This is a genomic window from Hydrocarboniphaga effusa AP103 (assembly GCF_000271305.1).
GTDB classification, from domain to species: Bacteria; Pseudomonadota; Gammaproteobacteria; order Nevskiales; family Nevskiaceae; genus Hydrocarboniphaga; species Hydrocarboniphaga effusa.
Map to the genome: position 1 here is coordinate 398402 of NZ_AKGD01000002.1, position 57671 is coordinate 456072.

48 protein-coding genes (2 of these 48 running past the window's edge) are annotated in these 57671 nt (G+C 66.3%); 28 read left to right on the forward strand and 20 right to left on the reverse strand.

Annotation, left to right across the window (positions count from 1 at the left end):
• From ftsA to lpxC, 3 genes are all read left to right on the forward strand, one after another.
• A protein-coding gene (ftsA, locus tag WQQ_RS13210) for a cell division protein FtsA (protein ID WP_007185700.1) crosses the window boundary here: on the forward strand, positions 1–649 show its 3' portion. It extends 581 nt beyond the left edge of the window; 649 of the gene's 1230 nt are visible here — the last part of the coding sequence; its start codon lies off the left edge, out of view; its stop codon occupies positions 647–649.
• 186 nt (positions 650–835) lie between these two features.
• The gene (gene ftsZ / locus WQQ_RS13215) at positions 836–2113 is read left to right on the forward strand and encodes a cell division protein FtsZ (RefSeq protein WP_007185701.1); all 1278 of its coding nucleotides are present in this window, start codon (positions 836–838) and stop codon (positions 2111–2113) included.
• A 174-nt stretch (positions 2114–2287) separates the two neighbouring features.
• Complete coding sequence (gene lpxC / locus WQQ_RS13220) at positions 2288–3217, forward strand: UDP-3-O-acyl-N-acetylglucosamine deacetylase (RefSeq protein ID WP_007185702.1); 930 nt, start codon at positions 2288–2290, stop codon at positions 3215–3217.
• 117 nt (positions 3218–3334) lie between these two features.
• On the opposite strand, the gene WQQ_RS13225 is transcribed toward lpxC, so the two are convergent.
• Positions 3335–3661 (reverse strand): hypothetical protein, encoded by a 327-nt coding sequence (locus tag WQQ_RS13225; RefSeq protein ID WP_007185703.1) that lies wholly within the window; start codon positions 3659–3661, stop codon positions 3335–3337.
• 17 nt (positions 3662–3678) lie between these two features.
• Between WQQ_RS13225 and WQQ_RS13230 the strand changes: the two genes are divergently transcribed.
• The 4 genes from WQQ_RS13230 (at position 3679) to WQQ_RS13245 (ending at position 8900) form a co-directional block, all read left to right on the forward strand.
• A complete protein-coding gene (locus WQQ_RS13230; protein ID WP_040454130.1) occupies positions 3679–4614 on the forward strand; it encodes a M23 family metallopeptidase in 936 nt (311 codons plus the stop codon).
• A 184-nt stretch (positions 4615–4798) separates the two neighbouring features.
• Positions 4799–7558 carry a preprotein translocase subunit SecA gene (secA, locus tag WQQ_RS13235; protein WP_007185705.1) on the forward strand — a complete coding sequence of 920 codons (2760 nt, stop codon included), beginning with the start codon at positions 4799–4801 and terminating at the stop codon, positions 7556–7558.
• A 23-nt stretch (positions 7559–7581) separates the two neighbouring features.
• Positions 7582–8397, forward strand: a complete 816-nt coding sequence (locus WQQ_RS13240) for an MOSC domain-containing protein (RefSeq protein WP_007185707.1) — start codon at positions 7582–7584, stop codon at positions 8395–8397.
• Positions 8398–8513: 116 nt separating this feature from the next.
• Positions 8514–8900, forward strand: coding sequence for a hypothetical protein (locus tag WQQ_RS13245; protein ID WP_007185708.1), 387 nt, complete (start codon positions 8514–8516; stop codon positions 8898–8900).
• A 51-nt stretch (positions 8901–8951) separates the two neighbouring features.
• Here the strand turns inward: WQQ_RS13245 and WQQ_RS13250 are convergent, their stop codons facing one another.
• Together WQQ_RS13250 and WQQ_RS13255 are read right to left on the reverse strand one after the other, a co-directional pair.
• A complete protein-coding gene (locus tag WQQ_RS13250; protein WP_007185709.1) occupies positions 8952–9113 on the reverse strand; it encodes a YqaE/Pmp3 family membrane protein in 162 nt (53 codons plus the stop codon).
• Positions 9114–9203: 90 nt separating this feature from the next.
• Positions 9204–12569, reverse strand: a complete 3366-nt coding sequence (locus WQQ_RS13255) for a transglutaminase family protein (RefSeq protein ID WP_040454132.1) — start codon at positions 12567–12569, stop codon at positions 9204–9206.
• Positions 12570–12779: 210 nt separating this feature from the next.
• Between WQQ_RS13255 and WQQ_RS13260 the strand changes: the two genes are divergently transcribed.
• Positions 12780–13829, forward strand: coding sequence for a Leu/Phe/Val dehydrogenase (locus WQQ_RS13260; RefSeq protein WP_007185712.1), 1050 nt, complete (start codon positions 12780–12782; stop codon positions 13827–13829).
• 39 nt (positions 13830–13868) lie between these two features.
• Here the strand turns inward: WQQ_RS13260 and WQQ_RS13265 are convergent, their stop codons facing one another.
• From WQQ_RS13265 to trxA, 8 genes are all read right to left on the reverse strand, one after another.
• Entirely contained in the window at positions 13869–14735 is an 867-nt protein-coding gene (locus WQQ_RS13265; protein WP_007185713.1) for a DUF4382 domain-containing protein, read from the reverse strand.
• Positions 14725–16005, reverse strand: coding sequence for a hypothetical protein (locus tag WQQ_RS24370; protein WP_007185714.1), 1281 nt, complete (start codon positions 16003–16005; stop codon positions 14725–14727). Before WQQ_RS24370 ends, WQQ_RS13265 begins: the two co-directional genes overlap by 11 nt.
• Positions 16006–16051: 46 nt before the next feature.
• A complete protein-coding gene (locus tag WQQ_RS13275; protein ID WP_157534685.1) occupies positions 16052–17128 on the reverse strand; it encodes an NHL repeat-containing protein in 1077 nt (358 codons plus the stop codon).
• A 370-nt stretch (positions 17129–17498) separates the two neighbouring features.
• Positions 17499–18719: an ATP-binding protein gene (locus tag WQQ_RS13280; RefSeq protein ID WP_007185717.1), complete on the reverse strand. Its 1221-nt coding sequence runs from the start codon at positions 18717–18719 to the stop codon at positions 17499–17501.
• On the reverse strand, positions 18716–19459 hold the full coding sequence (locus WQQ_RS13285) for a response regulator (protein ID WP_007185718.1): 744 nt from the start codon (positions 19457–19459) through the stop codon (positions 18716–18718). Before WQQ_RS13285 ends, WQQ_RS13280 begins: the two co-directional genes overlap by 4 nt.
• A 116-nt stretch (positions 19460–19575) precedes the next feature.
• Positions 19576–20418, reverse strand: a complete 843-nt coding sequence (locus tag WQQ_RS13290; RefSeq protein ID WP_007185719.1) for a metal-dependent hydrolase — start codon at positions 20416–20418, stop codon at positions 19576–19578.
• A gap of 230 nt (positions 20419–20648) precedes the next feature.
• Positions 20649–22178, reverse strand: a complete 1530-nt coding sequence (rho, locus tag WQQ_RS13295) for a transcription termination factor Rho (RefSeq protein WP_416187324.1) — start codon at positions 22176–22178, stop codon at positions 20649–20651.
• A gap of 313 nt (positions 22179–22491) precedes the next feature.
• The gene (trxA, locus tag WQQ_RS13300; RefSeq protein ID WP_007185722.1) at positions 22492–22827 is read right to left on the reverse strand and encodes a thioredoxin TrxA; all 336 of its coding nucleotides are present in this window, start codon (positions 22825–22827) and stop codon (positions 22492–22494) included.
• A gap of 323 nt (positions 22828–23150) precedes the next feature.
• Here trxA and WQQ_RS13305 point away from each other — a divergent pair, with 323 nt between their 5' ends.
• From WQQ_RS13305 to WQQ_RS13320, 4 genes are all read left to right on the forward strand, one after another.
• Positions 23151–24419, forward strand: a complete 1269-nt coding sequence (locus WQQ_RS13305) for a DEAD/DEAH box helicase (RefSeq protein WP_007185724.1) — start codon at positions 23151–23153, stop codon at positions 24417–24419.
• A 12-nt stretch (positions 24420–24431) separates the two neighbouring features.
• The gene (gene pgeF, locus WQQ_RS13310) at positions 24432–25175 is read left to right on the forward strand and encodes a peptidoglycan editing factor PgeF (protein WP_007185725.1); all 744 of its coding nucleotides are present in this window, start codon (positions 24432–24434) and stop codon (positions 25173–25175) included.
• A 189-nt stretch (positions 25176–25364) separates the two neighbouring features.
• Positions 25365–26399, forward strand: a complete 1035-nt coding sequence (locus tag WQQ_RS13315) for a YCF48-related protein (protein ID WP_157534686.1) — start codon at positions 25365–25367, stop codon at positions 26397–26399.
• Between the two features lie 15 nt (positions 26400–26414).
• Positions 26415–29027 (forward strand): efflux RND transporter permease subunit, encoded by a 2613-nt coding sequence (locus tag WQQ_RS13320; protein WP_007185727.1) that lies wholly within the window; start codon positions 26415–26417, stop codon positions 29025–29027.
• A gap of 134 nt (positions 29028–29161) precedes the next feature.
• Here WQQ_RS13320 and WQQ_RS13325 read toward each other — a convergent pair whose 3' ends face one another.
• On the reverse strand, positions 29162–30001 hold the full coding sequence (locus WQQ_RS13325) for a symmetrical bis(5'-nucleosyl)-tetraphosphatase (RefSeq protein WP_007185728.1): 840 nt from the start codon (positions 29999–30001) through the stop codon (positions 29162–29164).
• 150 nt (positions 30002–30151) lie between these two features.
• Between WQQ_RS13325 and WQQ_RS13330 the strand changes: the two genes are divergently transcribed.
• The 11 genes from WQQ_RS13330 to WQQ_RS13380 all read left to right on the forward strand — a co-directional run bounded on the left by WQQ_RS13330 (position 30152) and on the right by WQQ_RS13380 (position 42093).
• Positions 30152–30331: a Flp family type IVb pilin gene (locus WQQ_RS13330; protein WP_007185729.1), complete on the forward strand. Its 180-nt coding sequence runs from the start codon at positions 30152–30154 to the stop codon at positions 30329–30331.
• A gap of 137 nt (positions 30332–30468) precedes the next feature.
• A complete protein-coding gene (locus WQQ_RS23090) occupies positions 30469–30954 on the forward strand; it encodes a TadE family protein (protein WP_050997689.1) in 486 nt (161 codons plus the stop codon).
• Positions 30955–31011: 57 nt separating this feature from the next.
• A complete protein-coding gene (cpaB, locus tag WQQ_RS13340; RefSeq protein ID WP_157534687.1) occupies positions 31012–31983 on the forward strand; it encodes a Flp pilus assembly protein CpaB in 972 nt (323 codons plus the stop codon).
• Between the two features lie 123 nt (positions 31984–32106).
• The gene (locus tag WQQ_RS13345) at positions 32107–33516 is read left to right on the forward strand and encodes a type II and III secretion system protein family protein (protein WP_007185732.1); all 1410 of its coding nucleotides are present in this window, start codon (positions 32107–32109) and stop codon (positions 33514–33516) included.
• A gap of 32 nt (positions 33517–33548) precedes the next feature.
• Positions 33549–34745 (forward strand): CpaE/TadZ family protein, encoded by a 1197-nt coding sequence (locus WQQ_RS13350; protein WP_007185733.1) that lies wholly within the window; start codon positions 33549–33551, stop codon positions 34743–34745.
• An 8-nt stretch (positions 34746–34753) separates the two neighbouring features.
• Complete coding sequence (locus tag WQQ_RS13355) at positions 34754–35980, forward strand: TadA family conjugal transfer-associated ATPase (RefSeq protein ID WP_007185734.1); 1227 nt, start codon at positions 34754–34756, stop codon at positions 35978–35980.
• Entirely contained in the window at positions 35977–36894 is a 918-nt protein-coding gene (locus WQQ_RS13360) for a type II secretion system F family protein (protein WP_007185735.1), read from the forward strand. The genes WQQ_RS13355 and WQQ_RS13360 overlap by 4 nt, the downstream gene beginning before the upstream one ends.
• On the forward strand, positions 36894–37838 hold the full coding sequence (locus tag WQQ_RS13365) for a type II secretion system F family protein (RefSeq protein WP_007185736.1): 945 nt from the start codon (positions 36894–36896) through the stop codon (positions 37836–37838). Before WQQ_RS13360 ends, WQQ_RS13365 begins: the two co-directional genes overlap by 1 nt.
• Positions 37835–38569, forward strand: a complete 735-nt coding sequence (locus WQQ_RS13370) for a tetratricopeptide repeat protein (protein ID WP_157534688.1) — start codon at positions 37835–37837, stop codon at positions 38567–38569. The genes WQQ_RS13365 and WQQ_RS13370 overlap by 4 nt, the downstream gene beginning before the upstream one ends.
• A gap of 90 nt (positions 38570–38659) precedes the next feature.
• The gene (locus WQQ_RS13375; RefSeq protein ID WP_202800664.1) at positions 38660–38947 is read left to right on the forward strand and encodes a DUF3613 domain-containing protein; all 288 of its coding nucleotides are present in this window, start codon (positions 38660–38662) and stop codon (positions 38945–38947) included.
• A 71-nt stretch (positions 38948–39018) separates the two neighbouring features.
• Positions 39019–42093, forward strand: coding sequence for a sensor domain-containing protein (locus WQQ_RS13380; RefSeq protein WP_007185739.1), 3075 nt, complete (start codon positions 39019–39021; stop codon positions 42091–42093).
• Between the two features lie 20 nt (positions 42094–42113).
• Here the strand turns inward: WQQ_RS13380 and rsmA are convergent, their stop codons facing one another.
• The 4 genes from rsmA to WQQ_RS13400 form a co-directional block, all read right to left on the reverse strand.
• Positions 42114–42902, reverse strand: coding sequence for a 16S rRNA (adenine(1518)-N(6)/adenine(1519)-N(6))-dimethyltransferase RsmA (gene rsmA / locus WQQ_RS13385; RefSeq protein WP_007185740.1), 789 nt, complete (start codon positions 42900–42902; stop codon positions 42114–42116).
• A gap of 109 nt (positions 42903–43011) precedes the next feature.
• The gene (pdxA, locus tag WQQ_RS13390) at positions 43012–44016 is read right to left on the reverse strand and encodes a 4-hydroxythreonine-4-phosphate dehydrogenase PdxA (RefSeq protein ID WP_007185741.1); all 1005 of its coding nucleotides are present in this window, start codon (positions 44014–44016) and stop codon (positions 43012–43014) included.
• A 14-nt stretch (positions 44017–44030) separates the two neighbouring features.
• Positions 44031–45338 (reverse strand): peptidylprolyl isomerase, encoded by a 1308-nt coding sequence (locus WQQ_RS13395; protein ID WP_007185742.1) that lies wholly within the window; start codon positions 45336–45338, stop codon positions 44031–44033.
• Positions 45339–45517: 179 nt separating this feature from the next.
• Positions 45518–47860 (reverse strand): LPS-assembly protein LptD, encoded by a 2343-nt coding sequence (locus tag WQQ_RS13400; RefSeq protein ID WP_157534689.1) that lies wholly within the window; start codon positions 47858–47860, stop codon positions 45518–45520.
• Positions 47861–48039: 179 nt separating this feature from the next.
• Between WQQ_RS13400 and WQQ_RS13405 the strand changes: the two genes are divergently transcribed.
• From WQQ_RS13405 to WQQ_RS13425, 5 genes are all read left to right on the forward strand, one after another.
• Positions 48040–49005 carry an aminoglycoside phosphotransferase family protein gene (locus tag WQQ_RS13405; RefSeq protein WP_366489863.1) on the forward strand — a complete coding sequence of 322 codons (966 nt, stop codon included), beginning with the start codon at positions 48040–48042 and terminating at the stop codon, positions 49003–49005.
• A 32-nt stretch (positions 49006–49037) separates the two neighbouring features.
• Entirely contained in the window at positions 49038–49724 is a 687-nt protein-coding gene (gene murU / locus WQQ_RS13410; protein ID WP_040454452.1) for an N-acetylmuramate alpha-1-phosphate uridylyltransferase MurU, read from the forward strand.
• A 95-nt stretch (positions 49725–49819) separates the two neighbouring features.
• The gene (locus WQQ_RS13415) at positions 49820–50263 is read left to right on the forward strand and encodes a DUF2946 family protein (protein WP_007185746.1); all 444 of its coding nucleotides are present in this window, start codon (positions 49820–49822) and stop codon (positions 50261–50263) included.
• 83 nt (positions 50264–50346) lie between these two features.
• Positions 50347–52647 carry a TonB-dependent receptor family protein gene (locus WQQ_RS13420; RefSeq protein ID WP_007185747.1) on the forward strand — a complete coding sequence of 767 codons (2301 nt, stop codon included), beginning with the start codon at positions 50347–50349 and terminating at the stop codon, positions 52645–52647.
• A 10-nt stretch (positions 52648–52657) separates the two neighbouring features.
• Positions 52658–54019, forward strand: coding sequence for a PepSY-associated TM helix domain-containing protein (locus tag WQQ_RS13425; protein WP_007185748.1), 1362 nt, complete (start codon positions 52658–52660; stop codon positions 54017–54019).
• Positions 54020–54228: 209 nt separating this feature from the next.
• Here the strand turns inward: WQQ_RS13425 and WQQ_RS13430 are convergent, their stop codons facing one another.
• The 4 genes from WQQ_RS13430 to WQQ_RS13445 all read right to left on the reverse strand — a co-directional run.
• Positions 54229–55452 carry a S8 family peptidase gene (locus WQQ_RS13430; protein WP_007185749.1) on the reverse strand — a complete coding sequence of 408 codons (1224 nt, stop codon included), beginning with the start codon at positions 55450–55452 and terminating at the stop codon, positions 54229–54231.
• A gap of 149 nt (positions 55453–55601) precedes the next feature.
• Positions 55602–56138 carry a hypothetical protein gene (locus tag WQQ_RS13435; RefSeq protein ID WP_007185750.1) on the reverse strand — a complete coding sequence of 179 codons (537 nt, stop codon included), beginning with the start codon at positions 56136–56138 and terminating at the stop codon, positions 55602–55604.
• The gene (lipA, locus tag WQQ_RS13440) at positions 56135–57124 is read right to left on the reverse strand and encodes a lipoyl synthase (RefSeq protein ID WP_040454136.1); all 990 of its coding nucleotides are present in this window, start codon (positions 57122–57124) and stop codon (positions 56135–56137) included. The genes WQQ_RS13435 and lipA overlap by 4 nt, the downstream gene beginning before the upstream one ends.
• Positions 57125–57256: 132 nt before the next feature.
• Positions 57257–57671, reverse strand: partial view of a hypothetical protein gene (locus WQQ_RS13445; RefSeq protein ID WP_007185753.1) — the 3' portion only. 212 nt of this gene lie beyond the right edge of the window; only the last 415 of its 627 coding nucleotides appear in the window; its start codon lies off the right edge, out of view; it ends in the stop codon at positions 57257–57259.

Consider the following 57671-nt stretch of genomic DNA (forward strand, 5'->3'; position numbering starts at 1 on the left):
CGCGGTGCTGATGCCCGACGAGCGCGAGCTGGGCGTCTGCATGGTCGACATCGGTGGCGGTACCAGCGACATCGCCGTGTTCAAGGGCGGCGCGGTGCGCCACACCGCGGTGCTGCCGGTGGCGGGCGACCAGGTCACCAACGACATCAGCGTGGCCTTTCGCACGCCGACGCAGGCGGCCGAGGACATCAAGCTCAAGTTCGGCTGCGCGCTGCCGCAGCTGCTGACCTTCGACGAAGAGATCGAAGTGCCCAGCGTCGGCGAAAACCCGCCGCGCCGGCTCTCGCGCATCACGCTGTCGGAAGTCATCCGTCCGCGCTACGAGGAGCTGTTCCGGCTCATCCGCAAGGAGCTGCACCGCTCCGACTGGTACGACGGCATCGCCGGCGGCGTGGTGCTCACGGGCGGCGCCTGCTACCTGCCGGGTGTGCAGGAACTCGCCGAGGAAGTGTTCGAGCTGCCGGTGCGCCTGGGCCTGCCGCAGAACGTGGTCGGCGTGCGCGACGTGGCCAAGAGTCCGGCCAATGCGACGGCCGTCGGCCTGCTGCTGTACGGCCGCCAGTTCCAGGCGCCCAAGGATACCCGGCCCGAGGTCGGAGTCGGCTACTGGGTGCAGCGCGTAAGTCAGTGGTTCAAGGGAAATTTTTAATAAACCCAATGATTTCAGGGAGTCTGTGAGGGTTCTGAGGGCTGGGTCTCAAGTGTTATGAAGTGTTGCATTATTTATTTCCACTGTGCACACTAAATAACATCAAACCCGTACAAATGCCGATAAGTTCTCACACGCAGGCTAGAGAAGGTTTGGGGTCTCGCAGTATCGATTGGAGGTTTTCACATGGCAGGAAGAACTAACGAGCTGTACGAGATCGTCGACGGTCAGCCCATGGATGCGGTGATTCGCGTCATCGGCGTGGGCGGCGGCGGCTGCAATTCCATCAACGAGATGGTCGAGGCGCGCATCGAGGGCATCGAACTGTTCGCTGCCAACACCGACCGCAAGCATCTCGAGAAATGCAAGACCACCAATATCGTTCAACTGGGCGCGACCTTGACTCGCGGCCTCGGTGCCGGCTCCAACCCTGAGAAGGGTCGCGCGGCCGCGCTCGAAAGCAAAGAGCTGATCCGCGAGCTGCTCGAAGGCACCGACCTGCTGTTCGTGACCGCCGGCATGGGCGGCGGAACCGGCACCGGCGCGGCGCCGGTGATCGCCGAGATCGCCAAGGAAATGGGCATCCTGACCGTCGGCGTGGTCACCAAGCCGTACAGCTTCGAATCCGGCAAGCGCATGGATGTGGCGCGTCGCGGCATCGAAGAGCTGCAGAAGCACGTCGATTCGCTGATCGTGATTCCGAACGAGAAGCTGCAGATCACGCTGCCCGAGGACATGACGGTCACCGAGTGCCACAAGAAGGCCGACGAGGTGCTCAAGAACGCCGTGCAGGGCATCAGCGGCCTGATCACCAATCCGGGTGAGATCAACGTCGACTTCGCCGACGTGCAGACGGTCATGAGCAACCGCGGCATGGCGATGATGGGGCTGGGCACCGCCAATGGCGAAGCCCGTGCCGAACGCGCCGTCGAGGCGGCGCTGGCCTGCCCGCTGCTCGACGACATCGAGCTCTCGGGTGCCCACGGCATTCTCGTCACGTTGACGCACGGCGGTTCGCTGACGCGCAAGGAACTCCAGCTCGTCAACGAGCGCGTGAGCAAGATCGGCTCCGAAGACGCGGACATGAAGTTCGGCGTCTCGATCGACGAATCGCTCGGCGACGAGCTGCGCGTCACCGTCGTCGCGACGGGCCTGGCGATGCGTCCGGCCGCTCACCAGCAGCCGGCGATCCAGGCGCAGCCGTCCAAGGTCACGCCGTTCGTGCGGAACGAGCCGCAGTATCAGCAGCCGCACCAGCAGGCTCACTATCAGCCGCAGTACCAGCAGCCGGCCTATCAGCAGCCGCAGCAGGTGCCGACGCTGACCGGCGTGCAGCGCTCGCGCATGGAACCGCAGATGGCGGCTGCTGCCGCTGCGGTCCCGCGCGGCAACCCGTTCGCCGGGCTGGATCTGGACGAGCAGATGCTCGATATCCCGACCTTCCTGCGGCAGCAGGCGGACTGATTCTTCAGCTCCCATGTGACGAATCCGACCCCTGCCGAGGCCAAGCTTCAGCAGGGGTTTGTTTTTGCGACGGTAGCTTGCGGGACCGGTGGTAGACTTCGGCGTTCGGTCACGGTCAGGCCGTGGCCTCGCTCCACCGCGAAATCCGAGCGAGCTCAACCGAGGACCAGGAAAATGGTCAAGCAGCGCACCCTACAAAAAGCCGTCCGGGCGACCGGCATCGGCCTTCATTCCGGGCAGAAGGTGTTCATGTCCCTGCTGCCGGCCGGGCCCGACACCGGCATCGTGTTCCGGCGCATCGATCTGTCGCCGGTCGTCGAAGTGCCGGCGCGCGCGGACCTGATTCGCGAAACCACGCTGTCGAGCACCCTGGTCCACAAGTCGGATCAGGGCGAAGTGCGTGTTGCGACCGTCGAGCATCTGATGTCCGCGCTCGCCGGACTGGGCATCGACAACTGCATCATCGAAATCTCCTCGCCCGAAATTCCGATCATGGACGGCAGCTCGAGCCCGTTCGTGTTCCTGATCCAGTCCGCCGGCATCCACGAGCAGGACGCGCTCAAGCGCTTCATCCGCATCAAGCAGCCGGTGCAGGTGCAGGAGGGCGACAAGTTCGCCCGCTTCGAGCCGTTCGAAGGCTTTCGCCTGAGCTTCTCGATCGACTTCAAGCACCCGATCTTCAAGACCAGCCGCCAGACCGCGATCGTCGATTTCTCGAGCACTTCGTATGTGCGCGAGGTTTCGCGGGCCCGCACCTTCGGCTTCATGCGCGAGCTCGATCAGCTGCGCGCCCATAACCTTGGCCTCGGCGCGAGCCTCGACAACGTCGTCGCACTCGACGAATACCGCGTCATGAACGCGGACGGCCTGCGCTTCGAGGACGAATTCGTGCGGCACAAGATTCTCGACGCGGTCGGCGATCTCTACCTCGGCGGCCACAGCCTCATCGGCGCCTACACGGCGTACAAGTCCGGTCATGCGCTCAACAACAAATTGCTGCGCGCGCTGCTCGACGATCAATCGGCCTGGGAATGCGTGACCTTTGAAGAGGCCAATGCCGCGCCGCCGATCAACTACGTACGCGGCGTTCTCGCGGCAGCCTGAGCCGGCTCGATTGCATTGAAAAAAGCGGCGCTTGGCGCCGCTTTTTTGTGCTTCGGAGCCCAACTCCGGGCAAAAAGCCCGATGCGGCCCGGCTCTTGCCTCAATTTGCCTTGCCGCCTAGACTCGGGTGAATCGTCGATTAACAGACAGCCTCACCTTGGTCTCCAGGCGGGTGCAGGACAGCTTCAAGGAATCTCTCAGGAAGCTCAGCAGTTCCTGTTGGCGATAACGCAAGGGGACCAGGGCGGCAGCGTTCGATGCAAACAGAACGACCGTGTCGCCGCGGATGTTGGCCAGGCGGATCGATTGAAACCAGGGCTCTTGAGTCCATTGCCGAAGGGCGTTGTCCAGGGCGCTGATGCGCTCGGCACGCTCGATCAGGTCACGCAGCGGATGAGGCTGCTGACGCAGGGTGCCGATCAGTGAGACGGCATCATCGTGCATGAGGATTGCGGGTCGTAATGGATATTATCGTTGTGAGCCACACGCGAGGGCGGACCTGGCGTTTCAAGTTCGCGCCTGCGCACATCCTCTCATGGATGCCGGTGGCGCTGGTCGGATTGCTCGTGTGCGGCGTCGGCTTCGCGGCCGGCTTCCTGGTACGCGGAGGTTCGACCTCGTTGCTGCCGGACCGTCTGGCCGGCAAATGGTCCCAGGAGCTTATCGCCCAGCGTACGGAGCTCGCCAGGACGCGCGTGATGGCCGAGGAGAACACCGAAGCGCTTTCCCGCCGTATCGCCCAGCTCAATGCCCACATCATCCGGCTCGACGCGGCGGGCCAGCGGCTGACCGAAATCGCCGGCCTCGAGAGAGGCGAGTTCGATTTCGGTTCGGCTCCGGCCATCGGCGGCCCCGAAATGCCCGACACCGTCGCGACCGATTTCTCGGGCGACCCGGTTTTGAGCTCGATCGCGGCCATCGAGCGCAAGCTCGGCGATCGCGAGCGCCAGATGCACGTGCTCGAAGACCTGCTGCTGGCGAGTCGCCTGCAGAAGCAGGTGCGCCCGTCGGGCTGGCCGATCGAAAACGGCTACATCTCCTCGGTGTTCGGCGTGCGCACCGATCCGTTCACGGGGCGCATGTCGCGGCATGACGGCATCGATTTCGCGGGCCCTTCGGGCTCCTCGGTGGTCGCGGTGGCCACCGGCATCGTCACCGTCGCCGGCCCCAAGATCGGCTACGGCAACCTGGTCGAGATCAATCACGGCAACGGATATGTCACGCGCTACGGTCACAATGACCGGATCACGGTCAAGGTCGGCGACCGTGTGATGAAGGGCCAGCAGATCGCGGCGGTCGGCAGTACCGGGCGCTCGACCGGTCCGCACGTGCACTTCGAGGTTTCGCTCAACGGCAGGCCGGTCAACCCGGCGCGCTACATCGAAGCGGCTCGCTGAGCCGGTTCGGAGCGAGCCCGCGACCGCCTTCGGGCGGTCGCTTCGTTTCGGGCTGGCGGGCAGCGCGGGCCTCGACTTGAATGAACCGCCGCCGACCCCATGCCAGTGCATAATAGGCGGCTTCGGGACCGCCCCGACGCAATCTCATGCCGCCGCTAGATGCGGCCTCACGGATCAGACACTTATGGTGAACAGCTGGCTGGCTCGCATTTTCGGGAGCCGCAATCAACGCATCGTCAGCAGCCTGCAGGGACTGGTGAAATCCGTCGGCGCGCTGGAAACCAAGATCGCCGCGCTCAGCGACGACGCCCTGGCCAACCAGACCGTGCTGTTCCGCGAGCGCCTTGCCAAGGGTGAATCGCTCGACTCGATCCGCGCCGAAGCCTTCGCCACCGTGCGCGAGGCCGGCAAGCGCGTCATGGGCATGCGCCACTTCGACGTCCAGCTGATCGGCGGCGCCGTGCTGCACGACGGCAAGATCGCCGAAATGCGCACCGGTGAAGGCAAGACGCTGATGGCGACGCTGCCGGCCTATCTCAACGCGCTGCCCGGCAAGGGCGTGCACGTGGTCACCGTCAACGATTACCTCGCGCGCCGCGACGCCGAGTGGATGGGCCGCATCTTCCGCTTCCTGGGCCTGTCGACCGGCGTGATCACCTCGGGCCAGTCGACTGCCGAGAAGCGCGCCGCCTACGCGGCCGACATCACCTACGCGACCAACAACGAGCTCGGCTTCGATTACCTGCGCGACAACATGGCCTTCGCGCTCGGCGACAAGGTGCAGCGCGGCCAGTATTACGCGATCGTCGACGAAGTCGACTCGATCCTGATCGACGAAGCGCGTACGCCGCTGATCATCTCGGGCCCGACCGACGACGATCCCGAGCTGTATCGCAAGATCAACGCCTTCGTAACGCGCCTCAAGCGCCAGGAAGAAGAGGACGGTCCGGGCGATTTCTGGGCCGACGAGAAGTCCAAGCAGGTGCACCTGTCCGAAGAAGGGCACGAGCACGTCGAGCAGGCCATGCGCCAGGCCGGACTGCTGTCCGACGAGGACAGCCTCTACGACGCCTCCAACATCATCCTCGTGCATCACCTCAATGCGCTGTTGCGCGCGCACAACCTCTATCGCAAGGATGTCGAGTACATCGTGCGCGGCGGGCAGGTGGTGATCGTCGACGAATTCACCGGCCGCATGATGCCGGGCCGGCGCTGGAGCGATGGCCTGCACCAGGCCATCGAGGCCAAGGAAGGCGTGCAGATCCAGCAAGAGAACCAGACGCTGGCGAGCATCACCTTCCAGAACTACTTCCGCCTCTACAACAAGCTGTCCGGCATGACCGGCACGGCCGACACCGAGGCCTTCGAGTTCCAGAGCATCTACAACCTCGAAGTCGTGGTGATTCCGACCAATCGCCCGATGGTCCGCATCGACCGCGGCGACCAGGTGTTCATGACCGCCGACGAGAAGTTCGCCGCGGTCATCCACGACATCAAGGAAGCGCACGCCAAGGGCCAGCCCGCGCTGGTCGGCACCGCGAGCATCGAGACCTCCGAACTGCTGTCGGGCCTGCTGCAGAAAGAGAACATCGCGCACGAGGTGCTCAACGCCAAGCAGCACGAGCGCGAGGCCGACATCGTCGCGCAGGCGGGTCGCCGCGGCGCGGTGACGATCGCGACCAACATGGCCGGCCGCGGTACCGACATCGTGCTCGGCGGTTCGCTCGAGGCCGCGCTGCACGCGATCGAGCCCGAAGACACGGCTGCACGCGCGGCCGCGAAGGCCGAATGGCAGCAGGCGCACGACGAGGTGCTCGCCGCCGGCGGCCTGCTCGTGATCGGCTCCGAGCGTCACGAATCGCGGCGCATCGACAACCAGCTGCGCGGCCGTTCGGGCCGCCAGGGCGATCCGGGCGCGACGCGTTTTTACCTGTCGCTCGACGATCAGCTCATGCGCATCTTCACGCCGCCGCGCATGCGCCAGATGCTCAAGGGCATGGGCATGGAGAAGGGCGAGGCGATCGAGCATCGCTGGGTTACGCGCGCAATCGAAACCGCGCAGCGCAAGGTCGAAGCGCACAACTTCGACATCCGCAAGAACCTGCTCGAATACGACAACGTCGCCAACGACCAGCGCAAGGCCGTCTACGAGCTGCGCGACGAACTCATGGGCGCAGAGCGCGTGACGCCGATGATCGACGAGATTCGCGAAGACGTGGTCGCCGCGGTGATCGACGCCTACATTCCGGCGCAGTCGATCGAGGATCAGTGGAACGTGCCGGGCCTCGAGGAAGCGCTGCGCAAAGACTTCGCGCTGAGCCTGCCGGTCGCCAAGTGGCTCGAAGACGAGAAGAATCTCGACGAGCGCGGCTTGCGCCAGCGCATCGTCGACGCGGTCGCCAACGCCTACAACGAGAAGAAGGAGAAGATCGGCACCGCGCCGCTCGAGCACTTCGAAAAGGCGATTTCGCTGCAGGTGCTCGACAATTTCTGGCGCGAGCATCTGGCCGCGATGGACTATCTGCGCCAGGGCATCCACCTGCGTGGCTACGCGCAGAAGGACCCCAAGCAGGAGTACAAGCGCGAAGCCTTCACGATGTTCAACGACGTGCTCGCCCGCTTCAAGCACGAGGTGATCTCGACGCTCGCGCGCGTGCAATTGCAGACCGAAGAAGAAGTCGCCGCGATCGAAGAGCAGCGTCGCCAGCAGCAGGAAGCGCGACCGATGCAGTTCCAGCACGCCGAAGCGCCCGATGCGCTCAGCGAGCCCGAAGCGCCGCCCGTGCCGCCCGCCGCTGCTGCGCCGCGTCGCCTGGCCGAAGCGCCGCCGCCGGCCGCGCGTCCGGAGACCTTCGTGCGCGAAGATCGCAAGGTCGGCCGAAACGATCCTTGCCCCTGCGGCTCGGGCAAGAAGTTCAAGAACTGCCACGGCGCGCTGATCTAAACCACACCGCAAGGCCGGCGCCGATGCCGATCACGCTGACCGGCCTGCATCTGTATCCGATCAAGTCCTGCGCGGCCCTGTCGCCGTCGCAGGCAGTGGTCGAGCCCCGGGGCCTTGCACACGATCGCCGCTGGATGATCGTCGACGCGCAGGGCCGTTTCATTACCGGGCGTGAAGTGCCGCGCCTGGTGCTGATTCGGGTCGAACCCGGTCCTCACGGTCTGCGTTTGCGCGCCCCGGGCATGCCCGAGATCATCGCCGGCTGGCCCCCGCCGTCTGCGCCGCGCATGTCGGTAACGGTCTGGAAAAGTACGGTCGAAGCCCAGCTCAGCCGGCTCGACGTCGATATCTGGGTATCGCGCTTCCTGCAATACGATGCCCGGCTCGTGCACATGGATGCGCGCAGCTCTCGTCCGATCGCGGAGCCGGGCGACCCGTCGCGTCCGCGTGCGGGCGACGAGGTCAGCTTCGCCGATGCCTATCCGCTGCTGCTGATCTCGCAGGCCTCGCTCGACGGACTCAATGCGAAGCTGCAGAAGCCGGTGCCGATGCTGCGCTTTCGCCCAAACCTGGTCGTCGACGGCGTGCCCGAACATGCCGAGGACGGCTGGCGTCGCATGCGCATCGGCGGCATCGAATTCGAACTCGTCAAACCGTGCACGCGCTGTGGTTTCACGACCGTGATGCCGGAAACCGGCACGCTCGACCCGAGCGGAGAACCGCTGCGCACGCTCGCCCAGTATCGACGCCGTGAAAAAGGCGTGATCTTCGGACAGAACGTCATCGCACGGGGCGCCGGCCGACTGCGCGTCGGCGATCAGGTGGAAGTGATCGCCTGATCACCTTCCGGCGATCAACCTGCACCGCCGATCGCGAAACTAAAGCCAGGCGTTAGCGCTGCCGACAACACTCTCATCGAGCTCACTTGAGTTCTGTCGCCGATGGAGGTTGAGTCATGTCGAATATTCCCAGTGTCGCGACGCCGCGCTTCTTTGTCGGGGAAACCGGTGAGACCAGCGGAACGCGTTACACCGTTGCGCTCGAGATTGCCGACCAGCCGGTCAAGGCCTCGCGCCGCGATGTCCGTTGTGTCAGTGCCATCGTCATGCGCAACGGCGAGCCGCTGCTCGACGCTGAAGTGTCGGTCGGCTTCCATCCACTGCATGCGCCAAAAATGCAGCATGCCGGCTGGCAACCCAGCGAGCTGTTGCTCGCTCATGACCACCATCCACAGTCGCGTCCCGAGCAGCTGCACGGCTCGCTGACGCTGCAGGCGGGCGTCTATGAAGTCGAGGTGACGGTCAATCGGGAAGCCCGCACGGGATTTACGCTCGACATGTGAGTGCCCGCGAGAGCGGCAGCTTGCGTCCCAACAGCGCAAGGCGCCGCTCTTTCAGTCGCGCGTGACGATGATGTAAATCGCATGGATGATGCCCGGCACGTAGCCGAGCAGTGTCAGCAGGATGTTGAGCCAGAACTGCAGGCCCAGGCCCACTTGCAGGAACACGCCGAGCGGTGGGAGCAGAATGGCCAGCAGGATGCGAACGACGTCCATGTGTTTCTCCTCGCGGCTGCGGTAGGTTTTCTGCACGTTAAATCGCCGCAATGAACATTGGCTTTATTCCCGCTGTTCGTTGGTGAACAGTCAGCGCAGCGGCTTGCGCCGCAGATCGAGCGTGCACGGATAGTCCGGATTCGGCAGCTCCTGCGGTGGCCAGTAAACCGACGGCGTGTGGCCAAACGGAGCGAAGCGCGACAGGCGCCGGGCTTCGGCTTCGTAGCTGTTGACCGGGAAGGTCTCGTAATTGCGGCCCGCCGGATGCATGACGTGGTAGGTGCAGCCCGCAACCGCACGCTTGTTCCAGTCGTCGTAGAGATCGAACACCAGCGGCGTGTGCACGCCGATGGTCGGATGCAGGCAGGCCGATGGCTGCCAGGCGCGATAGCGCAGGCCCGCGACGAACTCGTCGCGCACGCCTCCGGAGGAGCGTGTTTCGCGAAGTGGCAGACGACGTCCGCCGACGGTGACGAAATGCCGGCCCGGCGTGAGTCCGCGCGCCTTGATCTGCATGCGCTCGAGTGACGAATCGACAAAGCGCGAGGTGCCGCCGACGGCCGCTTCCTCTCCGAGCACCGGCCAGGGCTCGAGTGCGTGGCGCAGCTCGATTTCGATGCCCTCGTACAGGAGCGTGCCGTGCAGAGGGAAGCGGAATTCGAAGTGCGGCAAAAACCACTCGTCCTTGAACTTGAAGCCGGCGTTGCGCAGGTCCAACAGTACGTCGCGAAAGTCCTGCCAGCAGTAATGCGGCAGCATGAACTGGTCGTGCAGGCGCGTGCCCCAGCGAACCAGCGGACGCGTGTAGGGCTTTTCCCAGAACCAGGCGATCAGCGCGCGCAGCATGAGCTGCTGCACCAGGCTCATGCGCGGATGCGGCGGCATTTCGAAGGCGCGGAACTCGACCAGGCCGAGGCGGCCGGTCGGGCCGTCGGGCGAGTACAGCTTGTCGATCGAGATTTCGGTGCGGTGCGTGTTGCCGGTGACGTCGACGAGCAGGTTGCGCAGGATGCGGTCGACCAGCCAGAGCGGCACCTGCTGGCCGGGCTCGGGCAGTTCGGATAGGGCGATCTCGACGTCGTAGAGCAGCGAATCCTGCGCCTCGTCGATGCGCGGATGCTGCGAGGTGCTGCCGATGAACAGGCCGCTGAACAGATAGGACAGCGCCGGATGGTTCTGCCAGTAGCGCACCAGCGAGCCGAGCAGGTCGGGCCGGCGCAGGAACGGCGAGTCGGCCGGCGTCGCGCCACCGACGACGAAGTGGTTGCCGCCGCCGCTGCCGACCGCGCGGCCGTCGATCAGGTACTTCTCGGTGTCGAGGCGCGCAAGCCGGGCTTCCTCGTAGATCGCGAGCGTGGTGTCGCGCAATTCTTCCCAGTTGTGCGCAGGGTGGATGTTCACCTCGATCACGCCCGGATCGGGCGTGACCTTGAGCACATTGAGGCGCGAGTCCGTGGGCGGCGAATAGCCCTCGATGCGCACCGGCACGTCGAGCTCGGCGGCGGTGTCTTCGACTGCGTTGACGAGTTCCAGATAGTCCTCGATGCCGCTGGTGGGCGGCATGAACACGCACAGGTAGCCGTCCTTGGGCTCGGCCGCCATCGCGGTGCGCACGTTGCCGCCCTGCAGATAGCTGCCGCGCAGCTTGGGCTGCGGCTGCTCGCGCTCGGCCGTGAGCTTCTGCTGGCGCTCGCGCCGGCGCTGCTCCTGCTCGGTGATCGGCGCCTGCAGGAACGGCTGGCGACGCGCATCGGGCTGCGTCGGCAGCGGTTCGGTCACGCGCATTGGATCGTAGGGAATCACGTGCGGGTAAACACTCGCCGGCAGCCAGGGCAGGGAATCGAGCGGCAGGCGGAAGCCCACCGGCGAGTCGCCCGGGATCAGGTACATGCGGCCGTTGCGGAAGCTCCAGCGCTCGGACATCCAGGCGCGCGATTGCCAGCGCTGGATCGGCAGCGCATACCCCTTGGGCTTGTCGAGCCCGCGCGAAAAGGTCTTGGCGATGCGGGCGCGCTCTTCGGCGTCCTTGAGCTTGCTGTCGGCGGTGGTGACGTTGTCGGGCAGCCGGCCTTCGCGGTGCAGGTAGTAGAAGGCGTCCTCGAAGGCCGGCAGGGCGTTGTCCGGATCGACTTCCAGGCGCTTGGCGATGCCGCGCAGCAGCGCACCGGCGAGCTCGGGCGTCGGTGTGGCCGAGCCTTCGGAAAGATCGGTGCGCACGATCGGCTTGCCGTCGCCTCGCCAGTACAGCCCATAAGCCCAGCGCGGCAACTGTTCGCCCGGATACCACTTGCCCTGTCCGTAGGTCAGCAGGCCGTTGGGCGCGAAGCGATCACGCAGGCGCTTGATCAGCGTGTTCGCCAGTCCCTGCTTCATCGGGCCGACCGCGGCGGTGTTCCACTCGGCGCCCTGGCGATCGTCGATCGAGATGAAGGTGGGCTCGCCGCCCATGGTCAGGCGGATATCGCCGACGGTGATCTTCTGGTCGACCGAGTGGCCGAGCGCATCGATGTCGGCCCACTGCTGCTCGGTGTACGGCTTGGTCACGCGCGCCGATTCGAGCAGGCGCGTGACCTTCATTTCGTGGCCGAAATCGGTCTCGAGCTCGTCGTCCTCGCCGTTGGTGGCGTAGGACATGGAGCCGGTGATCGGGGCCGCGCTCGAAGGCTCGGGCGTGGCGCAGAGCGGGATATGCCCTTCGCCAGTCAGCAGACCCGAGGTTGGATCGAGGCCGATCCAGCCGGCGCCCGGCAGGTAGACCTCGCACCAGGCGTGCAGGTCGGTGAAATCGACTTCGGTGCCCGAAGGGCCGTCGAGCGATTTCACGTCGGGCGTGAGCTGGACCAGGTAGCCCGAGCAGAAGCGCGCGGCCAGGCCCAGGTGGCGCAGGGTTTGCACGAGCAGCCAGGCCGAATCGCGGCAGGAGCCCGAGGCGAGCTCCAGCGTCTGCTCCGGCGTCTGCACGCCGGGTTCCATGCGGATCAGGTAGCGCACCATGTTCTGGATGCGCTGGTTCAGGCCGACAACGAAATCCACCGAACGCTGCTCGGTGAGGTCGATCGACGACACGAAAGCGGCGAGCCGCGGCGTGAGCTCGTCGGTGCGCAGGTAGAGCTTGAGCTCTTCCTTCTGCGTATCGGTGTAGGCGAACGGGAAATTCTCGGCCTCCGGCTCGACGAAAAAGTCGAACGGGTTGTAGATCGCCATGTCGGCGATCAGGTCGACCGTGACCTTGAACTCGCGAACGTCCTCCGGGAACACCACGCGGGCGAGCCAGTTGGCGAACGAATCCTGCTGCCAGTTGATGAAGTGCGGCTCGGGCTCGATGCGCAGCGAATAGCTCAGCACGTTGGTCCGCGAATGCGGAGCCGGACGCAGACGGATGATCTGCGGCGACAACGTGACGGGGCGGTCGTAGCGGTAGACCGTCTGGTGGAACAGGGCTGCGTGGAGAGTCATTGGGCGAGGAGGCTGGCGGGGCGGCCGGGCGAGCGGAGGGCGCGGGCTGGGCTCGCGGTCGACATCATACGAAATGCCTTTGCATCGATGTTCTCTCCCGGTTTCAGGGCGGGCGGACTCCGCGTTCGGGAGGTCCGTAAGCCACGGGTACAATAAGCAAAAATCGTCGCATCGCAGCCCGGTGCGGATTCGCCAGCCGGAGTGCCGCCGATGCCCGTCTTCAACCACCCCGAATTCGATGCCCACGAGATCGTGGCTTTCCACCACGATCGCCATACCGGGCTCAAAGCCCTGATCGCGGTCCACAACACCCGGCTCGGCCCCGGCCTCGGCGGTTGCCGCATGTATCCATATGCGAGCGACGAGGCGGCGCTGACCGACGTGCTGCGCCTGTCGCGCGGCATGACCTACAAGGCGGCGCTCGCAGGCTTGAAGCAGGGCGGCGGCAAGTCAGTGATCATCGGCGACCCGCGCGTGGCCAAGACGCCCGAAATGATGCGGGCGATGGGCCGCTTCGTCGAAACCCTGGGCGGCCAGTACGTGGTGGCGGAGGATTCGGGCACCAATGTCGCGGACATTCACCTGATGGCCGAGCGCACGCGCCACGTCGGTGGGCTCGCCGATGCGGCGGCGACGGCGGCCGGACGCACGGGCGACCCTTCGCCGGCGACCGCGCTCGGAGTGTTCTACGGCATCCAGGCCGCGGTCAGGCACAAGCTCGGGCGCGACGACTTGAACGGCCTGCGCGTCGCGATCCAGGGCGTCGGCAACGTCGGCTTCCGGCTCGCCGGCCATCTGCACGCAGCGGGGGCCCAGTTGTGGGTCACCGACAGCTACGCGCCGGCGGTCGAATCCTGCATCGCCGCCTACGGCGCGCACCCGGTGGTCATGGAGTCGATCTACGGGCTCGACGTCGACGTGTTCGCCCCGTGTGCGCTCGGCGCGATTCTCGACGACGCGAGCATTCCGCAGCTCAGGGCCGGCATCGTCGCGGGCGCGGCGAACAACCAGCTCGCGGCTCACTATCACGGCCAGGCCTTGCTCGAACGCGGCGTGCTCTACGCGCCCGACTACGTGATCAACGCGGGCGGCATCATCGACATCTACTACGAAGGCGCGAACTACGACTGGAGCGTCGTAGACGCCCATCTGCATCGCATCGGCGACACGCTCGCGCGCGTGTTCGAGCGCTCGGACGCGGAAGGCTTGCCGACCGGCGTGATCGCCGATCGCATGGCCGAGGACATCTTCGCGGCTTGAGCGCGGCGTGGCGCGCCTTTTTGTCGCGTTCCGGCGAACCTACTCCGCCAGGTTCACCGTCTGCGACTCGTTCTCCTCGACCGTCACCGAGCTCTGCGCGAGGAAGCCCAGGCCATCGTTGCGGCCCGGGTTTTCGCTGTCTGCGTTGCAGGTCACCGCGAGCGTGTAGGTGCCGGCGGTCAGATACGGAAAGTCGTAGTAGAAGCTTGCGCCGTCGTCCCCAGTCTTCACGTCGGCCGCGGCCACCGGGCTTGCGCCCGAGCTGCGCTGATAGTCCTGAGGTGTGACGTTGGCGCCGACGAAGGCGTAGACGGCCACGCCGCTGCCGAGCGTGCGGCTCTGCCGGCAGGCGCTGGAGCGCACGAGCTCGTCGTCGACGCTGCCGGTGATGCTCGCGGCGCGATCGGGATGCACCACGCGCAGCACCGGCGTCAGCGTGTAATGCCCGTCGGTGGTGGTCGAAGCCTGCAGCGAGAAGCGCGGCTCGAAGATCACGAGGCGCGATCCGCTCTCGCCTTCGTCGAGATCCATGTCCATGTCGGCGAACGTCAGGTTGCTGCCGATGTCGATCGGATACGCCGCGCCGTCGCTCGTGTACAGGGCCGAGCCTTCGTTCGAAAAGCGCAGCCGCAGTCCGGTATAGCGGCCTTGCGCGACATCGGTGCCGTCGACGAGCTGCAGGGTATCGGTATTGCTGTAGTCGAGCGCATCGAAACTCGAGTCGGCATCCGAATCGAGCTCGTGCTCGCTGCCGCCGTCGTCGAGCAGATCGACGCCCTCCACCGCGAGCATGATCTGGTCGGCCTGCGCATAGCCGGCGCTCGCGAAATCGATGCTCGTGGAGGCTTCGCAGCCGCACAGCAGAGCGCCGACGAGGGACAGTGCGCAGAATCTTTCAGTTCGCATATCGGTTCGCATAGGAGCGCACGGTGACGCTGTCCTCGTAGGTGTCGTCGTCGACGGTGATCGACGCGCTGACCTCGACGTTGGCGTCGGTATTGGTCGTGGTGACTTCACCCGCGGTGTCGTTGCCGCCGCCGACCGTAAGCACCTCGGCATCGGCGCTCGTGAAGCTCACGTGGCGCGTCACCGGCATCACCAGGCCGTTGTCGAAGGTGCCGGTGGCGATGAGCTGTCCGGTATCCGGATACGTGATGCGCAGGTCGTCGGGTGTGAGCTGCAAATCGATCAGCGTACTGTCCTGCACCTGCCAGCTCTTGGTGGTGATCTTGAGGTCGAGCGGATCCAGCGAGAGTTCGAGCCTGCCACTGCCGACGCGATCGTCCGCCGTCACGTAGTAGGCGTCTTCGCCGAGCGTGGCGGCGATGTAGTCGTCGTCGATCTCGTCGACCGTCATCTGCGTCGTCACGTTCTGGCGCGGAGCGGAGGTGTCGGCAAAGCTCGCGTAGACCGTGAACGATTCGGAGAATCCCTCGGGCAAGGCGACGACATCGGCTCCACGCTCGTAATCGATCTGCAGCGCCTGCACGGGCGACACGCGAAAGCTCGTGCTGACCTCGCGATCGCATTCGGGCAAGCGGGCGACCAGGCGCAGGTTCTGGCCGCCGGTTTCCGAGTTCGCATGGACGAGGCCGGTTGCGCTGTCGACGTAAGCCTGCGAGGTTGCCGGATCGAAACGCCACGCGGCCGAGGTGGTGATGTCCTGCTCGGGGCTGCCTTCGCTCAGAACGGCCTTGAGCACGAAGGCCTGGTCGAGCTGGGCGCCGATGTCGGTCAGGTCGGAATCGATGCGCAGGCCGCTCATCTCGCTGACGTCCACCGTGATCGCGGCGTGGAAGTCGAGATAGCTTGCCGAGATCGTCGCGACGCCGGGCCGCAGGCCGACGATGGTGCCGACCGTGTAGACGGTTCCATCGGGGCTCGCGGTGACGCCATCGCTGACCAGCACCACCGACGGATTGTCCGACGACCACTGCGCGCGATCGTTGTAGGTGCCGATGCTTTCGCCGTTGTCGCCGTCGAACACGACGTATGCATTCATCTGCGCACTCGTGCACTCGGCCATCTGCGTGGCTTCCTCTTCGGTGCTCACGCCGAGATACATGCGCGTGGGCTTCTGGCCTTCACCGACGATGTCTTTCGAGCAGCCGAACAGCAGCGCAGCCGCCACCGACAGCGCCAGTGCGACCGGCGCGAATCGAAGATTGATTTTCATTGGAGCCTATCGGCTGCGTGCGTTCGGTATGTGGTCCTCGCGCCGATCAATCCGGGAAGAACAGCACGCGGTGGTTGCTGCGATCGGTCACGTACAGCACGCCGTTGTAGTACGCGGCGCCGGTCGGCGAGCTCAGCGTGCGCGCGCTCGGCGTATCGTCGGTGGCGCCATCCTGATCGTCGTCGTTCGCGGTGCGCGCGCTCCACGAGTCCTGTCCGTACATCGACAAGGCGCTCGGACCGTTGGCGATCGGGAACGAATCGAATTCGATGATGCGGTTGTTGCCCGCATCGGCGATGTAGATGCGCGTGCCGTCCGAGGTGATGCCGTAAGGCGTGCGCAGCGAGCTCTGGCCGACGCCGGCGCTCGTGCGCGAGAAGTCGGTCTGGCCGATCACGTAGGTCGCATCGGCGCCGCTGCTGCGCGGAATCGAAGACCAGTACATCACGCGGTTGTTGCCGCTGTCCGCGACGAGCAATTGAATGCCGTCGGTCCACAGGCTGGCCGGATTGGTCAGGCCGTCTTCTTCGTCGCCGGCGGTGCTGCTGGTGAAATCGATCTGGCCGAGCACGACGCTCGCCGCGACGCCGGCCGTATCCGGAACCGAGTTCCAGATCAGCACGCGGTTGTTGTACTGATCGACGACGAACAGCCGGTTGTTGGCGATGCTGGCCGACACCGGAAAGCTCAGCTGGCTCGCCGTGGTGCCCGGATCGTCGCTCGTGAAATCGCTCTGGCCGACGACCACGTCGGGCGCGACGTTCGACGTCGGCAGGCTGTTCCAGATCAGCACGCGATTGTTGCCCGCATCGGCGACGACCAGGCGCGTGTCGGTGATCGAAACGCTTGCCGGCAGCGCGAGCTTGCTCGCGGTGGTGCCGGAAGAATTACTCGTGAAATCGCTCTGGCCGATGACGAAATCGGGCGCCTTCGACAGCGTGCTCGGGATGCTGTTCCAGCCGAGGATGCGATGGTTGCCGTAGTCGGCGACGTAGAACAGCGTGCCGTTGGTTGCGATGCCGCCGAGCGGCTGCGCGACGCCGAGTGCATTGACCGAGCTGCCGGCATTCGATGCGGAGCTCGTGAAGCTGGCCTGGCCGACCACCGAGAAAGCTTCGGGCATGTCGCTGTCGTCATCGGAGCTGCTGCTGCCGCAAGCGGACAAGGCCAGTGCCAGGCATGAGGAAACGGCGGCGGTGCGACACAGTCGCAAAAAAGCGGATGGCATCGAGGGAGCTCTCTTTTGTTTTGGGAACGTCGCCGGAGAAACCGGTGATGAGGCCAAGACTAGAAGAGCGTCGATTCAACAAGGGTTACGCGTATGCAACCTGCGGTAACGTTGTTAAAGCGCCGAGTGACGGGCCGTATCAATGTGACGTCGTCGTCGAAGAGGCGTGCACGCCGCAAGGCTTGCGGGCCGTAACGACTTTGATACGAAGCCCCGCATGGCAGCCTGCTTGCGCTGCGCGGGCTCGAGGCTGGTGACGTGCGAATCAGCTGATGCGAGGCACGACGAGGTCGACTTCCAGGCCACCGTTCGGATGATTGCGCAAATGCAGCTCGCCCCCCATCGATTCGACGAGGTCCTTGGTGATCGCGAGCCCCAGGCCGGTGCCGCCACTGTCGCGATTGCGGCTGCTCTCGACACGGAAGAACGGCTCGGTGACGCGCTTGAGCAGCGCATCCGGAATGCCCGGGCCGTGATCGCGTACGCGCAGCGTGAGCGCGTCGGTGCCGTCGATTACTGTGAGTTCGGCGCTGCCTGCATAGCGCACCGCGTTCTCGAGCACGTTGGCAAGCGCGCGTTCGAGTTGTCCGGGGCGGCAGCGCAGTGCGCGTGCGCGCCCTTCGATCGAGACGTCGGCGCCAGTGTCCTGCAGGCGCTCGACGACGAGCGCCGCGAGCGCGTTGACGTCGACGTCCTGCGACGGCTCGCCACTGTGCGTTCCGCGCATGAAGGTCAGCGCTTCTTCGACGCGCTTCTGCAGCGTGCCGACATCTTCGGCGATCGGGCCTTGCAGATCGTCGGGCAGCAGGGCCACGCGCAATTGCAGGCGCGTGATCGGCGTCTTGAGATCGTGCGACATCGCGAGCAGCGCGTCGGCGCGGCCGTGCAGAAAGCGCAGCAGGCGATCTTGCATGCGGTTGAACGCTGCAGCGGCGCGGCGGATTTCGGGCGAGCCGCTTTCGGCGAGCGGCTCGCTCTCGACATTGCGGCCGAGTTGCTCGGCTGCGCTCGACAATCGCGCGAGCGGACGCATGAGCCACCAGGCGGCCGCCCAGACGATCAGCGCGGTCACGAAGAAGATGGCGATGATGTACTGCCACGGCGGTATCCAGCGCTGCGGCCCGAAGGTGAGGCGGCCGTCTCCCGTGCGTTCGGCGCGCGCGCGTCTCCAGCCCGCGCCCTCGCTCTCGCCGCCGTTGTTGAGATCGGGGCGCAGCATCTCCGGACGCGGACCCAGAAACTCGTCCTCGAACGGTCGCGAATAGTCGAAACCCGGCTCGGGCATGAAGCGCGGCGGCGGACGCTGCGGCCCGAAATCGAGCCCCGAACGCAGTACCGAAACGGGCAGGGCATCGCGCAGGATCATCATCGTGATCATCTGGCCGACGACGATCACCGGCGAGATCAGCAACGCGACGCGCAAGGACAGCGGTACGCGCTGGTACAGCTTGCGCGGTAGCTGCAGCAGCGAGTGCAGAAGCTTCATGCGCCGATGCTGACCTCGGCCGTGAGCACGTAGCCGCGGTTGCGCACGGTCTTGATCAGGCGCGGTTCGCGACCGTCGTCGGCCAGGCGGGCGCGCAGGCGCGAGATGGCGATGTCGATGCGGCGCTCGAACGGATCGGCCGGACGGCCGACCGTGGCTTCCATGATGCGATCGCGGCTGAGCACCTGGTTGGCGTTCTGCAGCAGCAGTTCGAGCAGGCGGAACTCGAGGCTCGACAGCGGCACGATCGCGCCTTGCGGGTTGTGCAACTCACGCCGCACCGCGTCGAAGCTCCAGCCGTCGAATCGCCAGCCGCGTGGACGCGAGCCGGAGGCGCCGTTGGGGGCGGCCGGCGCGGCCGCGCCGCTGCTGGCCCGGCGCAGCACCGTACGGATACGGGCGACGAGCTCGCGCGGGTCGAACGGCTTGGGCACGTAATCGTCGGCCCCGACTTCGAGCCCGACGACGCGGTCGATCGATTCGCCGCGCGCGGTCAGCATGATCACCGGCGTGGTGCAGCGCGAGCGCAGTTCGCGGCAGATGGTCAGCCCATCGTCCCCGGGCAGCATGAGATCGAGCACGATGAGATCGGCTGGCGCCTGGGCGAGGGCGAGGTTGAGCTCGCGGCCATCGGCGACGAGGCGGGTGGAAAAGCCGTACTGATCGAGCACCTGGCCCAGCAGTTCGCGGATCTGGCGATCGTCGTCGACGACGATGATGGAAGGGCGCACGGTGGTCATGAACTAAGCATAGGCCGAGGACTGAGTCCCCGTTCGACCACGTTACCTTCGGTCGGTTGCCGAAAACTTTGGTTACATTCGCCCGATCCGGTACGCGTTGCGTGGTCGCGATGCCCTCATCCGACTGACCCGGCCGTCATCTGGTACTGCTGGCGCGCGCGCTCGAGCAGTCGCCGGTTGTCGTGCTGCCAGGGATGGAAGCCGGGCTTAAACCAGGCCAGCCAGCCCGGCAGAATCCGCAGGAACGGCCCCGGATTGACGAACATGAAACGCAGCAGGCGCAGCCATCCGCCCCAGTTGCGGCCCTGGCCGTCGGCCTTCACGAGCGTGATCAGGTATCGCCAGCTGTACCAGGTGAAGAAGAACGAGGTATCGAGCATCGCCAGGCAGCGGCGCAGCGTGGGCCGCCAGCCGCGGCCGAGCACCGCCTGGTAGACGTCGAAGGCCACGGCCTTGTGCTCGGTTTCTTCCATCGCATGCCAGCGCCAGAGCCGGCGCATCTGCGGATGAGCTTCGGCCAGTACCTCGTCGTGGCGCAGCAACTGGTCGGCGAGCAGGGCGGTGAAGTGTTCCAGGCACAGCGTGATCGCGAGCCGGTGCTCGGGCTTGGTGATGCGGCGGATGAAATCGAGCCGGGCGAGCACCAGGGCTTCGAGGCGGCCGGCCGGAACGCCCTGGGTCTCGAGCCACTCGTTGTAGCGATGGTGCTCGCGCGAGTGGATCGCCTCCTGGCTGATGAAGCCGCGCACTTCCCCGGCGAGTTCGCTCTGCGGCGGAAGCTGCTCGCGAAAGTGGCGCACGCTTTCGATGAAGAAGCGCTCGCCATCCGGGAAGAACAGCGAGAGCGCATCGAACAGCCGCGTGCGATGGCCATCACCGCCATGCCAGTGGCGAGGCACGGCGTCGAAATCGATGCGCAGGTCTCGGCGGACGATCTCGGGTGCGCTGAAGGCGTTCATTGCAGGCTCCGGCTGAAAGCTCGGCCGAGTGTGCGCCCGAGGACCTGGCGGGGGAGTTGCCGCGGCGACTTTCAGGTGGGTCGCGAGGATCAAACCCGGAGCGGTAATCGGTATGGAAGCGCCAACAAAAAGGCCGGAGCTTGTGGCTCCGGCCTTTCATGTGGCGCGCCGGCGTCGACTCGCGACGCTGGCATCCCCCGCTATGCGGGTCCTGCACGCGGCTCGCGCCGCTAGTTCCGCTTCATCGAATCGAAGAAGGCCTCGTTGGTCTTGCTCTGCTTCATGCGGTCGATGAGCAGCTCCATCGCCGCGAGCTCGTCCATCGAATGCAGCAGCTTGCGCAGGATCCAGACCTTGTTGAGATCGCGATCGTTCATCATGAGCTCTTCCTTGCGGGTGCCCGAGCGGTTGATGTTGATCGCCGGGAACACGCGCTTCTCGGCGATGCGGCGCTCGAGATGCAGCTCCATGTTGCCGGTACCCTTGAACTCTTCGTAGATGACTTCGTCCATCTTGGAGCCGGTCTCGACCAGCGCCGTGGCGATGATCGTCAGCGAGCCGCCTTCCTCGATGTTGCGCGCCGCACCGAAGAAGCGCTTGGGCTTCTGCAGCGCATTGGCGTCGACACCGCCCGACAGCACCTTGCCCGAGCTCGGCGCGACCGTGTTGTAGGCGCGGGCCAGACGCGTCAGCGAGTCGAGCAGGATCACCACGTCGCGCTTGTGCTCGACGAGGCGCTTGGCCTTCTCGATGACCATTTCGGCCACCTGCACATGACGCGAGGCAGGCTCGTCGAACGTGGAGGCCACCACTTCGCCGCGCACCGTGCGCTGCATGTCGGTGACTTCTTCCGGACGCTCGTCGATCAGCAGGACGATCAGATACACGTCCGGATAATTGGCGGCGAGCGACTGCGCGATGTTCTGCATCATGATCGTCTTGCCGGCCTTGGGCGGCGCGACGAGCAGGCCACGCTGGCCCTTGCCGAACGGGGCGACGATATCGATGACGCGAGCGGTGATGTCTTCGGTGGTGCCGTTGCCGCGTTCCATCTTGAACTGCTTGTCCGCGAACAGCGGGGTCAGGTTTTCGAAGCTGACCTTGCGCTTGGAGACTTCCGGCGGCTCGAAGTTGATGGTGTCGACTTTGAGCAGCGCGAAGTAGCGCTCGTTGTCCTTGGGGCTGCGAACGCGGCCGGCGATCGAATCGCCCGTGCGCAGGTTGAAGCGGCGAATCTGCGAGGGCGACAGATAGACGTCGTCCGGGCCGGCCAGATAGCTGGAGTCCGGACCGCGCAGGAAGCCGTAGCCGTCCTGCATGATCTCGAGCACGCCGTCGGCCATGATGTGGTCGCCACGCTTGGCGGCATTGCGCAGGATGGCGAACACCAGATCCTGCTTGCGCGTGCGGGCGATGTTCTCGAGCCCGAGCGACTCGGCGAGTTCGAGCAACTCGGCCGCGGTCTTCTTCTTGAGTTCGGGAATGTAGACGAGCTTGGGCGGCTCGGCCGGTTGCTGCGGCTGTTGGGGCTGCTGGTGCCGTTGCTGATTGTTCTGGTTGTTGCGATCGCCGTTTCGATCGTGACCGCGGTCGCCGCGATCACCACGCTCGTTGTTGCGATCCTGCCGATGGTTCTGATGGCGGCCGCCACCGTTACCGTGCTGATGCCCCTGACCGTTGTAGTTGCCGGGCTGCGGAGCCGAGGCTTCGGCAGGGTCTTCGCCCGAATCGTCACCCGACTGGGACAGATCGACGATCAACGGCTCGGCGGACGTGTCCTGGTCGGCGCGTTCCTGACGCTCCTGCCGTTCCTGCGGCTGACGTTCGTATCGAGGCCGCGACTCCTGTTCACGAGTCGGCTGCTCATCGCCAACCGGAGCGCTGGGCTGCGCTTCCGGCTGGATCGTCACCACCACCGGCGGCTGGGAGTCGTCGTCGCCCGAGACTCGCGGCGATTGACCCTGTTGCTCGTCCAGCACGACATCCAGCGGCAAGCCCTCTTGGTTTTCGGGAGGGTTTGCGGGTTGGGCAGCCTTCGAGCTGCGGCGGCGGTGCTTCATCATGCGATAGGTTTTAGGCGACGTTTAAATGTGGAGTGACGAAGGCGGCGAGCTGGGCCTTGTGCACGGCGCCGACCTGAGTGGCTTCGGCCTTGCCGTCCTTGAACAGGATCAGCGTCGGAATGCCGCGAATGCCGAACTTGGGCGGCGTGGCCGGGTTTTCGTCGACATTGAGCTTGACTACCTTGAGCTTGCCCGCGTTTTCGGCCGCGACCTGCTCCAGGATCGGCGCGATCATGCGGCAGGGGCCGCACCACTCCGCCCAGAAATCGACCAGCACGGGAACGCTGGACTGGAGCACGTCCTTGTCGAAGGAGGCGTCGGTGACGGGGGAGATGTGTTCGCTCATGGCAATAACCTCGTGACGGAAGCTGCGTTCCGGATGCGTTGCGGGAATCAACACAGTGGGGTCGATCACGCATCGATCAAGCGGGTCGCCGTGCAGGCGCCGCGCAGGAACAGACGACGATTGTTATGATTCGAAAAGACAGGGGAAGCAACGCGACCGGAACTGTGCAAGCCAAGGCCTTGATGGCCGGTGAACACAGCGCGGGGATGCGTTATTTGATCCCATTCCCGGCGGCCTTGCAAGTCTGAGACGAGGGCGCCCAACCGGCACGATGCGGCGCCTCGCCGCACCGGTCGCCGACTACGAAAAAGCGCCAGCCCATAATGCAGCCCAATCATCTGTCCGATACCAGTTTCGCTTCGTTGAATCTCCATCCGCTGCTGCTGTCGAGCCTAGCCAAGCTCGGCTTCGACTACTGCACGCCGATCCAGGCGCAGACCTTGCCGCTGGCCTTGGCCGGCGCCGACATCGCGGGCCAGGCGCAGACCGGCACCGGCAAGTCGGCCGCCTTCCTGCTCGCGACGATGCAGCGCCTGCTGACGCAGCCGCGTGTCGGGCCCGAGGGGCAACCGCGTGCCTTCATCCTCGCGCCGACGCGTGAGCTCGCGGTGCAGATCCATACCGACGCAGTGGGCCTGGGGGCCGACACCGGGCTCAAGCTCGCGGTCTGCTACGGCGGCACCGGCTATGAGTCGCAGCGCCAGGCGATCGCCGATGGCGTGGACATCCTGATCGGCACGCCGGGCCGCCTGATCGACTACTACAAGCAGGACGTCTACACGCTCAAGTACATTGAAGTGGTGGTGCTCGACGAGGCGGACCGCATGTTCGATCTCGGCTTCATCGCCGACATCCGCTACCTGTTCCGTCGCATGCCGGCCCCGGCGCAGCGCAAGAACTATCTGTTCTCGGCGACGCTGAGCCACCGCGTGCTCGAACTCGCCTACGAGCACATGAACACGCCGACCAAGGTCGAGGTCGAGCCCGAGCAAGTCACCGCCGAGCGCGTGCGTCAGGTGCTCATGCACGTGGCCAACGACGACAAGCTGCCGCTGCTCGTCGGCCTGCTGCGCCATCACGCGCCGGTGCGCAGCCTGGTGTTCGTCAACACCAAGCGCGGAGCCGAAGAGGTGGAGAACACGCTCAAGGCCAACGGTTTCGAGGCCAGCACGCTGTCGGGCGACGTGCCGCAGAACAAGCGCCTTCGGCTGCTCGAGGAGTTCAAGGAAGGCAAGCTGCCGATTCTGGTCGCCACCGACGTGGCCGCGCGCGGCCTGCACATTCCCGCGGTCACTCACGTCATCAACTACGACCTGCCGCAGGACGCCGAAGACTACGTGCACCGCATCGGCCGCACCGCGCGCGCCGGCCAGAGCGGCGATGCGATCTCGCTCTGCTGCGAGACCTATGTCTATTCGCTGCCCGAGATCGAGAAATACATCGGCAACCGCATTCCGGTCGAACAGCCGCCGGAAGAATGGATGCCGAAGGATTTCGTGCGCGTGAAGCGCAGTTCCTCGTCCTACGGCGGCGGGCGGCGACCCGGGAGTGGCGGCCCACGCCGTTCCGGCGGCGGTGGCCGTCGTCGCTGATCGATTGCGGCGGTGAACTCGTTGCAGTTTCTTCGCCCGGACTGGAGCGCGCCGCCGCGCGTGCGCGCGGCCAGCACGCTGCGCACCGGCGGCGTCAGCGCTGAAGCCTATGCGAGCCTGAACCTGGCCCAGCACGTCGGTGACGATGCGGCCACCGTCGCGGCGAACCGGGCCCTGCTGCGAAAAGCCCTGAACCTGCCAGGCGAGCCGGCCTGGCTCGACCAGGTGCACGGCACGCTGGCCTTGCCTGCGGAAGCGGTCTCGCCGGGCTGCAAGGCCGATGCGTCGTGGACCGACCAGGCCGGTTCGGTCTGCGTGGTCATGACCGCCGATTGCCTGCCCGTGCTGTTCTGCGATGACGATGGCCAATGCGTGGCGGCCGCGCATGCGGGCTGGCGCGGCCTTGCCGATGGCGTGCTGCAGTCGACCGTCGCGCAACTACCGGCTGCGCCGCGAAAGCTCATGGCCTGGCTCGGTCCCGCGATCGGACCGGGCGCTTTCGAAGTGGGCCCCGAAGTGCGGGCGCGTTTTCTCGATCGGGATGCGGCGCTCGATTCGGCCTTCGCGCGCTCGGCTCGCGCGGGTCACTATCTGGCCGATCTGTATGCGCTGGCCCGCGCCATCCTGCATCGCGCGGGCGTGGCGCGCGTGAGCGGCGGTGATCGCTGCACGTACTCGGAAGCCGATCACTTCTTCTCGTTTCGTCGCCAGGCCCGTTGTGGCCGCATGGCCAGCCTGATCTGGTTGCAGGACTGATCGGACTCGGCGGCGCAACGCTGCCGCGACGCCGGTGATCGTGGAAACGCATTGTCGCGTCTCTGTGGCAATCGGCCCTGTGCCCGAATAGTCTTATGCTCGCCGCTCACCGCCGGCCCGACCTTCGCTTCGGGCCGTCAGAATCCTAATTAAGCTCCGTCCAGGAGCTGTGCCTGAGAGGGGATGTTGATGAGTCCGAGGCTCAAGGCGTTGGCCGCGTCGGCCGCGTTGTCGCTGGGGCTGCACAGTGGGCTGTTGCAGGCGCAGGACGATTCCGGCGGCGCTGCCGCCGATGGCGGCGCCTCCTCCGGTGAGGAGGCAGCGCCGTCCGCCGCTCCGGTCAAGCCGCGGCCCTCCGAGCTGCTCGTGCGCGCTCCACAGCGTGCTGCACTCGACATCGTCAATACCGGCAAGCATCTGGTCGCCGTCGGCGAGCGCGGGCACATCCTGGTCTCCAATAACGGTGTCGACTGGGCTCAGGTGGCGGTGCCGGTTCGCGCGACGCTCAATGCGTTGACCTTCGTCGACGAACAGAACGGCTGGGCGGTCGGGCACGACGCCACGATTCTGCGCACGACTGACGGCGGAAAGACCTGGCATCTGCAGAACTTCGAGCCCGAGAAGGAGCAAGCCTTCCTCGACGTGCTGTTCGTCGATGCGCAGACCGGCTACGCGGTCGGCGCCTTCGGCCTGTTCTACGGCACCACCGACGGCGGGGATAACTGGGCCGAGATCGAGGCGCCGACGGTTCGTGAAGAGGAACTCTACTTTCATAGCATCACCAAGCTCGGTGACGGCAGCCTGCTCGTCGCCGGCGAAACCGGCATGCTCGGTGTTTCGACACCCGATCGCGCGAGCTTCAAGCGCCTGACCTCGCCGTACGAAGGCACTTTCTTCGGCTCGCTTCCCTATAAGGAAAAGGGCGCGATCGTGTTCGGCCTGCGCGGGAACGTCTACGTGTCGGACGACGTCAAGCTCGGCAACTGGCAGAAGCTCGAAACCAACACCATCGCCTCGTTCTTCGGTGGCAGCCTGCTCGCCGATGGCCGCGCCTTGCTGGTCGGCTCTTCGGGGGCGGCGTACGTGATCGACCCGGCGGCGAAGACGGCCGAAGCGATCGCGACCGGGCTGTCGTTCTCGCTGACCAGTGGCCTGCAGTTCAAGAATGGCGTGCTCGTCTCGGGCGAGCGCGGCCCGCATCTGATCGCCAGCCAGCTCAACTAAAGAACCCGAACCCACATGAGCGACAACTCCAAACTGAGCGTGAGCGACAAGGTTCTTCGTGCGATCGAGCCGCTGATCTACGCCAAGCGTGCGCTGTCGATGGGCATCCTGCTCGTGCTGACGGCCTTGTTCGCCTGGCAGATGACGATGATCCGCAGCGATGCCGGCTTCGACAAGTCGATTCCGCTCGAACACCCGTACATGCAGGTACTCAAGCAGTATCAGGCCGACTTCGGCGGTGCGAACACGGTGCTGATCGCGCTGATCCAGAAGGACGGCGACATCTACAACGAGAAGTTCCTGACGCGCCTGAAGAGCGTTACCGACGACGTGTTCTTTTTGAAGGGCGTCGATCGCTCGCGCGTGTCGTCGATCTTCACGCCCGACGTGCGCTTCATCGAGGTCGTCGAAGGGGGATTCAAGGGCGGCAACGTGATTCCAGCCGAGTATCAGCCGAACCAGGAAATGTTCGACCTGATTCGCGGCAACGTCGCCAAGGGCGGACACATCGGCCGCTACGTCTCGAACGATCAGCGCGGCGCAATGATCTTCGCCGAACTGCTCGAAGTCGATCCGGTCACCGGCGAGAAGCTCGACTACGGACAGATGGCGAAAAAGCTCGAAGAGATTCGCCAGAAGTACGAGGACGACGACATCAAGGTGCATGTCGTCGGCTTCGCCAAGGTGGTCGGCGACGTCATCGAGGCCACCGAAGAAGTGGTGATCTTCTTCATCATCACGCTGGTGATGACCTTCGTCCTGCTGTGGCTCTATCTGGGCAGCTTCAAGCTCGCGCTGCTGCCGCTGGTGTGTTCGATCACCGCGGTGATCTGGGAATTCGGCCTGCTGCGCCTGTTCGGCTACGGGCTCGATCCGTTCGCGATTTTGGTGCCCTTCCTGATTCTCGCGGTGTCTGTTTCGCATGGCGTGCAATACGTCAACGCCTGGGTCGGTGAGATCGCCGAGAATGGTCGCAATGCCTTCGATGCTTCGCTGTTCACCTGGCGCCGCCTGGCGATCTACGGCACTTTCGCGATTCTGACCGACGTCGCCGGCTTTGCGACGATTTACCTGATCCCGATCGACATCATTCGCGAGATGGCGATCAACGCCTGCTTCGGCATGGCCGCGATCATCATCACCAACAAGGTGATGATGCCGATCTGGCTCACCTGGGTCAGCGTCGGTGATCCGAAGGCCTTCGCGGCCAAGCAGGAGAAGCGCGACTCGATCTTCGATGGTCTGTGGCGCCTGCTGTCGAACATGGTCAAGCCGGTGCCAGCGGTGACCGCGATCCTGATCTCGGCGGTGCTGTTCGGCTGGGCGCTGTGGGAAGGCAAGGGCCTGCAGATCGGCGACAGCCAGACCGGCGTACCCGAGCTGCTGCCGGATTCGCGCTTCAACCAGGACTTCCGTGCGGTCAACGAGAACTTCGCCATCGGCGTCGACATCCTCAAGATCATTGCCGAGACCGATCCGGAAGCCTGCGTGAAGTTCGACGTGATGGATCAGATCGATCGCTTCGCCTGGCGCCTCGACAACCTGCCGGGCGTGCAGTCGACGCTGTCGCTGCCGCAGGCCGCCAAGCTGGTGAACTCCGCGTTCTCCGAAGCCAACCCCAAATATCTGGTGCTGCCGCGCAATCAATACGTGATGGCGCAGGCGATCACGCCGATTCCGACCTCGACTGGCCTGCTGAGTCCGAACTGTTCGGCGATGGCGGTGTTCACCTTCATGCGCGATCACAAGGCGACGACGGTGAATCGCGTCGTCGACGAGGTGAAGGCCTTCAACAAGGAAAACGCGGCCGATTTCTTCGACACCAACAAGGATGTCGACCACAAGTATTGCGATGCCAAGCTCGAAGCGCGTCGCGATGTCGGCGTCGCGCGGACCGATCTGCAGAAAACCACCGAGCGCATCAAGGCGCGCAGCCTCGGTATCTCGGACGACGATCTGGCCAAGAACGATGCGATCGTGAAAGCTACGACCAAGGTCTCGGATGCGCAAGCCAAGCTCGACGGCATGGACAAGGCCTGTCCGGTCAACTTCGCGCTCGCCACCGGCAACGTCGGCGTGATGGCGGCGACCAACGAGGAAGTGCATCGCCTCGAAAAGCTCACGCTGCTTTACGTCTACATCGCGATCGTCGCCTGCGTGTACCTGTCGTTCTTCGAGTGGAAGAGCCTGGCGTCGATCCTGCTGCCGTTGTCGCTGGTGTCGTGGATGGCCTACGCGGTGATGTCGCTCGCCGGCATCGGCATGAAGGTGGCGACCTTGCCGATCGTCTCGCTCGCGGTCGGCATCGGCGTGGACTACGGCATTTACGTCTACGCGACGCTCAAGGACGCGGTGGCCGGCGGCTACAAGCTGCAGGAGGCCTACTACAAGACGCTCAAGATGACCGGCAAGGCGGTGATCTTCACGGGCATCACGCTGGGCCTCGGCGTGGCGACCTGGCTGTGGTCGGGCCTGCAGTTCCAGCGCGACATGGGCCTGCTGCTGGTCTTCATGTTCACCGCGAACATGTTCGGCGCGATTCTGGTGCTGCCGGCGATCGCCTCGTTCCTGCTCAAGGAGCGTGAACTGGCGCCGGGCGAGAAGCCGACGCTGGTTTCGAAGCACTAGCGCTGCGTGGAAGCTCCCCCGCGTCAGCGGGGGGGCTTGATCCTTGCGTCGCGAGTCAGCGCCGGGCCGCGCTGCGGGCCGTTGCGGAACGGCCCCGCGCCACCGATCGAAAATGGGCTTCGGACCCGGCCGCCTCAGTCGCGGCCGCCCGGCGCGCGATGCCCGGCGCAGGGCAGGTGCGTGAGTTCGCCCGTATTAAGGTTCAGCGCCGTCAGCTGACCGCCCCAGACGCAGCCGGTGTCGAGACCGTAGACCTGGTGCTCGGGCCATTCGACGCGGCCGAGCGCCGACCAGTGGCCGAAGACGATCGGCGTTCCGGCGGTTCGGCGGCCGGGCGCTTCGAACCAGGGCAGGGCGCCGGCCGATTGCGAGCCCGGCGGTCCCTTGTCGCGCAGGCGCAACTGGCCGTGCGGCGTGCAGTAACGCAGGCGCGTGAGGCAGTTGATGACGAAGCGCGTGCGCTCGGCCCCGCGCAAATCCTCGCTCCAGCGATCGGGCCGGTCACCGTACATCTGTTCGAAGAAAGCCTTGCCGCGCGATTCGCGCAGTACCTGGGCGGCTTCGTGCGCGAGCGCGAGCGTCTGCTCGGCCGTCCACTGAGGCGGCACGCCCGCATGCAACAGCAGCGTGCCGCTGTCCGGATCGCGCCAGGCCAGCGGGCGCTCGGCAAGCCAGTCGAGCAAGGCGTCGGCGTCGGGCGCGTCGAGGATCTCGTCGAGCGTGTCGCCGGGCTTGAGCCGGCTGCGATCCTGCGCCGCGGCCAGCAGATGCAGATCGTGATTGCCGAGCACGGAAATGCAGGCTGTTCCGAGCGAACGGACCGTGCGCAGGGTATCGAGCGAGGCGGGACCGCGGTTGACGAGGTCGCCCACGAGCAGCAGCCGGTCCCGCGTTTCATCGAAGTGGATCAGGGACAGCAGCTCAAGGAAATCGTCGTTGCAGCCTTGCAGGTCGCCGATGGCGAAAGTCGACATGAACCGTCTGTCCGGTGGAGTAGATAACAGGCATTACATCGAGCCCGACGAGCGGTACAAAATGACGCGCTCGGCAGCTTTGATTCTGAACGGACCCGCCAGCATAGTAACTCCACTGACGCTGGGGTCAGGGAACACAAGGAATCGACCATGAAGCACTATCTGAAAGCTGTCTCTCGCGCCAAGCAGGAAGGCGCCACTGCCATCGAATACGCGCTGATCGCCGGCATCGTCGTGCTGGTGATCGCCGTTGCTTTGAGCCTACTCGCTACCGATCTTAGCTCCGTGTTCAACAACGTGGGCGACACGGTTACCGGTGGTGGCAACTAGTAGAGATGTGGGCGGGCCGGCTGTGACATCGTCGCAGCTATAGCTTCCAGACTGCGTGGGGATTCCTGATGGACGTGTTTCGAAAGGATTGCGCAGTTAGGGAGGTTCGCCCCCATAAGCAAAGCGGTGCCGCAGCGATGGAGTTCGCTCTGGTGCTGCCTCTGCTGTTCGCGCTTAGTTATGCGATCTTGGTCTACTCGTACACTTTCATCGTGTACGAGTCGATCAACTACGCCGCACAGCAGGGCGCCGAGTCCGCAGTCTCGGTCGATCCGAGCCTGGCGGACAGCGGCGGCGGTACCAGCAGCTATTTCGGGAACGTCACGACCATCGTTCGAAACACCGTTGCCGGCGCCCTGGGTTGGATGCCGGAACAGCAGCGCGCAATGTCGATCGGAGCCAACGGTTCGAGCGTCCAGGTCAATTTCTGCAATCAAGGCGGTGGTGGAGCAGTTGGCTGTCCCTTGCAGGACACCGGTGGCCGAGCCCTCGTGGTCCGCATCAATTTTCCAATCACTTCCATTTTTCCGGTCCTGACTCTGCCTGGAGTCGGTACCATTCCGCCGCTGCCCGCTACCATTTCCGGTACCGGCGTGACGGTGCTGCCAGGCACCGGCACTTAATAAAAGCCAGGGGTTGGCGATCAAGGTCGTTCAGACGATCTCAACAGGGGTATGGTGATGAGCAGTTCTGCCGCCAAGGTAGTCGCGATCATTGCAGTCATTCTGACGGCCGCGCTGGCCTTTGCCGGTTACCGGCTGAGCCGCGAATACGCTCAGACCAACCAGCCGGCGACCGCCAAGGCGGTGCCGGGCGCCGCCGGGACGACGGCCCAGCCGGCGATTCCGAAGACGCTCGCGGTGGCCGCGCTGAAGCCGCTCGCCGCGTACCAGCCGATCACCAAGGAAGACGTCACCCTGGTCGAATTCGCGGTGGCGCCGACCGATTACTACGCCAACGTCAACGACGTGATCGGCAAGCAGCCGATCATTGACATCGACGGCGGGGCTCCGCTGACCAAGCGCTACTTCGGCCAGGGCAACATCCTGGCCCGCGCGATTCCGCCCGGACATCAGGCGATCTCGGTCGAAGTCAACGACGTCGTCGCAGTGGGCGGCTTCATCCGTCCGGGTGATACCGTCGACGTGCTGCTCTACCTGCGCAACGGCCAGGACGTGGAGCCGCAATCCCGCGTGCTGCTGCGCAATGTGCGCGTGCTGGCCTACGACGACGCCCTGGTCGAGCGCCCCGAAGGCCTCAACGAGGACGAGAAGAAGGGCACGAGTTCGGCGAACTCGCGCAACAATTCGAGCGCCGCACGCCGCACCCGCACCGCTGTGCTTGCGGTGCCGGAGCTCGAGACCACCCGCCTGATGCTCGGCGCGAGCCAGGGCGAGCTGCGTCTGGCCCTGTACGGCCAGCGTCCGCCCGGAACCGAGGACGTCGCCGCGCCCGAGACGGTGGTCGCCGGTGGCCTGCCGGCCAACGACAAGACGCTCGCGACGATCGAATCGAACAAGGTGCCGGACAAGGCGCTCTCGCTCGAGCAGCTCGCCCGCATCAAGCCGCCGCCGTCCAAGCGCAGCAGCGCTCCGGTGCAGGTGCCGGTGTACCGCGCGGACAAGGTCGAAACGGTGTCGGTCCGCCCGTAAACGCGGACGCAGCGGGAACGCAATAGGGATGCATCATCAGGCGCCTGCGATGCGGGCGCGGAACGGACCAGGGCAGCCGGGCCGTTGCAATCGGACAAGGTGGGGACAACGGTGAATGCTCGAATGAAGCTTGGCTACGGATGGGCTCGGTTCGCACGCGGTGCGGCGCTCGGTTCGATGCTCGGTGCGGTGCTCGTACTCGGCACGCAGGGGGCTCAGGCGGCCGATATTCCGCTGCAGCGCGTGGTGCAGGTCGAGGCCGGCACCCACACGCTGGTGCGCGAGAGCGCGGTCATCAAGCGCGTCGCCGTCGGTGACCCGGCGATTGCCGACGTCAACGTGATCAATGGGCGCGAAGTGCTCGTCAGCGGCAAGAAGCTCGGCATCACCAGCCTGATGGTCTGGACCGGGCCGAACCCGATCGAGTACCGCATCCGGGTCGGCGCGATCAAGGATCCGGTGCAGCCGGCGACCACCGATCCGGAGCTGCGCGAGGCCGTGGTCGAGAAGGGCTACAGCCTGCAGGGCAAGCTGCCGAATCTGACCGCCCATCGCCGCGCCCAGATCGCGGCCGCCAACGGCAAGGACCAGGCGCCCGACACCAGCGTGGTCGATCTCGATACGCAGGTGCTCACGCAGATCAAGATCGCCGAGGTCAACCGCACGGTGGCCCAGCGCTATGGCTTCAACTTCTTCAAGAACGTCGGCAACACCACGGGTGGCATCGCCGGCCCGGGCGGCCTGACCGGCGTCCAGGGCGGTAGTGTGTCGGGAGGCGGCGGCTTCAATTCACCAAGCCCGGCGCCTTATCAGCTCAACAGCGGCTCCGGCTTCGTCCCGCTGCAGGACGCCTTCAGCCTCGTCTTCGGCAGCGCCGCCGACGGCCTGCTCGGCGTGCTGAGCGTGCTCGAAGGCAAGGGCATGGCGCGCGTGCTCGCCGAGCCGAGCCTGACCGCGATGAGCGGCCAGACCGCGAGCTTCCTGGCCGGCGGCGAATTTCCCATCCCGGTCGCCCAGGGCGGCGGCAACACGAGCGGGGCGATCACGATCACCTACAAGGAGTTCGGCGTGCGCGTGAACCTCACGCCGACCGTGCTCTCGCGCGACCGCATCGCGCTCAAGGTGGCGCCCGAGGTCAGCGATCTCGATTTCACCGCGGCGATCCAGCTCAATGGCGTGGCGGTTCCGGCGCTCTCGGTGCGCCGCACCGACACCACGGTCGAACTCGGTGACGGCGAGAGCTTCGTGATCTCGGGCCTGGTCAGCAGCAACCTCGTGCAGAACGTCGACAAGGTGCCGTGGCTCGGAGACGTGCCGATCCTGGGCGCCTTCTTCAAGAGCGCCTCGACCGATCGCACCAATCGCGAACTCGTGATGATCGTGACCCCGCATCTGGTGCGCCCGCTCGCGCGCGCGGCCAAGTTGCCGTCGCTGCCGGGTCAGGCCTACGACAGCACGACGCCGGACTATGGGCGCCTCGTATTCGAAGAGAAGGGCGATTTCAAGCCTGCGGACTACGGCTTCGGTCGCTAAGCTGACTCACCGCTCATATTCACGGACGAGAAGTGAAGACACAGGCTCTAGTCGTTGCCGATGACCCGGTCTACGCCAACTGGCTGCAGACCGCCGTTTCGGCCGCTGATTTTTCGCTGGTGCGCTCAACCGATCCCGAAGACCTGCTGAGCCGGCTCGAATTCGCCGGCCGGCCCGAAATGCTGTTCATCGAGTTTCATCCGGACAACGCCGATGCGCGTGCGGCGATGGTCGAGGCGGTGTCCGAGCGCATGCCCGAGATCAGCATCGTCGGGCTCGGCGTCGACAACAACCCGGCGCTGGTGCTCGCGGCGATGCGCGCGGGCGCGCGTGATTTCTTCGTGCTGCGTCGCGACGAGGCCAACATCGCGGCGCTGATCGGCAAGATCCTGCGCCGCACGAGCGCCCCGGCTCCGGCCGCGCGTGGCAAGCAGGGCGTGCTCGCCACGGTGCTGTCGGCGCATCCCTACGACGGCATCGCGTTTCTCGCCGAACATCTCGCGTACGCCTGCCAGGAGCGGCTGCGGCTCAAGGAGCGCGTGCTGCTGCTCGATCTCGCGACACCCGCGGGCGCCTCGTCGGTGTTCCTCAATCTCTCGCCCACCTACGGCATTCTCGATGCGCTCAACGACGTGCATCGCTGCGATGCGACGCTCGTCGAAACCGCGTTTCCGAAGCACGACAGCGGCCTGTACATCCTGAGCCTGCCCGAAGAGTTCATCGGCCGTCCGCAGATCGACACCGACGCCGCGCTGCGCCTGGTCGGCGTGCTGCGCGGCCTGTTCGCCTGCGTGGTGCTTTCGGTCGACGGCTTCGCGCCGCTCGGCCTGCTGCGCGGGCTGCTCGCGCAATCCGAGCGCAGCCTGCTCGTCACCGACCAGTCGATCCTCAAATCGCGCCACAACAAGTATCTGCTGCGCGCGCTGCGGTCGGAGGACGCGCCGCTCGACAATCTCGGGCTGGTGATCGACAACTACCGCAGCCGGCTGGGCCTGGAGCCCGAAAGCCTCGCCGAACTGCTCGCGGTTCCGCTGCAGGCGACGCTGAGCGCGAACGCGTCGGCGCGCATCCAGGCGATGAACGCGGGCGAGTCGCTGTTCAAGATCGCGCCCAAGGACAGCTACGTGACCGAGATGCGCCGGATCGCGGCGACGCTGGTCGCCGGCGCACCGGTCGCGCCTGCGGACGAGCCCGCCAACAAGGGCCTGCTCGGTCGCCTGTTCCGCTGAGTGCCGACATGAGCGCGCCCGCGAACGATCCGATGGCGAGGTTCCGGCTCACGGACCAATACCAGCAGCTCAAGAGCGCGCTGCATCGTCATCTGATCAGCCTGATCGAAGAGCGCAATCTCGACATCGACCAGTGGGAGCCGATACGCGTCGAACGCTTCGTCAACGAACAGGTGCGCCTGTACGTGATGCAGCAGCGCTTGCCGGTGAACCAGCGCGAGAGCGATGCGCTGGCCCAGGATGCGCGCGACGAGCTCATGGGCTTCGGACCGATCCAGTCGTTGGTCGACGACGACACCGTCAACGACATCGTCGTCAACGGCCCGAACAAGGTCTTCGTCGAACGCGAGGGCCGCCTGTCGGTGGCGCCGGTGCGCTTCGTCAACGACGGCCACGTCATTCGCGTGATCCAGCGCATCCTCGCGCCGATCGGTCGCCGCGTCGACGAGTCGACGCCGATGGTCGATGCGCGCCTGGCCGATGGTTCGCGCGTCAACGCCATCGTGCCGCCGATCGCGCTCGACGGGCCGTGCCTGTCGATCCGCAAGTTCCGCAAGCAGGCGTTGTCGGCCGACAACCTCATCGAGCGCGGCAGCATCACCGCGGTCGAGGTCGAATACCTCCGGCAGCGCGTGCACAACCGCACGAACCTCATCGTCATCGGCGGCACCGGCTCGGGCAAGACCACGTTCCTGAATCTGCTGTCGCAGTGGATTCCGGCCGGCGAACGCATCATCACCGTCGAAGACGCGGCCGAGCTGCGGCTGCATCACGAGCATGTCGTGCGGCTCGAAACGCGTCCGCCGAATCTCGAGGGCCAGCGCGCGGTCACCGCGCGCGACCTGGTCCGCAATGCGCTGCGCATGCGCCCCGATCGCATCATCGTCGGCGAGGTTCGCGGCGACGAAGTGCTCGACATGCTGCAGGCGATGAACACCGGCCACGACGGCTCGATGACCACGCTGCACGCCAACGCACCCAAGGACGCGCTGCACCGCCTTGAGCTGCTTGCCGGGTTCGCCGGCTACTCGGGCAGCGAGAACACGTTCAAGGGCCAGGTGATGTCGGCGATCCAGTTGCTGGTCCACGTGAGCCGCCTGCCGACCGGCGAGCGCCGCGTGATGTCGATCACCGAGCTCACCGGCGCGAGCGCCGATGAGCTGAGCTTTCGCGATCTGTTCCGTTACGACCTCGATGCCGGCCGGCATCTCGATTTGCGGAGGGGCGCTGCATGACGTGGATTCTGGTCCTGCTGTCGCTTTGCACCGCGGGCATTGCGATCGGCCTGTTTTTCTATGCGAACCGCCAGGAGCGCGCCGAGGACGTGCAGATGCGCCTGCGCGCCGGCGACGAGGCGATCGCCGTCGCCGCGCAGGCCGAGCGCAAGAAGATCGACAATGCGATCGTGCGTTGGGGCTGCCACCTGCTGTGGCGCTCGGGTTTCGACGTCCGGCCGTCGTCGGTCGTGCTGATGATGGTCATCGCGATCGCGCTGATGCCGCTCGCGATCCTCGCCGCGGACTGGATCGGCGGACTGCTCATCATCTTCGGCGTCGCGATGATCGTGAGTGTGGTGCTCAGCACGCTCGCGGCGCGCCGCCGAGCCAAGATCGTCTCGCAGCTGCCGGCTTATCTCGAAGCGGTGATCCGCGTGCTCGCGGCGGGCAACACGCTCGAAGAAGCGCTGGGCTCCGCCGCCAAGGAAGCGATCGAGCCTTCGCGCTCGGTGTTCCTGTCGGTGAGCCGGCAGGTGCGTCTCGGTGCACCGGTCGACGTCGTGCTGGCCGAGGCCGCCGACATTCACCAGATCAAGGATCTGCGCGTGATCGCGCTCGCCGCCAACATCAATCGTCGCTACGGCGGCACCTTGCGCAACGTGTTCCGCAGCCTGATCCAGGCCATTCGCATGCGCGAGTCCGCGGCGCGCGAGCTGCGTGCGCTGACGGCGGAGACGCGCTTCTCGGCGCTGGTGCTTGCCGCGATTCCGATGGGGCTGTCGGTGTTCCTGTTCTGGCGCAACCGGGGTTTCTACGCCGACATGCTGGCGACCACGAGCGGTACCTACACGCTGATTTTCGCCGCCGCCCTGCAGGTGGCCGGCGTACTGGTGATCTGGCGAATGATGAAGTCCACGCAGGAGAACGGCTGATGAGTCCGGCGATTTTCGCGGGCGTGGTCGCGGCGGCCATCATGATGGGCGGCTTGTGCATCATCGCGCTGATCTGGTGGGCTTTGGCCGCCAGCCAGAACCGCCACTTGCAGCGTCGCCTGCAGCCGGGCAGCGAAACGCCGAACGATTTCGGCGACAGCACCACCAACCCCTTGCTGCAGGGCATCGCACACCAAGGCAAGGCGATAGAACGCGCGCTCGACAACGATGGCGTGTCGAGCGACAAGCTGATGATCCGCGCCGGCTGGCGCAGCGCGAGCAGCCGGCTGATCTTCTACACGCTGTGGTTTCTGTCGCCCCTGCTGTTCGTCGGGGGCTTCTTCCTGCTGATTCCATTGTTGCCGGTCAAGCTCAAGGCTACGCTGATGCTCGTGTTGCTCGGGGCGATGGCGCTGATCATCGGCCTGCTGCTGCCCTCAATCGTTCGTACGCGCATCGCGGAGGCGCGGCAGAAGCGCATGAGCGCCGAAGTGCCGCTGTTCATCCACGTGCTCGTGCTGCTGTTCGAATCGGGCCTGTCGACGCGTCAGGCTTTCGCGAGCATGGTGCGCGAGGGGCGCGGCGTGCTCAACGAGCTCGGCAAGGAAATCGAACTCGTGCTGCGCCAGGTCGAAGCGGGCGCCGAAATCTCCGACGTGCTCACGCGCACGGCTGATGCGCTCGACGTTCCGGATCTGACCACGGTGCTGTCTTTGCTGCGGCAGGTCGAACGCTACGGCGGTGAGGTGAAGGAACCGCTGCTCGATACCTTGCAGGTCATCGAAGATCGCCGCGAAATGGAGCTGCGCGAAAAGGTCAACCTGATCTCCGGCAAGATGACCGTGGTCATGGTGCTGTTCTTCTTCCCGGCGCTGCTGATCTTCGTCGCGGGACCGGCCTATGTCTCGCTGATGGGCGCACTCGGCGGAGCCGTGGCCAAATGAGATCGGCGCTCATGTGCTGCTGCCTGGCGCTCGCGATGACGCTGAGCGCCTGCGCCGCAGGCGGCACGCGCCAAGTCGAGCGTCGCATCGACAGCGGCCAGGACCTGCCTACTCCCGATCCGACGCGCGATCGCCAGGTTCATCTCGACCTGATCCAGCGCATGCTCGATCAGGACCAGAACTACGCCGCGCTCGCGCACATCGAAACCCTGCAGCGCCAGGGCAACGATAACCAGCTTCGCCTGCTCGAAGCCGATACGCGGCGCAAGCTCGGCCAGTATCCGCAGGCCCAGCAGCTGTATACGGCGTTGCTCAACACGGCTTATTCGGCGCAGGCTTATCACGGTCTCGGCCTGATCGCGGCACGCAGCAATCCGACGGTTTCGCTCGAGTACCTGCAGCGCGCGGTGCGGCTCATGCCGACCAACGTCGAGATGCGCAACGACCTCGGCTACGCGCTGATGCTCGCGCGCCGCTATCCGGATGCCCTGCCGCAGCTCGCGACCGCGGTCGAGCTCGAACCCGGCAACGACAAGAGCCGCAACAATCTGCTCATCCTGATGATGCTCATGCGCGACGAGGCCTCGGTGCAGCGCATCGTGCGCGAGTCGCGCATCGATGCGACAACGCTGGCCGATCTGCGCAAGCGCGCGAGCAGCCTGGCCGCCACATCGGCGCCCAGGCCCGCCGTTCAGCCGCCGCAGGCCGCCGCTGCGAAGAAGGCTTCGTAAGTCTGACGCGGATCGCGGTACAAGCCATCGATACCCATGTCGATACAAAAACTCGTGGTACGAACTGACAAGCCGAGCTGGAGAAGCATGATGCACAAGAACTTGATCGCAATTCTGGCTCTGGCCTCGGTCGCCTCGGGCACTGCGTTCGCGCAGGACGACGCGAGCGCGCCCGCGTTCGGTGGCGATACGCGCGCCCTGGTCGACCTGCAGATCAGCAACAACGCTGCGCTCGGTGCCCCGCGCCCGATGCCCGGCGAAGTCGCCGACCGGGTCTACTCGCGCTACGTGAAGAGCTTCTCGCACCCGATTCCGGAGCGCTTCGATCGCGAGAAGTTCTCGAACAGCGGCGGCAGCAGCGGTGCTGGCGGGCAGTAGTCCCCAGGCGTAGACCGGGCGAGGGCCGCAGCGCTGCCAGCGCGCCGCGGCTTTGAGAGATACTCCGCGATATGTCCAGACGTATCGCTCCCTGGTGGCTGGCCTCGCTTGCGATCAGCGCGGCGGCCGCCTGCATGGCGGTGTTCGGGCTCTGGCAGCTCAGCATGGCCGAAGACCTCGCGGTCGCCCGGAAGCGCGCCCAGGTCGAGCCCATATTCCAGGAGGCGCTCTCGTCCGCGATCGCGGCCGGTCGCAATGATGAGCTGCAGGCGCAGCTCGAAGCGCTGATCGAAGCCGACGATCTCGGGCTCGTCTACATCGCGATCACCGGGCCGCGCGGCGAGGTGCTCGCATATGCCGGTCGCTACGAGCGCTGGCATCTGCCCGGAGCTCCGCTCGCGGTGACGCAATCGCTGCGGCTCTGGGCCTATCGCTGGACCGGGCGCTTTCAACACCAGCCGCTGCGCAATCCACTCGGCGATCCGGCGCTCGCGGGCGATGAGCAAGCGCCGTTTGCCGAGGCCCTGTATGTGATCGCCCCGGGCGTCGCCGGCCAGGTCAAGGACCGCGCGGTTCTGCACCTGGCCTGGTCGGGCGTGATCGCATTTTTGTTCGCGTCGGTCGCCGGCATCGCCTCGATCTTCACGTGGCGTCGCATGCTGATCAATCCGGCGCAATGGGCCGAGCGCCTCGCGCCCGAGCTCAAGGTTCCGCTCGCGCCGAGTCATGTCGATCTCGACGACAAGCTGCACGAGCAAATGCCCGAGCGTCTCGGTGCGCAGCTCGATGCGCTCGGCAGCGCGCTGATCGTCGTCGACAACGAAGCCTGTATTCGCTACCTCAACGACACCGCGAAGCAGTTGACCGGATGGAGCTCGGCCGACGTGCAAGGGCGGCTCGTCTACTCGGTGTTTCATCCGCTCGACGCACGCTATTCGCCGATGCTCACACCGGCCGAAGTCTGCATGCGTGACGAGCGTCCGTATCCGCCGACCGAACTGCGCCTGCGCGCGCGCGACGGCACGCAAAGCCCGATCGAAGTGATGGCCCTGCCGCTCAAGCGGCCGTCGGGTCTGGCCGACGGGGCGATGATGATCTTTTCGGAGATCAGCGAACGCGAGAAGCGTATCGATCAATGGCGCCGACAGGCGCGGCTCACGCAGGGCGTGCTCGATCACTTGAGCGAAGGCGTGCTGACGACCGATCCGGTCGGTGTGATCCGCTTCGCCAACGCCCGTGCGCTGCGCATGTTCGGCTATGTCTGGGAGGACATCGAAGGTGCCAGCGTTTCCAAGCTCATGCCGGTGCCCTTTCTGAATTCGCTCTCGGTGAGATTGACCGACTACATCGGCTCCGAACGCGCGGTTGGATTGCCGAAAGTGGTCGGCTGGCGCAAGGATGCGACGACGTTTCCGGTCGAGCTGGTGGTGCAGAACCTCACCATCGAGCACGCCCAGGGCCTGCTCGTGATCGTGCGCGACATCACCGAGCGCCTGCGCTCCGACAATCTGTCGCAGCGCCTCGGCCGCCTGCTCGACGCGGCCTCCGACGAGGTCTACATCTTCGATGCGCAGACCTTGCGCTTCGTCGAGGTGAATCGCGGAGCGCGGCGCAACCTGGGCTATCACCCGAGCGAGATGACGCACATGACGCCGCTCGTGATCAGCGAGCAACTCGACGCGGCGGCGCTGCACGGCTATCTCGACCGCCTGCGCGAAGGCACGGTCGAGCACGTTACGTATCGCTGCCTGCATCGGCGGGCGGACGGCAGCCGCTATCCGGTCGAAGTGCGGCTCAACTATTCGCGCGAGGAAGAGCCGCCGGTGTTCATGGCGATCGCGGTCGACATCACCGAGCGCGAGCAGGTGGAGCAGCGCCTGCATCACATGGCGCATCACGATGCACTCACGGGCCTGCCGAACCGCGTCACGCTGCTCGACCGGCTCGGCCAGGCGATTCTCGCGTCCAGACGCAGCAACCGGCAGATCGGTGTCCTGTACCTGGACGTCGATCATTTCAAGGCGATCAACGATCAGCATGGCCATCAGGCCGGCGACGAAGTGCTGCGCCAGATCGCCGAGCGCCTGCGTCGCGTGCTGCGGGCGAGCGATACCGTCGCGCGCCTGGGCGGCGACGAGTTCGTGATCGTCGCGCCGGGCCTGCGTCTCGAAGACGATGCGCTGTCGCTCGGCCGCAAGATTCTCGAGCTGTTCAATCGGCCGATGTCGATCGAAGGCCTGGAGCTCGATGTGCGGCTCAGCATCGGCGTCACGCTGTGCCCGGTCGACGAAGGCGATGCCGAAACCTTGCTGCGCCACGCCGATCAGGCGATGTACCGATCCAAGCAGTCCGGACGCGGGCGCTGCACGCTCAATCGCATCGAGGTTTCGCCCGAGCGTCGTCGCCGCCTTGATCTGGAGCGCGATGTGCAAACGGGGCTCACGCTCGGGCAATTCCGGCTCCTGCTGATGCCTCTGGAGCGGCTCGAGCCGCCGCACGATTCCACCGCGCTGCTCGCCGGCTTCTACTGGAGCCACCCGGAGCATGGTCGCATCGAGCCGGCCGAGGCGATCGCAAGCGCGGGACGCGCCGGCCAGGTCGGCGATGTCGAACTCTGGTGCCTGCGCGCGGCGGTGTTCGCGGCGCGCGCAATGATCGATCGCGGCACCGAGGTGATCGTGCCGATCGCCGGGTGGCATTGGCTGCATCCGGAGTTCGGGGCCCGCGTGATCGAAGTGCTACGCGCTTGCGGCCTGCCTGCGCAGAAACTCGTGATCGCCACCGATGCGGCGGGCTTGCGCGAAGCGCGCCATTCGGCTCAGGACAATCTCTATCGCCTTTGCTCGGAAGGCGTGCGCCTGGCGATCCACGACACCGCGCCGGCGATCATCGACGGAATTCGCCGCGGTGGTCTACCGCCGCTCGCGCTGCTCGTCGTCGATGGAGGCAGCCAGGAGACGCCCGAGTCCCTGATCGAGGTGGCGGCCTTCGCGCGCGAGCAGGAGCTGAGGCTCGCCATCGTCGATATCGGCGATGACAATCGAGCGCCCTTCGTCGAGCTGCTCGGGCAGCGCTGGGATCTGGTGACGGGATTGTCGATCGGCGCCGCGGGACACGCGTTCGAAGTTCCGCCGCTGCATCGATAGCCGCTTGCCTGCGCGCGCGACTAGGCGATGCGTTCCGTAAGCCGGTTCGCCAGCGTCGCGAACTGCGCGGCCGACAGGCGCTCGGCCCGCCATTGCGGATCGATGCCGGCGGCGCGGATGTCGTCGGCGGTGAAGTACGCGCGCAGGCTGTTCGAGAGCGTCTTGCGGCGTTGCAAAAACGCGGCGGTGACGACGCGATCGAACATTGCCCAATCGCGAATCTCGAAGTCGGGCCTGCGCGGCACCAGCCGCACGACGGCCGACTCGACTTTCGGCGGCGGCTTGAATGCGCCGGGTCCGACATCGAACAGATGCACCACTTCCGCACGCGCCGCGAGCGCGACGCTGAGCCGGCCGTAGGCGTCGTCGTCGGGGCCCGCGCACATGCGATCGACCACTTCCTTCTGCAGCATGAAATGCATGTCCTGCACGCGCCCGGCGAAGCTCAACACGTGAAACAGCAGCGGCGTCGAGATGTTGTACGGCAGGTTGCCGACCAGCCGCAGCGGCGCGCCGGCCGGGGCGAGCGCGGCGTAATCGACCTTGAGCGCATCGGCCATGACGATCTCGAGCTTCTCCGACTCGCCGCAGGCGGCGCGCAGGTGAGGAATCACGTCGCGATCGAGCTCGACGACGGTGAGCTTGTCGACGCGCTTGAGCAGCGGAGCGGTGAGCGCTCCAGGGCCGGGCCCGATCTCGATGATCGCTTCGCCGGGCCGCGGGTTCACCGAGCGCAGGATGCGATCGATGACGTAGGGATCGTGCAGGAAGTGCTGGCCGAAGCGTTTCTTGGCGACGGGTGTGCTCATGGCGTCGCAAGTAGCGTGAAGGGACCCCGGGCGGAGCATGGGGATCGTGGCGTCTTCAGTCGCAGGCATGAGACTGCGTGCGCTTGCATGGCACATGGCACGAGAAGTCTCATATCCGGCTGTCTCTTTGCGATTTGTCGAGTGCGAGTTCCATCGCGAGATCCAGGGCGGCGCGCAGCGAGCCGCTCTCGGCGCGACCGCTGCCGGCCAGGTCGAGCGCGGTGCCGTGGTCGACCGAGGTGCGCACGATCGGCAGGCCCAGCGTGACGTTCACGGCCTGGCCGAAGCCGGCGTACTTGAGCGCGGTGAGGCCCTGATCGTGGTAGAGCGCGAGCACGGCGTCGCCGCGTTCGAGCACGCGCGGGGTGAAGACGGTATCGGCCGGCAGCGGGCCTTCGATGCGCAGGCCTTCGGCGCGCAGCGCCTGCAGCGTCGGGATGATGACGTCGATCTCCTCGCGTCCGAGATGCCCCGATTCGCCCGCATGCGGGTTGAGCCCGCAGACCAGCAGGCGAGGGCGATCGATGCCGAAGTGTTCGCGCAGGTCGTGGTCGATGATGCGGATGACCTGGCGCAGCAGCGTCGACGTGATCGCATCGGGCACCGCGCGCAGCGGCAGGTGCGTGGTGGCCAGCGCGACGCGCAGCTGGCCGGCGGTGAGCATCATCACCGGCAGCTTCGATCCAGTGCGTTCGGCGAGGAATTCGGTATGGCCCGAGAACGGAATGCCGGCCTCGTTGATGACGCTTTTCTGCACCGGCGCGGTGACCATGGCCTGGGCCTCGCCGGCTAGGCAGAGCCCGGTCGCGCGTTCCAGCGTCTCGAGCACGTACGGCGCGTTGGCCACGTCGAGCACGCCGAGGCGCTCGGGCCGTCGCAGCGGAATCTCGATGACGCCGAGGCTGCCGGCCGGCAGCGGCGCCGGCCTGGCGGTCGGATCGATGGTGACGAGCTTGAGCTTGAGTCCGAGGATATCGGCGCGACGCTGCAGCAGGCCGCCGTCGGCGACCGCGACGAGCTCGGCCGCATGGGCCTGCTGGGCCAGCTCGACGACGAGGTCGGGCCCGATGCCGGCCGGCTCTCCCGGTGTCAGTAGCAGACGCAGGGCGGCCAACCGAGGCTCATCCGTCAGGACTTGTCGGCCCCGCCGGTTCCGGCCAGGCGATAGTCGATGTAGGCCTCGTCGCGCAGGCGACGAACCCAGGTTTCGTACTCTTCGGACGCCTTGCGCTGCGAAATGGCCTGGCGAACCTTGGCGCGCTTGGCCTCTTCGGTGGTGTCGCGCGTGCGGCGATCGAGCACCTTGGCGATATGCCAGCCGAACTGGGTGTGGAACGGGGCGCTGACTTCGCCGGGCTGCAACGCGTCGAGCGCCTTCTGGAAATCCGGTGCGAACACGCCGGGCGGCTGCCAGTCGAGATCGCCGCCCGAATTCTTCGAGCCCGGATCGTCGGAGAACTGCTTGGCGAGCTTGGCGAAATCCTCGCCCTTCTTGATGCGGTCGGACAGCTCCTGGATCTGCACGCGCGCCTGGTCTTCGGTGCGCAGCGCATTGGTCATCAGCAGGATGTGCTGCGAGTGCGTTTCGACCGTGGTCAGGCGCTCTTCGCCGCCGCGCGTGCCGAGCAGCTTGATCAGGTGGAAGCCGGTGCCGGTTTCGATCACGTCGCTGACTTCGCCTTCCTTCAGGCGCGCGGCAGCGGTGGCGAACAGCGAGGGCAGGTCGGCCGCCTTGCGCCAGTCGAGGTCGCCGCCCTGCAGGGCCTGCTGGCCGTCCGAGGAGCTGATCGCGAGCTGGGCGAAGTCGTCGCCGGCGCGAAGCTTCTTGAGCAGGTCGTTGGCCTTGGCGCGGCGCTTGTCGCGCTCGTCGCTACTGGCACCGTCCGGAATGCTCACGAGGATGTGGCCGAGGTGATATTCGGTATTGGTGTTGGCGCCCTGGTTGGCCAGGTAGAGATCGACGTCCTGGTCGGTCACCACCACGCGGCCGTCGACCTCGCGCTGGCGCAGGCGGGCCACCAGCACTTCCTCGCGGACCTGTTCGCGCAGGGTCAGGAAGTCGATGCCGTCGGCCTTCACCGACTCGGCGAGCTGCGCCAGCGTCATGTTGTTCTGGCGCGCGATGTTGTTGAGGATGTCGTTGAGCTCGCGGTCGTCGATGCGGATGCCGGCCTGCGTCGCGCGCTGGGTTTGCAGACGCGTGACGATCACGCGTTCGAGCACCTGCGGGCGCAGCACGTCGTCCGGCGGCAGCTGCACGCCACGCGACTTGATCTGGCTCTTGGTCGACTCCATCGCGGTGTCGAGCTCGCTCTGCAGCACCACGCCGTCGTTGACCACCGCGACGATGCGGTCGAGAACCTCGGCCTGGGCCGGCTGGGTCAGCAGCGCTGAAAGAGTGAGCAGCGAGGCGGCTAAGGTCTTCGGCAAGGCCATCGGCGGGAGCGTACGAGTGGGAGAAAGATGAACCCCGTGGGATCGATTCGAAATCGGGCCGACTCAGGGGGCTGTGGGGCGCGGAAGATTAGCATGGTGGTCCGGCGCCAGCCCTCAGACTGCGGTCACGGGCAAAAATTCCGCAGCGCCCGCATTCGCGCTGACCTCCGCCATCCGCCCTACGGGGTCGTCGACGAGCCGCCGCTGGTGAGCCGATTGCCCGAACTCAGCCGGCTGCTGTTGCTGATGCCGGCGGCGCTCTCGTCGTCGTCGCCGTCGTCCTTCGGGAACAACGCGCTGTAGCCGGTGCCGATGCGCGTGAGGCCCTTGAGCTCGAGCTGGAAGTAGATGCCGCTGTCGAGGTTGCCGTTGCGCGTGGCGATGTAGCGCCGCCAGGCGCCGCTGAGCGCCCAGCAGCAGGTCTCGTAGGTCAGGCCGACGAAGTTCTCGAGCGTCTTCTCGTCGCGGATCGAATAGCGTGTGCGGCCGGCGACGCGCCAGCTCGTGCTGACCGGCCAGGCGACGATCACGTCGGCCTGTTCGAGCAGATCACGCCGGTAGCGGTAGGCCAGGTCCAGGCGCTTGCCGCGCTCGAGGTCGCGGTAGCGCAGGCCCAGGTTGGCGCGCTGGAACTCCGAATCCTCGGGCGACCACTGCGAAACCGCGGCCGCGCTCCAGCGGGTCAGGAAGTTGTAGGTCACTTCGCCGATGAAATTGGTCGCTCCCCGATCGGGCGCCGGGAAGTTCAGGCCCTGCGAGCCGTCGGGGTTCTGCGTCACCAGCTCCACGCGCGGGGTTTCGATGCGGTAGAGCTGGCCGATGCTCGCGGTCCAGCGCGTCTCGCCGCTCGCCGCGTCGATCCAGCGCGTGGTCAGCGCCCCGGCGACGTTGGCCGCGTCGGCGACGCGATCTTCGCCGTAGAAGCGGTTGCGGGCGAACAGCTGCACGAAATCGAAGTCCGGCTCGCCGGTATCGAACACCGGCAGGTTGTCCTGGTTCTTGTACGGCACGTAGAGCGCGAAGGCGCGCGGCTCCAGCGTCTGGATCGCCTCGCCATGGGCGGCCACGCGCTCGAAGCGCAGACCGGCCTCGCCCGAGGCGACCGGCAGCGAGCGCGACGGATCGTCCTTCTGGTCGGCGGCGGTATCGGTGAGCAGGTATTGGGTGTAGTCCCAATCGAGCTGCGAGGTCACGTACCAGGCGTTTTCGTCGTGCAGGTAGCGCAGGTAGGGCTGAAGGTTGATGCGCTGGCCCTGAACGGAATCCTCGCGCACGAAGTTCACGTATTCGGCGTTGAGGCCGGCGCGCGTATCGAAGAAGGCGTTGCGCGTGAGCGCGTCGAACTTGACCTGCGGCAGGCGCTTGTACGGATCGTCGACCGCGACGAAGCGGTTCTCGATGGTCTGGTAGCCCTGCACGAGCGCCTGCAGGCGGTAGGAATCGGGTGCCTGGTAGGTGAGCCGGGCGCTGCGTTCGAGATAGATCGTCGAGGCGCTCGCGAAGGTGCCGCCGAGGTCTTCGAAATAGCGCGTGTCGCTGGCTTCCGAATAGGTCGCCTCGAGACCCAGGCGCGAGCTCAGCAGGCCCACGTGGTCAAAGCGCAGCAGGCTGCGGTCGCTGCCGCCGACGCCGTTGTTTTCGCTGTGGTAGACGCGGTCGTCGGGCAGGTAGTCGTAAGACAGCACGCCTTCGCTGTGCTTGAGCAGGTAGCGCCCGGCGGTGCCGATCTGCAGGCCGCGCCGGGACATGTAGCGCGGCGTGACGGTGGCGTCGTAGTTCGGCCCCAGGTTCAGGTACACCGGCCAGCGCAGGTCGAAACCGGTGCGGTCCGAATTGCCGATGGTCGGATAGAGCAGGCCGGTGCGGCGGCGATCGTCGATCGGGAACTGCACCCACGGCGAATACAGGATCGGCACGCCGCCGAAGCGCAGGCGCGCGTTGCGGGCGGTTCCGAGCCCTTCCTCCTGGTCGAGCTTGATCTCGCTGGCCTCGATGTACCAGGCGTCCGAATCCGGGGCGCAGGTCGTGTAGGCCGACGCATACAGCCGGGCCTTGCCGTCGGCGTCGACGACGATGCGCTCGGAGCTTCCGCGCGCCTTGCGCGTCGGCAGCACGTAATCGCTGTCGGTGAACGAGCCGCTGTCGTCGGCCAGGCTGTATTCGGCCTTCTGGCTGCGGATGATCAGCTGCGGATTGGTGAACACCGATTCGGTGTTGACCGTGATGCGCTGGGTGGCGTCCTCGAAATCGACGTTCTCGGCGTTGAATTCCTTGTCGCCCTGGCGCAGGTGCACGCTGCCGGCGAGTTGCGAGACGCCGCCGCGCGTGAGCTGCGCCGAATCGGCCTCGACGGTGATCTTCTGGTCGAGCCCGAGGCCTTCGCCGCCGCCGCCGTCGACGCGCAGGCCCACCGAATAATCGGGCTGGGCGCAGACGCCGTTTTCGGCGCGCGCCGACTGGCCTGTGAGCAGACAGGCCGGTAGGCAGAGCGCTGCCAGCAGAAGGGGACGATTGGGTCGCATGCGAGCGCGCAGTATCCGGGTTCGGTCGCCGGCTCCGCAATCTCTTGCGCGCCGTCGCGGCTTGGTGTTGCGGGTGGTGCGCGGCGGCGATGCCGATATGATTTCGCTCTTCGCCGTCACCCTGGCCGCCAGCTTCCTTCATGACTTCCACTCAGCCCGACGCTCCGCTCGATCCGCGCATGGACGAGGCCCGCCGTTTCGCCTTCGAGGCCCTCGGGCTGCAGCAGGCGGAGTTCGCCCCGGCCTCGGCCGACGCGAGCTTCCGGCGCTACTTCCGCATCGTCAGCGAGGGGCGCAGCTGGGTGGTCATGGATGCGCCGCCCGATCGCGAGGACTGCGGTCCGTTCATCCACGTCGCCGGGCTGATGCAGCAGGCCGGCCTCAACGGCCCGCGCATCCTCGCGCAGGATCTGCAGCGCGGTTACCTGCTGCTCAGTGATCTCGGCCGGCAGACCTACCTGCACGTCATCGACGAGCACAACGCCGACGCGCTGTTCGATGCGGCGATCGACGCGCTCCTGCGCTGGCAGCAGTCGTCGGTTCCGGATGTGCTGCCGGCTTACGACGAAGCGCTGCTGCGCCGCGAGCTCGCGCTGTTCCCGGACTGGTACGTCGCCCGCCATCTGCGGCGCGAGCTCACGCCCGCGCAGGCCGCGGCGTGGGATCGTGTGCAGACCCTGCTCGTCGATTCCGCGCTGGCGCAGGCGCGCGTGTTCGTGCACCGCGACTACATGCCGCGCAACCTGATGATCTCCGAGCCCAACCCGGGCGTGCTCGATTTCCAGGACGCGGTCTACGGTCCGATCAGCTACGACGTGGTCTGCCTGTTCAAGGACGCCTTCCTGTCCTGGCCGGCCGCGCGCGTCGAAGCCTGGGCGCGGATTTACTGGGAGCGGGCGAGGGCGGCGCAGCTGCCGGTGGCCGACGACTTCGGCCGCTTCCTGCGCGAGTTCGAGTGGATGGGCGTGCAGCGGCACCTGAAGGTGCTCGGCATCTTCGCGCGCATCAACTACCGCGACGGCAAGCCGCACTATCTGGCCGACACGCCGCGCTTCATCCGCTACCTGCGCGAGACCGCGAGCCGCTACGCCGAACTCGCGCCGCTGACGCAGCTGTTCGACGAACTGGGGCTGCAGGCCCCGTGAGCGCGGACGTGAGCTCGACGCGGACTTCGAACCTGAAGGCGATGATCCTCGCCGCCGGACGCGGCGAACGCATGCGCCCACTGACCGACGACCGTCCCAAGCCGCTCGTGACGCTGCGCGGCCGGCCGCTGATCGAATACCCGCTGCGCGCCCTCGCGGCGGCCGGGGTGCGCGCGTTCGTCGTCAACCTCGGCTATCGCGGGGCGCAGATTCGCGAGCATCTCGGCGACGGCAGCCGTTTCGGCGTGCGCATCGACTACTCCGACGAGGGCGATCCGGCGCTCGAAACCGGCGGCGGCCTGCACAAGGCGCTGCCGCTGCTCGGCGGCGGCGCGTTCATCGTCGCCAATGCCGATGTCTACACGCATTACCCGTGGGCGGCGCTGATCGAGCGCGCGGCCGCGCTGCCGGCCGACGTCGAGGCCCACCTCGTGCTCGTGCCGAATCCGGCGCATCGGCCGCAGGGCGATTTCGCGCTGGTGGACGGGCGCCTCGTCGAGCCGGCGCCGGATGCTGCGCCGACCGCCACTTTCAGCGGCCTGTCGGTGCTGCGGGCTTCGCTGTTCGACGGCTGCGAGCCCGGACGCTTTCCGCTCGCTCCGCTGCTGCGCGCCGCCGCCCGGCGCGGGGCGGTGAGCGCCGAGCGCTACGACGGCCTGTGGTCCGATGTCGGAACCCCGCAGCGCCTCGCCGAACTCGAACGCGAGCTCGGCGCCTGAGCGATCCGTCGGGTCTGGAATATCGATAGCGCTCGCGGTTGCTTGTGCGGGCGCGGCGCTTGCCCGGACAATGCCGGCCTGCTCCGACCTGCCCCATGAACGCCCTACGCGGTTCACGCCCTTTCAGCTGGCTGGCCCTGCTCGCGATCCTCGCGCAGCTGCTGCTGCCCGCGACGCACGCGGCGGCGATGGGCCACGCGGGCGCGGGCGATCCGCTGCACCGGGCGTTCTGCGGACAGGCTTCGGCGCAGGCGCTGCAGACGCTGCGCGAAACCGCTCCGCCCGAACTGCTGCGCGCCCTGGCCAAGGCCGGCACGGCGACCGACTCGGCCGAGCAGACCAAGCAGCGCGCGGTCGCTTCGGCCTGCTCGCTGTGCGCCGGACTGTCCGCGCTGCAGTTCGCGGCGCTCGGCGGCCAGGCGCCGGCGTTCACGCTCGCGGCGAACGGCCCGGTCTTCGCCGTCGCGGTCGAGGCACCGGCTCCGCTGGCGGCATCGACGCGGCAGCCTTCGCAACGCGGTCCTCCCGCTCACTCCTGATCTAGCGCACGCCCGACGCGTCCCGCGTCGACTGTCGTTGGTCCGGCTTCCGACCTCTCGTCGGCGCCCCATCAGGAGTTCCCATGCTGTTCTCGCATGCACGCTTATGTGCACTGGCTGGCGCCTCGCTCGCGCTGCCGACGCTGTGCTTGGCCGACGCGGCCGGCTTGTCCACTGCCGCAGTCCCTGCGGCGACCGAAATCGCCGCCGCTGATCCGGTCGAACCCGAAACCATCGAGGTCATCGGCGTTCGCCGCGACGATGAAGCGGCACCGATCGCGCAAACCGTGAGCACGCTCACGCGCGAGCAGTTCGCGAGCATGCCTTCGGTCAGCATCGGCGAAGTGCTCGCGCTGGTTCCGGGCGTGACTTTCGTGCAGGGCAACGGCCCGCGCGACGTGTCGATCTCGGTGCGCGGCTCCAACGCGCGGCAGACTTTCGGCGTTCGCAACCTGCAGGTGTTCGAGGACGGCTTTGCGGTCACGCAGCCCGACGGCCTGGCGCGCACCGACCTGACCGATCCGCATGCCTACGGCAGCATCGAGGTCATGCGCGGGCCCTCGTCGGCGCGCTACGGCAACTACGCGACCGGCGGTGCGATCGACTTTCGCACGCGCTCGGGCCGCGATCTGCAAGGCGTCGAAGGCGGCATCGATCTCGGCAGCTACGGCTATTCGAACGAATACCTCGCGGCCGGCGGCGGTGACGAGCGCTTCGAATACAGCGCTTTCGCGAGCCACGTGCGCGGTGACGACCCGGCCACCGAGCACACGCGCTATCGCACGACGACGCTGAACCTGCTGACGAGCTGGCAGGCCACCGCGGCCGATCGGCTGACCTTCAAGTTCATCCACAACGATCTCGATACCGATCTGTCGCTGCGGCTCTCGCGCAAGCAGTACGAGCTCAACCCGTATCAGCGCGGCTGCGCCGATCAATCGGGCCAGGGCTGTGCCACGCTGAGCGTGTTCGCGAACGGCTTCAACGGCACACGCGTGCCGCTGAGTCCCGAGCAGGCCGGCATCGGTCGCGACGACCGCCGCACGATCGTCGGCGCGCGCTGGGAGCATGCCTTCGACGCGAGCACCGATCTGCGCACGCAGCTCGTATTCGACAACCGCGACATTCGCCAGCCGACCGGCAACACCTCGTTCAACGGCACCTATCCGTCGTTCAATCTCATGAGCGATCTGACGCATCGCGGCGAGTGGTTCGGCTTGCCGAGCAAGAGCGTGATCGGCGTGTATGCGAATCGCGAAGAGCTCAACTACAAGGTCTTCAACCTGACGCCCGAAGGCCACGCGACGCTGGGCGGGCAGACGCAGGGCCTCGGCGGCGAACATCTGAACGCGGGCGCCCGCATTCGCGAAGAACTCGCACTGAGCGCGCGCAGCACCGTGGTCGCCGGCATCGGCGCCGAATACACGCATCTGCAGGCGCAGCTGCGCAACTACGGTTACAACAGCACGCCGCCGACGATCACGCGCATCGACGCGGATCGCGAGTTCGTCAACGTCGCGCCCGAGCTGGGACTGCGGTTTGCTGCGAGCGAGCAATGGACCTTGCATGCGCGCGCAGCGGTGGGCTACGGAACGCCTCAGGTCGGCAACCTGTTCGTGACGCCGGACGGCGCCGCGGGCAACAACACCGAGCTCAAGGCGCAGCGCAACCTCGGCTTCGACATCGGCGCCGAATGGAATGTGGCGCGTCAAATCCAGGCGAGCCTCACGGGCTTCTACGAATTCTTTCGCAACGAACTCGTGACGCAGTCCGCCGGCGCGAATCTGCAGAACTATACGTTCAACGCCCTGCGCTCCGAGCATCGCGGTATCGAAGCCGCGCTCGACTGGCACCCGCTGCCGAATGTCCTGCCGGGTGCGCATGTCTCGCTCTCGTATCTGCTCGACGACCAGCGCTACGAGCGCTACACCGAGCGACTCAGCGGAGGCGATCGCTCCGAGACCTTCGAGCGCGACGGCCACGATCTTCCGGGCGTGACGCCGCAGACGCTCAATGCGCGCCTGATCTACGATCAGGCCAGCGGCGCGCTGGCCGGACTCGGCGGCTACCTCGAGCTGAGCTGGCGCGATGACACCACGCTCGACAACGCGAACCTGCTCGATGCGCCGGGCTACAGCCTGATCAATCTGAACCTGCATTACGCGGCGCCACAGGGCCATGGCATCTGGTCGCGCTTGAGCGCCTACGCCGCCGTGCAGAACCTGCTCGACAAGACTTACATCGCCTCGGCCTCGAACGTCTCGAACACGCTCAATGCGGACACTGGAGAGCAGAACGGACGCGATGTGCTGCTCGCGTCGACGGGCTCGATCTACGCGGGAACTCCGCGCAGCGTGTTCGCCGGCCTGCGCCTGAAGTTCTGAGGAAAACACCATGACGACTCATGCTCGAGAGCAGGCGCACGCCAGCCGCTGGCCCGACTACCGCACGGTCTGGCGCTGGCATTTCTACGCCGGCCTGTTCTGCATTCCGTTCGTGCTCTGGCTCGCGTTCACCGGCACGCTGTACCTGTTCAAGCCGCAGATCGAGGCCTGGCTCGATGCGCCCTACGACGAGCTGAGCCTCGACGGTACACGCGCAAGCGTGTTCGATCAGGTGCAGGCCGCGGTGCAGGCCGTGCCAAGCGGGCGATTCAAGAGCTACGAGCTGCCGGCGACGCCGCAATCGGCCGCACGCGTGCTCGTCGACGACGGCACGCGCAGCTGGCGTGTCTACGTGCATCCGCAGACGCTCGAGGTCTTGCAGCGCGTCGACGATGCGCAGCGGCCGATGAAAGTCATCTCGAGGCTGCACGGCACCCTGTGGCTCGGTGATCGCGGCTCTAACCTCGTCGAGCTCGCGGCCTGCTGGGCGATCGTGATGATCCTGAGCGGCCTTTACCTGTGGTGGCCGCGCGGTCGGTTCCGGCTCGGTGGCCTGCTGTGGCCGCGCTTGCAGGTGCGCCGCCTGCTGCTGCGCGACCTGCACGCGGTGACGGGATTCTGGATCTCGGTGCTCGCCTTGTTCCTGATCTTCAGCGGCCTGCCGTGGGCGAAGTTCTGGGGCAGCAGCCTGAAATCGCTGCGCGAGCTCGGCAGCAGCAGCGAAGTGCGGCTCGACTGGACGCTCGGCGGCAAGCCGGTCGTCGCCGACGAACATGCGCATCACCAAGGACATCATCATCACGTCGAGCCGGTGGCGTCGAATGCGGCCGACTACGAGCGCGTCGTCGCGAGCGTGCGGGCGCTGTCGCTCGCTGCGCCCGTGATCATCACGCCGCCGACGCAGGATGCGCTGTGGTCCGCGCGCTCGGATGCGCAGAACCGGCCGCTGCGCGTGACGCTGCAGGTCGATGGCGACACGGGCGCGATCGTGAATCGCCAGGACTTCGCCCAGCGCGCCCTGATCGATCGCATCGTCGGCGTTGGCATCGCCGCGCATGAAGGCCAGCTGTTCGGCTGGATCAACCAGCTGCTCGGCACGCTGACGACGGTCGGGCTCATGCTGCTGTGCGTGAGCGCCGCGATGATGTGGTGGAAGCGCAGGCCCGGCGGAACGCTCGGCGCGCCGCTGCCTCCGCGTATGCCGGAAGGGCAGCCGCGCTATGCCCTGCTGTTCTTCGCGCTCGTGATCGCGCTCGGCGTGCTGTTGCCGCTGATGGGCCTGTCGCTGCTGCTCGTGCTTGCGATCGAGCGCGGCGTGTTGCGGCGCCTGCCGGCGGCGCGCCACTTTCTCGGCCTGCAGCCCGCCGCATGATCGAGCCGCGAGCTGCTCGCCGCGCCGCAACGAGTCGCGCTCGATCGCAGTTTCCCGCTCCCGCAGCTCAGGGCTTTCCGGTGCGTAGAAAGACAGGCGGGCGGCGGGCAGCATGCCGCTTGATGCTCCGCTTCAGCGGACGCCAAAGAAAAACCCCGAAGCGCCGCGCGCTTCGGGGCTGGGGATGGACGAAAGGGCCTATCGCCGCATCAGTTCGGCGCCACGTACACCAGGCGATTCGGCGAGCCGGCGCCAGGCGAGGTCACCACGTTCGGGGTCGAGGCGGCGACCAGCGCCGCTCCGGCCTGCGATGCGCTCGCGCCGGAACCGGCCAGATAGCGGGCGACCACGCCGGCGACCAGCGGGCTCGCCATCGAGGTGCCGCTCAGCGTCGAGGTGCCGGTGTCGTTCTGGTAGCTCGCCGAGACCACGTTGGAGCCCGGCGCGAAGAGGTCGAGGCAGGTGCCGTAGTTCGAGTACGAGGCGCGCGCGTCGGTGTTGGTGGTCGCGCCGACGGTGATCGCGGCCGGCAGGCGGGCCGGCGAGGAACTGCAGGCGTCGGCGTTGTCGTTGCCCGCGGCCACCACGGCGACCACGCCGGCGTTGATCATCGCCTGCACGGCCTGGTCGAGCGTGTCCGACACGCCGCCACCGAGCGAGAGGTTCGCCACGGCAGGCAGCTGGCGGTTCGCGGTCACCCAGTCGACGCCGGCGATGATCGTCGAAGTGGCCGTGGTGCCGCCGCAGCTGAACACGCGCACCGGGTGCACGGTCGCGCCCTTGGCGACGCCATAGGTGCTGCCGACCGCGGTGCCCGAAACATGGGTGCCGTGGCCGTTGCAGTCGGTGGTGTCGGTCGGGACCGGGGCCGGGCAGCCGAGGCCAAGCAGGGTGCAGAGCAGCGGGCTGCTGTTCGGCGCGAAGTTGCGGCCGGTGCCGACGCGCCCGGCGAAATCGATGTGCGAGGCGCGCAGGCCGGTGTCGATCACGTAGACATGCACGCCGCCGCCGGCGCCTGCCGGATAGCTGTAGCTGCCGCTCAGCGGCAGCGCGCGCTGGTCGATGCGGTCGAGGTTGTAAGGGGCGCCGGACTGGGTTTCGACGAGCTCCATGAACTGGTCTTCCTCGATGCGCTCGATCGCCGGATTGTTGGCGAGCGCCTCGATCGCGGCCTTCGGCAGGCGCACGCTGAAGCCGCGCACGCTGTGATCGTAGTTCTGCAGCACTTCGCCACCGCCGACCGCGCCGACGAGCCGCTGGGCCAGCGTGCGGATCGGGGTCGCGCGGCTGGCCGCATCCTTCTTGAGCACCACGATGTACTGATCGGGCACCGCATTGACGCCCTTGCGTTCGATGGTAGCGGCGCTCGCGGCGCCGATCGTGAGCAGCAGCAGGGCGCCGGCCAGACCGGCATGAATGGCGTTGCGTTTCATTGTGTCTCCCTTCCCGCGTAGATGACGGGCCTCGGAACGGACCCGACTGCACTGTCAGGAAGATCGGCGGGGCCTTGCCGTTTGGCAATAGGGAAACGCCCGGATGGACGTAGGAAAGCAATTGACGCTAGGGAGGGGTCGATTCCACCCTACTGAATTCGACGAACCCGAATCCGCAGGTTGCCATCGTGGAAGCGCATCCAGTAATTGCCGAGGAAGTTCTTCTCGATCGTCACGGCCGGGCTGTTGAACTGGACGTCGACGTCGCGGTCGTCGATGTTGAGCCAGACCTGTCCGTTTTCGAGTGTGTAGCGGCTGCCCTTGATGATGCGGTCCAGCGGCCCGAGCACGCGCGACTCGATCTGGTCGGGCTCGGCGGCTTCAGCTTTCGGGCTGGCGATGTCGCGCGCGCCGAATGCGGCGGGACCGGGTGGACGTGGCGTTGCCGGAGCGGTCGGGGCGGGCGCCGGAGCGGTGGCGACCGGCGGTGGTGCCGGCGGCATCTCGTCCATGCCCTCGGTGGTCGGCGTCGGCAGCAGGCGGTCGAAGCAGGCTAGCCGCGAACTTGCGTCGGCCAGCGTCCGGCAATGGCGGTAGGCGGCTTCGAGATCGCTGGGCTGAGCCTTTGCCCCGGATGGAGCGAGGCTCAGCGCCAAAGCGAAGCAGGCGAAGCCGCGACGCCTCATGCAAGCACGTGTTCGGCCTGCTGGTCGGCGTGATAGCTCGAACGCACCATCGGGCCGCTCGCCACGTGCGAGAAGCCCATCTTCTCGCCGACGATGCGCAGGCGCTCGAATTCGTCGGGGTGCACGTAGCGCATGACCGGGTGGTGGTGCTTGGATGGCGCCAGGTATTGGCCGAGCGTCAGCATGTCGACCTTGTGCGCGCGCAGGTCGAGCATCACCTGCTCGATCTCGCTGATCTCCTCGCCGAGGCCGAGCATGAGCCCGGACTTGGTCGGCACCTTCGGATGGTAGCCCTTGAAGCGCTCGAGCAGGTCCAGCGACCACTCGTAGTCCGAGCCCGGGCGCGCCTGCTTGTAGAGGCGCGGCACGGTTTCGAGGTTGTGGTTGAAGACGTCCGGCGGGTTGTCCTTGAAGATTTCGAGCGCCGGGTCCATGCGGCCGCGGAAGTCCGGAACCAGCACTTCGATGACCAGATTCGGGGACAGCTTGCGCGATTCCTGGATGCAGGCCGCGAAGTGGCCGGCGCCGCCGTCGAGCAGGTCGTCACGGTCGACGCTCGTGATCACCACGTAGCGCAGCTTGAGCGCGGCGATGGTCTGGGCGAGATGCGCGGGTTCGTCGGTGTCAAGCGGCTTCGGACGGCCGTGGCCGACGTCGCAGAACGGGCAGCGGCGCGTGCAGATGTCGCCCATGATCATGAAGGTAGCCGTGCCCTTGCCGAAGCATTCCGACAGGTTCGGGCAGCTGGCCTCTTCACAGACCGTGTGGAGTTTCTGCTCGCGCAGGATCGACTTGATCTGGTCGACCTGCTGCGACTGGCCCATGCGCACGCGAATCCAGTCCGGCTTGCGCAGCGGCAGATCGGCCGGCGCCTCGATCTTGATCGGAATGCGGGCCATCTTCTCGGCGCCGCGCAGCTTGACGCCCGCAACGACCGGGGCGGGACGGCGGGGCGGGGCAGTGGTGTCGCTAGGGGGAACGCTCATGGCTTTTCGCGAGTCGGCTCGAGCAAAAACATAGTTTACGCCCGTTGACCCACGGGCGAGGGTTGGTCGGAACTCACTAATGTCCCGGGCCGGCATTTCAAGTGGCGGGCCGGTAGCGGCCCGGGCGGACGATCAGGGTGCCCGGGGCGCGTTCCAGAGCCTGTCGAGCTGCGCGTCCGCCAGCGGCGACTGCGCCGGGGCGCCGAGCACGGCCAACCACTCCGCCGGCGTCGGCAGCGTCTCGCCCGGGGTTGCCGCGCCGCCCCAGGCTTCGAACTTCATTGCGAGCGCCAGCGGGCCGCTCTGCACGGTCGGCGCGGATACCTTGTCGAGCGCTTGTAGAAGAGCGCTGCGCAAATCGGCCGGCAGCCCGGCCGATGTCACGAGCCAGCAGCGCGCCTGCTGCCCAGGTTCGACGATGACCACCGCCGCGCCCGCGAAGCCGGCGCCGGCCGTTCGCGCCGACAAAACCTCCCGCAGTGCATGCGACAGCCCATGTACGTAGCCGCCGAGTTTCATCGGTCCGCCCGGAACGCGATCGCGCACG

What these genes read in the sequence shown, in the direction of transcription:
- trxA (WP_007185722.1), bottom strand. Translation starts at nt 22,827, where the DNA reads ATGAGCGAACACATCTCCCCCGTCACCGACGCCTCCTTCGACAAGGAC.
- WQQ_RS13435 (WP_007185750.1), bottom strand. Translation starts at nt 56,138, where the DNA reads ATGAGGCGTCGCGGCTTCGCCTGCTTCGCTTTGGCGCTGAGCCTCGCT.
- WQQ_RS13255 (WP_040454132.1), bottom strand. Translation starts at nt 12,569, where the DNA reads ATGACTCTCCACGCAGCCCTGTTCCACCAGACGGTCTACCGCTACGAC.
- WQQ_RS13240 (WP_007185707.1), top strand. Translation starts at nt 7,582, where the DNA reads ATGCCGATCACGCTGACCGGCCTGCATCTGTATCCGATCAAGTCCTGC.
- WQQ_RS13330 (WP_007185729.1), top strand. Translation starts at nt 30,152, where the DNA reads ATGAAGCACTATCTGAAAGCTGTCTCTCGCGCCAAGCAGGAAGGCGCC.
- WQQ_RS13250 (WP_007185709.1), bottom strand. Translation starts at nt 9,113, where the DNA reads ATGGACGTCGTTCGCATCCTGCTGGCCATTCTGCTCCCACCGCTCGGC.
- WQQ_RS13325 (WP_007185728.1), bottom strand. Translation starts at nt 30,001, where the DNA reads ATGTCGACTTTCGCCATCGGCGACCTGCAAGGCTGCAACGACGATTTC.
- WQQ_RS13425 (WP_007185748.1), top strand. Translation starts at nt 52,658, where the DNA reads ATGACGACTCATGCTCGAGAGCAGGCGCACGCCAGCCGCTGGCCCGAC.
- WQQ_RS13415 (WP_007185746.1), top strand. Translation starts at nt 49,820, where the DNA reads ATGAACGCCCTACGCGGTTCACGCCCTTTCAGCTGGCTGGCCCTGCTC.
- WQQ_RS13395 (WP_007185742.1), bottom strand. Translation starts at nt 45,338, where the DNA reads ATGGCCTTGCCGAAGACCTTAGCCGCCTCGCTGCTCACTCTTTCAGCG.
- WQQ_RS13400 (WP_157534689.1), bottom strand. Translation starts at nt 47,860, where the DNA reads ATGCGACCCAATCGTCCCCTTCTGCTGGCAGCGCTCTGCCTACCGGCC.
- WQQ_RS13230 (WP_040454130.1), top strand. Translation starts at nt 3,679, where the DNA reads ATGGATATTATCGTTGTGAGCCACACGCGAGGGCGGACCTGGCGTTTC.
- WQQ_RS24370 (WP_007185714.1), bottom strand. Translation starts at nt 16,005, where the DNA reads ATGAAAATCAATCTTCGATTCGCGCCGGTCGCACTGGCGCTGTCGGTG.
- WQQ_RS13265 (WP_007185713.1), bottom strand. Translation starts at nt 14,735, where the DNA reads ATGCGAACTGAAAGATTCTGCGCACTGTCCCTCGTCGGCGCTCTGCTG.
- WQQ_RS13345 (WP_007185732.1), top strand. Translation starts at nt 32,107, where the DNA reads ATGAAGCTTGGCTACGGATGGGCTCGGTTCGCACGCGGTGCGGCGCTC.
- WQQ_RS13290 (WP_007185719.1), bottom strand. Translation starts at nt 20,418, where the DNA reads ATGAACGCCTTCAGCGCACCCGAGATCGTCCGCCGAGACCTGCGCATC.
- rsmA (WP_007185740.1), bottom strand. Translation starts at nt 42,902, where the DNA reads ATGAGCACACCCGTCGCCAAGAAACGCTTCGGCCAGCACTTCCTGCAC.
- WQQ_RS13365 (WP_007185736.1), top strand. Translation starts at nt 36,894, where the DNA reads ATGAGTCCGGCGATTTTCGCGGGCGTGGTCGCGGCGGCCATCATGATG.
- WQQ_RS13430 (WP_007185749.1), bottom strand. Translation starts at nt 55,452, where the DNA reads ATGAAACGCAACGCCATTCATGCCGGTCTGGCCGGCGCCCTGCTGCTG.
- WQQ_RS13355 (WP_007185734.1), top strand. Translation starts at nt 34,754, where the DNA reads ATGAGCGCGCCCGCGAACGATCCGATGGCGAGGTTCCGGCTCACGGAC.
- WQQ_RS13380 (WP_007185739.1), top strand. Translation starts at nt 39,019, where the DNA reads ATGTCCAGACGTATCGCTCCCTGGTGGCTGGCCTCGCTTGCGATCAGC.
- WQQ_RS13360 (WP_007185735.1), top strand. Translation starts at nt 35,977, where the DNA reads ATGACGTGGATTCTGGTCCTGCTGTCGCTTTGCACCGCGGGCATTGCG.
- lpxC (WP_007185702.1), top strand. Translation starts at nt 2,288, where the DNA reads ATGGTCAAGCAGCGCACCCTACAAAAAGCCGTCCGGGCGACCGGCATC.
- ftsZ (WP_007185701.1), top strand. Translation starts at nt 836, where the DNA reads ATGGCAGGAAGAACTAACGAGCTGTACGAGATCGTCGACGGTCAGCCC.
- WQQ_RS13305 (WP_007185724.1), top strand. Translation starts at nt 23,151, where the DNA reads ATGCAGCCCAATCATCTGTCCGATACCAGTTTCGCTTCGTTGAATCTC.
- WQQ_RS13420 (WP_007185747.1), top strand. Translation starts at nt 50,347, where the DNA reads ATGCTGTTCTCGCATGCACGCTTATGTGCACTGGCTGGCGCCTCGCTC.
- WQQ_RS13275 (WP_157534685.1), bottom strand. Translation starts at nt 17,128, where the DNA reads ATGCCCGAAGCTTTCTCGGTGGTCGGCCAGGCCAGCTTCACGAGCTCC.
- WQQ_RS13285 (WP_007185718.1), bottom strand. Translation starts at nt 19,459, where the DNA reads ATGACCACCGTGCGCCCTTCCATCATCGTCGTCGACGACGATCGCCAG.
- WQQ_RS13375 (WP_202800664.1), top strand. Translation starts at nt 38,660, where the DNA reads ATGCACAAGAACTTGATCGCAATTCTGGCTCTGGCCTCGGTCGCCTCG.
- WQQ_RS13370 (WP_157534688.1), top strand. Translation starts at nt 37,835, where the DNA reads ATGAGATCGGCGCTCATGTGCTGCTGCCTGGCGCTCGCGATGACGCTG.
- WQQ_RS13405 (WP_366489863.1), top strand. Translation starts at nt 48,040, where the DNA reads ATGGACGAGGCCCGCCGTTTCGCCTTCGAGGCCCTCGGGCTGCAGCAG.
- WQQ_RS23090 (WP_050997689.1), top strand. Translation starts at nt 30,469, where the DNA reads ATGGAGTTCGCTCTGGTGCTGCCTCTGCTGTTCGCGCTTAGTTATGCG.
- WQQ_RS13225 (WP_007185703.1), bottom strand. Translation starts at nt 3,661, where the DNA reads ATGCACGATGATGCCGTCTCACTGATCGGCACCCTGCGTCAGCAGCCT.
- WQQ_RS13280 (WP_007185717.1), bottom strand. Translation starts at nt 18,719, where the DNA reads ATGAAGCTTCTGCACTCGCTGCTGCAGCTACCGCGCAAGCTGTACCAG.
- secA (WP_007185705.1), top strand. Translation starts at nt 4,799, where the DNA reads ATGGTGAACAGCTGGCTGGCTCGCATTTTCGGGAGCCGCAATCAACGC.
- WQQ_RS13245 (WP_007185708.1), top strand. Translation starts at nt 8,514, where the DNA reads ATGTCGAATATTCCCAGTGTCGCGACGCCGCGCTTCTTTGTCGGGGAA.
- WQQ_RS13260 (WP_007185712.1), top strand. Translation starts at nt 12,780, where the DNA reads ATGCCCGTCTTCAACCACCCCGAATTCGATGCCCACGAGATCGTGGCT.
- cpaB (WP_157534687.1), top strand. Translation starts at nt 31,012, where the DNA reads ATGAGCAGTTCTGCCGCCAAGGTAGTCGCGATCATTGCAGTCATTCTG.
- lipA (WP_040454136.1), bottom strand. Translation starts at nt 57,124, where the DNA reads ATGAGCGTTCCCCCTAGCGACACCACTGCCCCGCCCCGCCGTCCCGCC.
- WQQ_RS13320 (WP_007185727.1), top strand. Translation starts at nt 26,415, where the DNA reads ATGAGCGACAACTCCAAACTGAGCGTGAGCGACAAGGTTCTTCGTGCG.
- WQQ_RS13315 (WP_157534686.1), top strand. Translation starts at nt 25,365, where the DNA reads ATGAGTCCGAGGCTCAAGGCGTTGGCCGCGTCGGCCGCGTTGTCGCTG.